The sequence below is a fragment of the Anaerotignum sp. genome (assembly GCF_030625865.1).
GTDB lineage: Bacteria > Bacillota > Clostridia > Lachnospirales > Anaerotignaceae > Chakrabartyella.
Genome location: NZ_DAOUQB010000013.1, coordinates 1 through 57,671 on the forward strand (window position 1 = coordinate 1; position 57,671 = coordinate 57,671).

Annotated in this window: 55 protein-coding genes and 2 tRNA genes (1 of these 57 running past the window's edge); 20 read left to right on the forward strand and 37 right to left on the reverse strand. The window is 37.5% G+C overall.

Annotated features, from left to right (window positions below; all coding sequences use genetic code 11):
• From P9Q65_RS05290 to P9Q65_RS05300, 3 genes are all read right to left on the reverse strand, one after another.
• The coding region (locus P9Q65_RS05290; protein WP_442870836.1) for an electron transfer flavoprotein subunit alpha/FixB family protein at nt 1-510 on the reverse strand (510 nt) is incomplete at its 3' end.
• Nucleotides 511-683: 173 nt separating this feature from the next.
• Complete coding sequence (locus tag P9Q65_RS05295; RefSeq protein WP_304508331.1) at nt 684-1,475, reverse strand: electron transfer flavoprotein subunit beta/FixA family protein; 792 nt, start codon at nt 1,473-1,475, stop codon at nt 684-686.
• A gap of 81 nt (nt 1,476-1,556) precedes the next feature.
• The gene (locus P9Q65_RS05300; RefSeq protein ID WP_304508332.1) at nt 1,557-2,699 is read right to left on the reverse strand and encodes an acyl-CoA dehydrogenase; all 1,143 of its coding nucleotides are present in this window, start codon (nt 2,697-2,699) and stop codon (nt 1,557-1,559) included.
• 215 nt (nt 2,700-2,914) lie between these two features.
• Between P9Q65_RS05300 and P9Q65_RS05305 the strand changes: the two genes are divergently transcribed.
• Complete coding sequence (locus tag P9Q65_RS05305) at nt 2,915-4,327, forward strand: sigma 54-interacting transcriptional regulator (protein ID WP_304508333.1); 1,413 nt, start codon at nt 2,915-2,917, stop codon at nt 4,325-4,327.
• A gap of 58 nt (nt 4,328-4,385) precedes the next feature.
• Here the strand turns inward: P9Q65_RS05305 and ftsH are convergent, their stop codons facing one another.
• The 3 genes from ftsH to murA form a co-directional block, all read right to left on the reverse strand.
• Nucleotides 4,386-6,248: an ATP-dependent zinc metalloprotease FtsH gene (gene ftsH, locus P9Q65_RS05310; RefSeq protein ID WP_304508334.1), complete on the reverse strand. Its 1,863-nt coding sequence runs from the start codon at nt 6,246-6,248 to the stop codon at nt 4,386-4,388.
• Between the two features lie 75 nt (nt 6,249-6,323).
• On the reverse strand, nt 6,324-6,758 hold the full coding sequence (locus P9Q65_RS05315) for a MarR family winged helix-turn-helix transcriptional regulator (protein WP_304508335.1): 435 nt from the start codon (nt 6,756-6,758) through the stop codon (nt 6,324-6,326).
• A 91-nt stretch (nt 6,759-6,849) separates the two neighbouring features.
• Nucleotides 6,850-8,112, reverse strand: a complete 1,263-nt coding sequence (gene murA, locus P9Q65_RS05320; RefSeq protein WP_304508336.1) for a UDP-N-acetylglucosamine 1-carboxyvinyltransferase — start codon at nt 8,110-8,112, stop codon at nt 6,850-6,852.
• A gap of 162 nt (nt 8,113-8,274) precedes the next feature.
• Here murA and P9Q65_RS05325 point away from each other — a divergent pair.
• The 4 genes from P9Q65_RS05325 to P9Q65_RS05340 all read left to right on the forward strand — a co-directional run bounded on the left by P9Q65_RS05325 (nt 8,275) and on the right by P9Q65_RS05340 (nt 12,185).
• Nucleotides 8,275-8,345, forward strand: a tRNA-Gly gene (locus tag P9Q65_RS05325).
• A 348-nt stretch (nt 8,346-8,693) separates the two neighbouring features.
• A complete protein-coding gene (locus P9Q65_RS05330; protein WP_304508337.1) occupies nt 8,694-10,241 on the forward strand; it encodes a hypothetical protein in 1,548 nt (515 codons plus the stop codon).
• A 409-nt stretch (nt 10,242-10,650) separates the two neighbouring features.
• Nucleotides 10,651-11,337, forward strand: coding sequence for a cell division ATP-binding protein FtsE (locus tag P9Q65_RS05335; RefSeq protein WP_304508338.1), 687 nt, complete (start codon nt 10,651-10,653; stop codon nt 11,335-11,337).
• Complete coding sequence (locus tag P9Q65_RS05340; protein WP_304508339.1) at nt 11,334-12,185, forward strand: C39 family peptidase; 852 nt, start codon at nt 11,334-11,336, stop codon at nt 12,183-12,185. Before P9Q65_RS05335 ends, P9Q65_RS05340 begins: the two co-directional genes overlap by 4 nt.
• Nucleotides 12,186-12,263: 78 nt before the next feature.
• Here the strand turns inward: P9Q65_RS05340 and P9Q65_RS05345 are convergent, their stop codons facing one another.
• From P9Q65_RS05345 to fliD, 3 genes are read right to left on the reverse strand one after another with little or no spacing between them, the layout of a single operon-like run.
• Nucleotides 12,264-12,668, reverse strand: a complete 405-nt coding sequence (locus tag P9Q65_RS05345) for a hypothetical protein (protein WP_304508340.1) — start codon at nt 12,666-12,668, stop codon at nt 12,264-12,266.
• A 21-nt stretch (nt 12,669-12,689) separates the two neighbouring features.
• On the reverse strand, nt 12,690-13,076 hold the full coding sequence (locus P9Q65_RS05350; protein WP_304508341.1) for a flagellar export chaperone FliS: 387 nt from the start codon (nt 13,074-13,076) through the stop codon (nt 12,690-12,692).
• 25 nt (nt 13,077-13,101) lie between these two features.
• Nucleotides 13,102-15,546 carry a flagellar filament capping protein FliD gene (fliD, locus tag P9Q65_RS05355; RefSeq protein WP_304508342.1) on the reverse strand — a complete coding sequence of 815 codons (2,445 nt, stop codon included), beginning with the start codon at nt 15,544-15,546 and terminating at the stop codon, nt 13,102-13,104.
• 130 nt (nt 15,547-15,676) lie between these two features.
• On the opposite strand from fliD, the gene P9Q65_RS05360 reads away from it, so the two are divergent.
• Complete coding sequence (locus P9Q65_RS05360) at nt 15,677-16,450, forward strand: ParA family protein (RefSeq protein WP_304508343.1); 774 nt, start codon at nt 15,677-15,679, stop codon at nt 16,448-16,450.
• A gap of 87 nt (nt 16,451-16,537) precedes the next feature.
• Complete coding sequence (locus P9Q65_RS05365) at nt 16,538-17,275, forward strand: late competence development ComFB family protein (RefSeq protein ID WP_304508344.1); 738 nt, start codon at nt 16,538-16,540, stop codon at nt 17,273-17,275.
• Nucleotides 17,276-17,355: 80 nt separating this feature from the next.
• Here P9Q65_RS05365 and P9Q65_RS05370 read toward each other — a convergent pair whose 3' ends face one another.
• The 21 genes from P9Q65_RS05370 to P9Q65_RS05470 all read right to left on the reverse strand — a co-directional run bounded on the left by P9Q65_RS05370 (nt 17,356) and on the right by P9Q65_RS05470 (nt 35,536).
• Nucleotides 17,356-18,279 (reverse strand): chemotaxis protein, encoded by a 924-nt coding sequence (locus P9Q65_RS05370; RefSeq protein ID WP_304508345.1) that lies wholly within the window; start codon nt 18,277-18,279, stop codon nt 17,356-17,358.
• Nucleotides 18,280-18,567: 288 nt separating this feature from the next.
• Complete coding sequence (locus P9Q65_RS05375; RefSeq protein WP_304508346.1) at nt 18,568-19,053, reverse strand: chemotaxis protein CheD; 486 nt, start codon at nt 19,051-19,053, stop codon at nt 18,568-18,570.
• Nucleotides 19,046-19,672 (reverse strand): chemotaxis protein CheC, encoded by a 627-nt coding sequence (locus P9Q65_RS05380; RefSeq protein ID WP_304508347.1) that lies wholly within the window; start codon nt 19,670-19,672, stop codon nt 19,046-19,048. Before P9Q65_RS05380 ends, P9Q65_RS05375 begins: the two co-directional genes overlap by 8 nt.
• A gap of 31 nt (nt 19,673-19,703) precedes the next feature.
• The gene (locus P9Q65_RS05385; protein WP_304508348.1) at nt 19,704-20,477 is read right to left on the reverse strand and encodes a flagellar hook-basal body protein; all 774 of its coding nucleotides are present in this window, start codon (nt 20,475-20,477) and stop codon (nt 19,704-19,706) included.
• Between the two features lie 126 nt (nt 20,478-20,603).
• Nucleotides 20,604-21,356: a flagellar hook-basal body protein gene (locus tag P9Q65_RS05390; RefSeq protein ID WP_304508349.1), complete on the reverse strand. Its 753-nt coding sequence runs from the start codon at nt 21,354-21,356 to the stop codon at nt 20,604-20,606.
• A gap of 23 nt (nt 21,357-21,379) precedes the next feature.
• Nucleotides 21,380-22,147: a sigma-70 family RNA polymerase sigma factor gene (locus P9Q65_RS05395; RefSeq protein WP_304508350.1), complete on the reverse strand. Its 768-nt coding sequence runs from the start codon at nt 22,145-22,147 to the stop codon at nt 21,380-21,382.
• Between the two features lie 13 nt (nt 22,148-22,160).
• Complete coding sequence (flhA, locus tag P9Q65_RS05400; protein ID WP_304508351.1) at nt 22,161-24,218, reverse strand: flagellar biosynthesis protein FlhA; 2,058 nt, start codon at nt 24,216-24,218, stop codon at nt 22,161-22,163.
• A gap of 18 nt (nt 24,219-24,236) precedes the next feature.
• Entirely contained in the window at nt 24,237-25,301 is a 1,065-nt protein-coding gene (gene flhB / locus P9Q65_RS05405) for a flagellar biosynthesis protein FlhB (RefSeq protein WP_304508352.1), read from the reverse strand.
• Between the two features lie 109 nt (nt 25,302-25,410).
• Entirely contained in the window at nt 25,411-26,175 is a 765-nt protein-coding gene (locus P9Q65_RS05410; protein ID WP_304508353.1) for a flagellar biosynthetic protein FliR, read from the reverse strand.
• Between the two features lie 169 nt (nt 26,176-26,344).
• Nucleotides 26,345-26,602: a flagellar biosynthesis protein FliQ gene (gene fliQ, locus P9Q65_RS05415; RefSeq protein WP_304508354.1), complete on the reverse strand. Its 258-nt coding sequence runs from the start codon at nt 26,600-26,602 to the stop codon at nt 26,345-26,347.
• Nucleotides 26,603-26,617: 15 nt separating this feature from the next.
• The gene (gene fliP, locus P9Q65_RS05420) at nt 26,618-27,274 is read right to left on the reverse strand and encodes a flagellar type III secretion system pore protein FliP (RefSeq protein ID WP_304508355.1); all 657 of its coding nucleotides are present in this window, start codon (nt 27,272-27,274) and stop codon (nt 26,618-26,620) included.
• A 61-nt stretch (nt 27,275-27,335) separates the two neighbouring features.
• On the reverse strand, nt 27,336-27,668 hold the full coding sequence (gene fliO / locus P9Q65_RS05425) for a flagellar biosynthetic protein FliO (RefSeq protein WP_304508356.1): 333 nt from the start codon (nt 27,666-27,668) through the stop codon (nt 27,336-27,338).
• Nucleotides 27,669-27,707: 39 nt separating this feature from the next.
• On the reverse strand, nt 27,708-28,067 hold the full coding sequence (locus P9Q65_RS05430; protein WP_304508357.1) for a response regulator: 360 nt from the start codon (nt 28,065-28,067) through the stop codon (nt 27,708-27,710).
• 26 nt (nt 28,068-28,093) lie between these two features.
• Entirely contained in the window at nt 28,094-29,407 is a 1,314-nt protein-coding gene (fliN, locus tag P9Q65_RS05435) for a flagellar motor switch protein FliN (protein WP_304508358.1), read from the reverse strand.
• Nucleotides 29,408-29,428: 21 nt separating this feature from the next.
• A complete protein-coding gene (locus P9Q65_RS05440) occupies nt 29,429-30,433 on the reverse strand; it encodes a flagellar motor switch protein FliM (protein ID WP_304508359.1) in 1,005 nt (334 codons plus the stop codon).
• Nucleotides 30,434-30,507: 74 nt separating this feature from the next.
• Entirely contained in the window at nt 30,508-31,323 is an 816-nt protein-coding gene (locus P9Q65_RS05445; RefSeq protein ID WP_304508360.1) for an OmpA/MotB family protein, read from the reverse strand.
• 69 nt (nt 31,324-31,392) lie between these two features.
• Nucleotides 31,393-32,190, reverse strand: coding sequence for a motility protein A (locus tag P9Q65_RS05450; RefSeq protein WP_304508361.1), 798 nt, complete (start codon nt 32,188-32,190; stop codon nt 31,393-31,395).
• A gap of 28 nt (nt 32,191-32,218) precedes the next feature.
• On the reverse strand, nt 32,219-32,437 hold the full coding sequence (locus P9Q65_RS05455; RefSeq protein ID WP_304508362.1) for a flagellar FlbD family protein: 219 nt from the start codon (nt 32,435-32,437) through the stop codon (nt 32,219-32,221).
• A 298-nt stretch (nt 32,438-32,735) separates the two neighbouring features.
• A complete protein-coding gene (locus P9Q65_RS05460) occupies nt 32,736-33,665 on the reverse strand; it encodes a flagellar hook-basal body complex protein (protein WP_304508363.1) in 930 nt (309 codons plus the stop codon).
• Nucleotides 33,666-33,848: 183 nt separating this feature from the next.
• On the reverse strand, nt 33,849-34,331 hold the full coding sequence (locus tag P9Q65_RS05465) for a flagellar hook assembly protein FlgD (protein WP_304508364.1): 483 nt from the start codon (nt 34,329-34,331) through the stop codon (nt 33,849-33,851).
• Nucleotides 34,332-34,333: 2 nt separating this feature from the next.
• Nucleotides 34,334-35,536, reverse strand: coding sequence for a flagellar hook-length control protein FliK (locus P9Q65_RS05470; protein ID WP_304508365.1), 1,203 nt, complete (start codon nt 35,534-35,536; stop codon nt 34,334-34,336).
• Between the two features lie 871 nt (nt 35,537-36,407).
• Between P9Q65_RS05470 and P9Q65_RS05475 the strand changes: the two genes are divergently transcribed.
• Together P9Q65_RS05475 and P9Q65_RS05480 are read left to right on the forward strand one after the other, a co-directional pair.
• A tRNA-Arg gene (locus P9Q65_RS05475) sits at nt 36,408-36,480 on the forward strand.
• Between the two features lie 336 nt (nt 36,481-36,816).
• Entirely contained in the window at nt 36,817-37,686 is an 870-nt protein-coding gene (locus P9Q65_RS05480; protein ID WP_304508366.1) for a MerR family transcriptional regulator, read from the forward strand.
• Nucleotides 37,687-37,902: 216 nt separating this feature from the next.
• Here P9Q65_RS05480 and P9Q65_RS05485 read toward each other — a convergent pair whose 3' ends face one another.
• From P9Q65_RS05485 to P9Q65_RS05510, 6 genes are all read right to left on the reverse strand, one after another.
• Nucleotides 37,903-38,781, reverse strand: coding sequence for a carboxypeptidase regulatory-like domain-containing protein (locus P9Q65_RS05485; protein ID WP_304508367.1), 879 nt, complete (start codon nt 38,779-38,781; stop codon nt 37,903-37,905).
• A gap of 3 nt (nt 38,782-38,784) precedes the next feature.
• Complete coding sequence (locus tag P9Q65_RS05490) at nt 38,785-39,645, reverse strand: MSCRAMM family protein (protein WP_304508368.1); 861 nt, start codon at nt 39,643-39,645, stop codon at nt 38,785-38,787.
• Between the two features lie 326 nt (nt 39,646-39,971).
• Nucleotides 39,972-45,146: an S-layer homology domain-containing protein gene (locus P9Q65_RS05495; RefSeq protein ID WP_304508369.1), complete on the reverse strand. Its 5,175-nt coding sequence runs from the start codon at nt 45,144-45,146 to the stop codon at nt 39,972-39,974.
• The gene (locus tag P9Q65_RS05500; protein WP_304508370.1) at nt 45,133-45,741 is read right to left on the reverse strand and encodes a PilZ domain-containing protein; all 609 of its coding nucleotides are present in this window, start codon (nt 45,739-45,741) and stop codon (nt 45,133-45,135) included. The genes P9Q65_RS05495 and P9Q65_RS05500 overlap by 14 nt, the downstream gene beginning before the upstream one ends.
• A gap of 51 nt (nt 45,742-45,792) precedes the next feature.
• Entirely contained in the window at nt 45,793-46,101 is a 309-nt protein-coding gene (locus P9Q65_RS05505; RefSeq protein WP_304508371.1) for an EscU/YscU/HrcU family type III secretion system export apparatus switch protein, read from the reverse strand.
• Entirely contained in the window at nt 46,088-47,500 is a 1,413-nt protein-coding gene (locus tag P9Q65_RS05510) for a hypothetical protein (RefSeq protein ID WP_304508372.1), read from the reverse strand. The genes P9Q65_RS05505 and P9Q65_RS05510 overlap by 14 nt, the downstream gene beginning before the upstream one ends.
• A 126-nt stretch (nt 47,501-47,626) precedes the next feature.
• On the opposite strand from P9Q65_RS05510, the gene P9Q65_RS05515 reads away from it, so the two are divergent.
• The 11 genes from P9Q65_RS05515 to P9Q65_RS05565 all read left to right on the forward strand — a co-directional run bounded on the left by P9Q65_RS05515 (nt 47,627) and on the right by P9Q65_RS05565 (nt 57,145).
• On the forward strand, nt 47,627-49,729 hold the full coding sequence (locus tag P9Q65_RS05515) for a chemotaxis protein CheA (protein ID WP_304508373.1): 2,103 nt from the start codon (nt 47,627-47,629) through the stop codon (nt 49,727-49,729).
• Between the two features lie 14 nt (nt 49,730-49,743).
• Nucleotides 49,744-50,220 carry a chemotaxis protein CheW gene (locus P9Q65_RS05520; RefSeq protein WP_304508374.1) on the forward strand — a complete coding sequence of 159 codons (477 nt, stop codon included), beginning with the start codon at nt 49,744-49,746 and terminating at the stop codon, nt 50,218-50,220.
• 12 nt (nt 50,221-50,232) lie between these two features.
• Complete coding sequence (locus tag P9Q65_RS05525) at nt 50,233-51,045, forward strand: CheR family methyltransferase (protein WP_304508375.1); 813 nt, start codon at nt 50,233-50,235, stop codon at nt 51,043-51,045.
• Nucleotides 51,046-51,079: 34 nt separating this feature from the next.
• Nucleotides 51,080-52,132 (forward strand): protein-glutamate methylesterase/protein-glutamine glutaminase, encoded by a 1,053-nt coding sequence (locus tag P9Q65_RS05530; protein ID WP_304508376.1) that lies wholly within the window; start codon nt 51,080-51,082, stop codon nt 52,130-52,132.
• Nucleotides 52,133-52,413: 281 nt separating this feature from the next.
• Nucleotides 52,414-52,719, forward strand: coding sequence for a flagellar biosynthesis anti-sigma factor FlgM (locus tag P9Q65_RS05535; protein WP_304508377.1), 306 nt, complete (start codon nt 52,414-52,416; stop codon nt 52,717-52,719).
• A gap of 20 nt (nt 52,720-52,739) precedes the next feature.
• Nucleotides 52,740-53,195 carry a flagellar export chaperone FlgN gene (gene flgN, locus P9Q65_RS05540; protein WP_304508378.1) on the forward strand — a complete coding sequence of 152 codons (456 nt, stop codon included), beginning with the start codon at nt 52,740-52,742 and terminating at the stop codon, nt 53,193-53,195.
• Between the two features lie 32 nt (nt 53,196-53,227).
• Nucleotides 53,228-54,808, forward strand: a complete 1,581-nt coding sequence (gene flgK / locus P9Q65_RS05545) for a flagellar hook-associated protein FlgK (RefSeq protein ID WP_304508379.1) — start codon at nt 53,228-53,230, stop codon at nt 54,806-54,808.
• A 20-nt stretch (nt 54,809-54,828) separates the two neighbouring features.
• A complete protein-coding gene (locus P9Q65_RS05550) occupies nt 54,829-55,824 on the forward strand; it encodes a flagellin N-terminal helical domain-containing protein (protein ID WP_304508380.1) in 996 nt (331 codons plus the stop codon).
• 25 nt (nt 55,825-55,849) lie between these two features.
• On the forward strand, nt 55,850-56,458 hold the full coding sequence (locus P9Q65_RS05555; RefSeq protein ID WP_330695235.1) for a DUF6470 family protein: 609 nt from the start codon (nt 55,850-55,852) through the stop codon (nt 56,456-56,458).
• A gap of 17 nt (nt 56,459-56,475) precedes the next feature.
• Nucleotides 56,476-56,919, forward strand: coding sequence for a flagellar assembly protein FliW (gene fliW, locus P9Q65_RS05560; RefSeq protein ID WP_304508381.1), 444 nt, complete (start codon nt 56,476-56,478; stop codon nt 56,917-56,919).
• 1 nt (nt 56,920) lies between these two features.
• The gene (locus P9Q65_RS05565) at nt 56,921-57,145 is read left to right on the forward strand and encodes a carbon storage regulator (RefSeq protein WP_304508382.1); all 225 of its coding nucleotides are present in this window, start codon (nt 56,921-56,923) and stop codon (nt 57,143-57,145) included.
• 81 nt (nt 57,146-57,226) lie between these two features.
• On the opposite strand, the gene P9Q65_RS05570 is transcribed toward P9Q65_RS05565, so the two are convergent.
• Nucleotides 57,227-57,671 carry the 3' portion of a hypothetical protein gene (locus P9Q65_RS05570; RefSeq protein ID WP_304508383.1) on the reverse strand. The gene runs 371 nt beyond the window's last position, so the window shows 445 of its 816 coding nt (coding positions 372-816); its start codon lies beyond the right edge, outside the window — the gene reads right to left on this strand; it ends in the stop codon at nt 57,227-57,229.

Genomic DNA, 57,671 nt, shown 5'->3' on the forward strand with positions numbered 1-57,671 from the left:
AGGTTTTGTTCTAGGGCACATCAATGTTGCCATGATGTTACCGCCGAAGGCAGGACGAGTCATAAGAAGTGCTCTTGTAGGATCTGCACAGCCCATAGCTGCTTCCTTCGCAAATTCTTCTTCTGTCTTTGCCATTCTTAAGCCTGTTGTATCTGCAACCAAACCTGTTTTCACACGGCTAGCTACACGAGGAGCCACGTCACGGCCGATGGAAGATGCACCGAAAAGCATGATTTCGGGATCATATTCCTTGATAATTGCTGTAACAGCCTTTGTGTAAGGCTCTGTTACATACTCTTTCAAATAAGGACTGTCAACAAGGATAACCTTGTCTGCGCCATAGTGATACAGTTTTTCAACCTGGCCTTCGATTTCATGACCTAACAGGACAGCTACTACTTCGTCCTTGAGGTCTTCTTTCAATCTGGTGGATTCGCCAATCAGCTCAAGGCCTACGTTCTGTACCTTGCCGCTTCTTTGCTCAATTACTACAAAAATACCCTTGCTCATAGGTGTTTCCTCCTTAAATTTTTCAGTAGTTCAAAGGGCTTCCCATACTTTCAGGGGACATGCCCTCGTTGACATACCGCAAACCAATCCCCCTATAACAGGAATCTTTTATGAAAAAATTAATCCTTCTTTGCAGTAGCAACTTTTTGGGAATATTTTTTGTCGTTTTGTTATTAAATAATAAACTTTTCTTCCAATTTCTTCACAATTGCCTCTACTGCCTGATCAGGTGTAAGGTCATGCAATACAGTTCCTGCACCCTTCATTTCCTTTGTAAAGGATTTGTATACGTTTGTAGGGGATCCCTTCAAACCGATCATATCCAATTCCAAACCATCTTTTAAATCTTCGAAACCGATGACTTTAATTTCTTTCTGATATGCATCGAATACGCCACCGATAGACATATATCTAGGCTCTGCCAACTCAGCAATTGCTGTTAAAAGGCAAGGCGTTTTCAATTTTACAATATGGTAACCATCTTCGAATTGTCTTTTCACTACAACAAAGTCTTCCCCTGCATCCACAACTTCTTCTACATAAGAAACCTGAGGCAAGTGCAATTTTTCTGCAATCTGAGGGCCAACCTGTGCAGTGTCACCATCAATTGCCTGACGGCCAGTAATGATTAAATCATAACCAACTTTATCCAAAGCTGCTGCTAAAATACCGGATGTAGCATAGGTATCGGAACCACCAAATTCTCTGGCGGAAACCAAATAAGCTTCATCACAACCCATAGCCAAAGCTTCTCTCAAAGCAACATCTGCCTGAGGAGGGCCCATGGATACTACGGACACTGTAGCACCAAGTTTTTCTTTTAATGTTAAAGCAGCTTCAATACCTGTTTTATCATCGTGGTTAATAATGGAAGGAACACCGTCACGAATCAGTGTGCCTGTTTTAGGATCAATCTTTACTTCTACGGTATCAGGTACCTGCTTAATACAAACAACTATTTTCATAGAGATAGCTTCTCCTTTCAAATTTGCAAATCTTCAAGTTTACGTTTTCCATTTTTAGAATGAAAACTTACCATCAACGAATTATTTCAAGCCCATCCAATTGGCTACAACAATTTTCTGTACTTCAGATGTACCTTCGTAGATTTCTGTAATTTTTGCATCACGCATCATTCTTTCGATAGGATAATCTCTTGTGTAACCATATCCGCCGAAAAGCTGAACACATCTTCTTGATACATCACTTGCTGTAGAACCCGCCAAATATTTTGCCATTGCTGACAAATGGGAATAAGATCTGTGTGCATCTTTCTCACAAGCTGCTTCATATACTAACAGTTTCACAGCTTCAACTTTTGTTGCCATATCAGCCAATTCGAACTGTGTGTTCTGGAACTGACCGATTTTTTTGTTAAATTGTTTTCTTTCCATAACGTATTTCACACATTCTTCAATGCAACCTTCTGCAATTCCCAATGCCTGAGAAGCAATACCGATACGGCCGCCATCCAAAGTCTGCATAGCGATTTTGAATCCTTGACCTTCTCTACCAAGCAGATTTTCCTTGGGAATACGGCAATTTTCAAAAATCAATTCGCAAGTTGCTGAACCACGAATACCCATTTTTCTTTCCTTTTTGCCAATAGAGAATCCAGGTGTGTCTTTTTCTACGATAAAAGCGGAAATACCGCGGTTTTTCTTTGATTTATCTGTCATTGCAATAATTACATATGTATCTGCATAGCCTGCATTGGTAATAAATACCTTTGTACCGTTGAGTACATATTCATCGCCATCCAGCTTTGCTGTTGTCTGCTGCATAGAGGAATCTGTACCTGCACTGGGCTCGGTCAAACCAAAAGCACCCAATTTTTCACCCTTTGCCAAGGGTACCAAATATTTTTGTTTCTGCTCCTCAGTACCAAACATATAGATTGGACCTGCACATAAAGATGTATGGGCAGAAACAACGACTGCCGTTGTTGCACAAACCTTTGCAAGTTCTTCTACTGCCATAGCGTAAGCCAAATAATCTCCGCCAGTGCCGCCGTATTCTTTAGGGAACGGAATACCCATAAAACCGAATCTTGCCAGTTTTCCTACTGTTTCCACAGGAAATCTTTCTTCTTCATCTAGTTCTTCAGCCAAAGGTTGCACCTCTGTTTCGGCAAACTTTCTGTAAAGATCTCGCAACAAAACGTGCTCTTTAGAATAGCCAAACTCCATAACCTTGTTCCTCCTTAGATCATTTTCATGCTTTTGCATAATTGTTATTTCTCTAACGATTATATTAATGAGCAATTACCGTGCCAAACACCTCTTTTATTGATTTTGGGGACTAATTTTAAATAAAAGATAGATTATCGTTATAAAAAGTGTTAGAATGTAATAAGAGTGTTGTTACAATTATATTTTCTCACAAAAATGAGGTGTCACATCATATGAAACTGACAACAGAACTTTTTTTATCCCTTAATTTTCTGCCAAAAGTGTTAGATAACATTAATGATGGGGTAAATGTAGTAGATACGGACGGAATTTTAGTTTATGTCAATGAAATAAGTGTAAATTATGCCGGTAAGAAAAAGGAAGAGATGCTGGGCAAAGCAATTACCGACTTTTACCCCGCCGCTGTTTTGCTTACCGTTTTACAAGACCGAAAACCCGTTTTAGATAAAACAATTCATTTTGTTCCCCCCAAAAAATATATCGTAAACTCTTATCCAATTTTTCACAAAGGCGAATTTTTAGGGGCTTTTTCCGTCTTTCAAGATATTCAGGAATTGGATCAGCTAAATAGCAAAATCAGACAATTGGAAATGCAAGTAAAATTAACAAAGCCCGAAGGAGATTTTAACCATGTGGTTCATTTAGGCACCATGCAAAGTGTCTTTAAGCAGGCAAAAAAAATTGTAGGTTCTTTGGGCGGCCCTCGTCATTCCATTATTACAGGGGCATCGGGCACTGGTAAAACAATGTTGGCAAATTTAATTTACAACTATGCCAAGGAAATTGGGGTAATCAGTAAAAATGCACCCTTTATCGAAATTAACTGCGCCCAGTTTACCAACCCCGACATTGCCGCCATGGAAATATTTGGTTCCGTAGAAGGTGCATATACCGGCTCTAAAAAGAAAAAAGGACTTTTTGAACAGGCAAACGGTGGAATTTTATTCCTGGATGAGGCTCATACCATCGAAAACTATCAAAACTTGCTCTTAAAAGCCATCGAATCCGGAAAAATTCGGCGAATCGGCGACACCAAGGAAATAGATATTAACGTCATTGTGATTGCCGCTTCCACCAAAAATCTACATGATGTTTTTCTGCCGGAGCTTTATCAGCGTTTAGGACAATATGAAATGTATCTCCCCTCGTTACAGGAACGTTCTTTAGGTGAAAAAGAGCAACTTTTTCTTCACTTTGTGCGCAAATATGAAAATGCGGTATGGGAAGCACGGCGAATTCACTATCATGTACTATTTACCCCTCAAGCAAAACATGCCTTGTTGAATGCCGTTTATCCAAGAAACATACGACAAATGCGTGATATCATTAACTACAGCATTGATGCCTCCTCCCCTCTCATTGAAGATATTGGGGAGAAAACCGACATTACTACAATCGTTGATCTGGAACACATTCCCTTTGACGTTTCAGAACAAATGGATGTAGAAAAAGATGATTCCTTACCCCCTACAAATAAAATAACCAACGATGTGGCACAGTTTATTATGGAACGCTGCAACAAAGGGGATGGTCCAAGAAAAATATCACGCCGTCTAGCAGAGATGGGTTATGACCTTCCGTACTACAAAGTTGCCTATTTTCTAAAAAAAGAAAACATTAACTAAAGGGCATAAAAAAGGACAATCGGTAAAACTCCGGTTGTCCTTTTACTATGATTAAGCTTTAAGCTTCTTGCTCAACCTCTTCTTTTTTTACTTCAGCTGTTTCCCCATTGAGAATGGTCATAAACTCATCACCTGTTATGGTTTCCTTTTCAAGTAGATATGCTGCAATTTCATCCATTTTTTCTCTATTTTCAGAAATAATAGCGTAAGCTTTATCATGAGCCTCTTTTATCATTTGAATCACAGCTTTATCAATTTTTGCGGCTGTTTCATTAGAACATGCCAACGTAGCATCTCCGCCTAAATACTGATTTTGCACGGTTTCCAATGCAACCATACCAAATTCTTCACTCATGCCGTAACGTGTAATCATGGCTCGAGCCATTCTGGTTGCCTGCTCAATATCATTGGAAGCTCCTGTTGTAATGGAATTGAAACAGATTTCCTCTGCAACACGTCCTCCGGTCAATGTGGCTATTTTATTAAATGCCTTTTCCTTATCCATCAAGAAAAATTCGCCTTCATCCACCTGCATAGTATAGCCAAGAGCCCCGGATGTTCTGGGTATAATCGTTATTTTATGAACAGGCGCACAATTTTTTTGTTTTGCCGCTACCATGGCGTGTCCGGCTTCATGGTAGGCAATGATTTCCTTCTCATGTTTGGAAATAACGGCACCCTTTCGCTGATATCCCGCTAAAATAACTTCAACACTTTCCTCCAGATCATTCTGGTTTACCTTGGAACGCCCCATACGAACGGCACGCAGGGCACCTTCATTTATAATATTTGCAAGCTCAGCACCCGATGCACCGGAGGTTGCCCTTGCAATGGAACCAAAATCAATATTCTCCTCCATGGTTATTTTTTTTGCATGAACCTGTAAAATAGCCTCTCGACCTTTTAAATCCGGCAATTCCACAGGAATTCTTCTGTCAAAACGCCCGGGACGCAACAATGCCTTATCTAAGGTTTCCGGTCTATTTGTTGCTGCTAAAATCACAACACCTTTTTTTCCATCAAACCCATCCATTTCCGTTAAAAGCTGGTTCAATGTCTGCTCTCTTTCGTCATTACCACCCATACCACCGCCATCTCTTTTTTTGCCAATGGTATCAATTTCATCAATAAACACAATACAAGGTGCTTTTTCGTTCGCCTGCTTAAATAAGTCTCTTATCTTAGCTGCCCCCATACCAACGAACATTTCAACAAATTCAGAACCTGAAATAGAGAAAAAGGGGACATTTGCTTCACCTGCAACAGCCTGTGCCAAAAGGGTTTTCCCTGTCCCCGGAGGGCCCACCAACAAAGCCCCTTTCGGCATTTTTGCACCAACTACCGTATACTTATACGGATTATGAAGGAAATCAACAATTTCATTAAGGGCTTCCTTTGCCTCGTCCTGTCCCGCTACGTCAGCAAATGTCATGCCCGTTTGCGCCTTAACATATACCTTTGCATTCGCCTTACCAAAGGACATTGCATTGCCGCCAAGTCCCCCCATTTTCCCCATCATCTTGCTCATCACAAACCGCCAGAATAGGCCGAATAACACCAGCATAATCAAGGTGCTGACAAAGGGTGAAATTTCCTTTGGTTTAACCTCATTAAACTTAACCCCCGCCTGATCCAATCGTTCCACCAGCATACTATCATCCATACGGCCTGTAACATATACCTTTTCCGGTTCAACCTGGGTATCTCCATCTTCTGTACCTCTCAGTGCAAAATAAATATTATCCTCATTTACTTGTACTTCACTGATATTTTCACCCTTTAATTCATTCAAAAAAACATCGTAAGTTACTTTTTCCACTCCATTTTTTGTAATCAAAGGTAAAAAGAACATATTAATGATTGCCATTACTAGCAAAGCTAACAACCAGTAAAATATAAACGGCTTCTTTTTATTCTCCATAGATTTCCTCTCTTTCCTTTCCCTTGCTTATGTATCAGCATTTTTGTTTACTTGTACGTTGAACGGTTAAAACCTTTACTCTAAATTTCCCTTAATTTTTTCCAACACTTGATAAAACACAATCCATTCTTCTTCCGTAACATTTTCTGTCATTAATTGTTCCATCGAAATAATGTCTATTAACATTTCATTGTAAAGATTTTTTGCCTCTTGTGTAAGGGTTATTTTTTTTAACCGTGCATCCTGGGCAACACTTTGCCTTTGTACCAAACCTTTTTTCTCCAAGTTTTGAAGAATTCCCGATACTGTAGATCTCCTTACATTAAAATCGGTCTCTAAATCCCGCTGAAAAACATCTCTGTCTTGGTTATCATAAAGATAATGAATAATCCAAATCTGAATTGATGTAAAAGAGTCCCTTCCCTTAGTAAAGGGTTGCTGCGCCATCTTACGGCAGATTGAATTTACAAGGGCCTTTAACTCAATACAAAATTTTGATTGATTGTCCATATTTCACCTCCGATTGTTAGGTTGCTAACAGTATAACATCCTAACAATCGAAAGGCAATTAAATATTAATTAAGATTTGCTCATAAAATCCTTAACTTTCCTCTTTCCGCTCTATATCGGCACCTAAGGCTCTTAACTTTTCGTCTATTTTATAATACCCACGTTCAATATGATGAATATCCCCTATTTCCGTTTCGCCTTTTGCCGCCAATGCCGAAAGAATCAAAGCCGCACCGGCCCTTAAATCCGTTGCACGAACCTTACTGCCTGTTAATTCCTCTACCCCTTCAATTACCGCATTACGACTTTCTATACGAATATCTGCCCCCATACGTTGAAGTTCTCCGGCATGGGTAAAACGGCTCTCAAAAACCGTTTCCGTAATGACACTGGTTCCTTTTGCCAAAGTCATCAAGCTCATAAATTGTGCTTGCATATCCGTAGGAAAACCAGGGAACGGCATGGTTTTTAATTGTAAAGGCTGTAGTTTTCCTTTTCTGTAAACATGAAGACCCTCAGGAACCGTCTCTATTTTTACATTGCATTCTGCCAGTTTCGCCATAACAGGTTTTAGGTGTTCTTCCCTTATATTTTCTAAAATAATATCCCCACCTGTAATTGCCGCACCAACCATAAATGTCCCCGCTTCGATCCGATCAGGAATAACCTGATGGGTTGTGCCCCTCAACTCCTTAACCCCAGTGATTTCCACTGTATCTGTTCCATCCCCCTGAATAACTGCCCCGATTTCCCTTAGAAAATCAGCTAAATCAATAATTTCCGGTTCGGCCGCCGCATTTTCAATTACCGTATTTCCTTTTGCCAAAACAGCTGCCATCATAATATTTTCTGTCGCACCAACACTGGGAAAATCCAAATAAATATTGGAACCTTTCATTTTTTTTGCCGTTAAGTCTATAACACCATGCTCTTGTTTGCTCTTTGCACCCATACTGTGAAATCCTTTTAAATGCAAATCTATCGGCCTGCTTCCTATTTGACAACCACCAGGATGAGGTAGCTTTGCCTGTCCGTATCTGGATAAAAGCGGCCCTGCCACTAAAAAAGATGCTCTCATTTTTCCTGCCTGCTCATAATAGCTTTCTAAAGACGTCAATTCCTTTGCACAAATAAAAATAGATTCTTTCTCCTTATCATAGGATACCTCTGCACCGAACCCCTTAAGAATCTCCAGCATATTTAAAACATCTGTAAGGGGAGGAACATTTTCAATAATACATGGCTCTTGCGTCAACAAACAGGCAGCAATAATCGGCAAAGCAGCATTCTTAGCACCACTGATGCGAACTTTTCCCTGAAATGAATCCGTATGATGAATAACAAATTTTTCCATGCTCATCCCTCGCGTTTCTAAAAAATTAAAATAATGATTGCTTTTTTATTATGTCCGCCCAAAACAAAAGCAACCGATAAAATATCAACCGAATTTGTAAAAATTTTGTATAAAATCATACTTTACAGTTTTGAAACTTCTGGTATAATAGATACATACCCTGCGGATGTAGTTCATCGGTAGAATGAAAGCTTCCCAAGCTTTAGAGGTGGGTTCGATTCCCATCATCCGCTTTTTAAAATGCTACTGAAAAGATATTGAAACCATTCAAAATCCCTTAATCACACAGGAAATATCTCACTGGTTTTAGGCGCAAGTTCGGTATAGTAGGTTATTTCAATTATCTCCTTTCATTTATTTTTAAAACAAAACCTCCTTTTGTTAGAAAAAACTCTAACAAAAGGAGTATTTTTTTGTCACAAAAATATAATACAAGATTAAATTTAGAATTATATCACGGTTACTTAATCGTCCTGCCAAACCTCATTAATATTGTTTCAATAAATACACTTAAGATAATTGCTTAAAATACTTTGTTTTTTCTTAAACCGGTCGATGATATAAGTGAGGGAGTGATTGAAATGAATATTGGTTCAAATATGAGCGCCAAATATACACAATGGCTAAACAGTTTACCCGTGGCAAAAAATGAGGCAAACCAAAATGCAGGGACATTAAATCACGAGGATACAGCAAATGTACCCACATCACCGCAAACAACCACATCTGTTGATATGGATAAGATTTTATATTCAGGCGAAGTTGTACAATCTAAAATGAAAAACTATTCAGGGACGCCCATCACAGAATGCGAAATTGTTCCCTCTTCACAACGTGATTATACAATTGGCGATGCCTTGAATTATCAATATAACAAACAATTCTCATTTAAACTTGATGATTTAATAAACGGTACCACTGAAAACTTCAAGTTGCGTGCACCAGATTCTCCTGTTCCACAAGATTTCATTGATAACTTAAAGCAAAACGGAATTTTGGAAAATAATTATGATACAAGCAGAACGACATTTTACTTGCAAGGTCTTGATGAAGACACTGCAAACCTTGACCATAGCGTAGATTACCTTGCTTCAGGATATGTGGTTTCAAAACAGCATATTGAAGATACTTTTACAGGAGAAGAAAAACAAAAAGCTTTAAATCAAATTGAAACAAACTTCAATTCGGCTATCGAGCAGATTGCGGATAAAACCGCAAAAGAACTGGGCGGATTTTTTGAAGAAAATGGTGTAAATGGTGAAACAGAAAAAATTAAAAACAGTATTATAAAAGCTTACCATGATCAAATAGATAAATATTCCGATTACATAGAAACTGATAAAAACTACGCAAACCTAAATGGAACAGAAAACGAATGGCTGAAAAAAGACGATTCCTATATGGCTTGCCAACTGAGAAAAGCTATCAAAACGGATGAGACATCCCGAGTAAAAGAAAGTGAAACAGGGTATTATTCTTTAAACGAACTCCAGAAAACTAAAGATGTTATATCTGAAATAAAGACTAGTACCAATGATATCAGCTGTTATGATGATGAAGAAAAAATTGGTTATAACCTTGCTGAGCTCTCTCTAAAAGGTGAAGTATTCAGTGAATTCAGCGGTGTTTCCGAAAGTTTAAAAAATGCTGTTAGAAAATCTATCAAGCATATTGTCAATAATATGACCGATGAACTAAACGAACAATTAAAAACGGAAAGAGCTGGGGTGGCAGAGCCCGAAAAATTGGCCGACCTCAATAAAAGAGATATCTTTTCCGTGTACAACAAGGTTATGGATACTTATAAAACTACAAATGATATGTTAAAAGCATTAATAGAGGGTGCTGCTTTCGGTAAAAATCAACATATGAGCAAGACCAACTCTCAATATTCAAATCTTTATCGTTATGGAAATACGGGTTCAAAATATTGGAATAACTTTTTCCAAAATACGTTGCAATATAAAACTCAAATAATTAGCCTGAACCAGTCCGATTCCAATAATGGGTATATCGATAAAGAATCCGGTATCGAAGCTTTGTCAAAGGAATGGAATAGCTTTGTTTCAAAATTTACAGATGATAAAAGTATGATGTTGAGTACAAACAGTTTTTCAGGCTATGCATAAATTTAAACCTACGCATTAAAAAAGCTGAGCTACCACTCCATGGTTAAATCCATTTCGAAACTTAGCGGAAAAGCTATGCTAAAATAAATCAAAAAATCCTCATAACACTTTTTATAAGTGCTATGGGGATTTGCTTAAGAGGTTCAAATTTACTGTTCCTTCCAATCTTCCCTATACACTGCCCTTTACCCCGTTTTTTTCTAATCTTATCTCTACATAGTAATTTTAATTTGATTTTCCCTAACGTAACCAGTTTATCCGTTCCATTTTTTCCCCTTTATTTTTTCATTATCAACATCTTTTTCTATCATTTCGCAGTATATACAATTTATCGCATCAGTGTTATACTAAAAAGAAAAGCTTGTCTATTTTGCTCTTAAAATAAACTTTTTTGAAAGGCATGAGCGCGTTGATTTTATTCAATAATGTATCAAAGACCTATCCAAATAATGAATCAGGTGTGGAAAACATCTCTCTGGAAATTGCAGATGGGGATTTTGTCTTTCTTGTTGGAAAAACGGGTTCCGGAAAAAGCACGTTAATCAACCTAATTACAGGGGAAATCAAGCCTACTTCCGGAGATATTATTGTAAACAACCTATCACTGAATGCTTTGTCGCAAAAAGATTTTCCATACTACAGACGCGTTTTGGGTATAATCAATAACGACTATTCACTTATTGAAAATAAAACAATTTTTCAAAATCTAGAAATTGCTATGTTAGCTTCTGGACACTCCAGTAAATCAATTCGAAAATCTATTCCTCTGGCTCTTGGACTTGTTGGAATGACAAAAAAAATGTATGACTATCCTCAAAATTTATCAGGAGGAGAAACATTCAAAATTCTGATGGCGAGGGCTGTAGTTAATAACCCCCAAATTATTGTTGCTGATGAACCAACGGCTCAATTGGATTATGACTCTTCCCTTGATATTATGTCTTTATTCAACGAAATCAATCAATTGGGAATCACAATCATTATTGCCACCCATGCAAAAGAATTCGTTGACATAATGAAAAAACGTGTTGTAACCTTACAAAACGGAAAAATACTCGGTGATGTTAGTAAAGGAAAATATGGTTGGATAATATGAAAAAACGTAGACGAAAACATAATACACACAAAAAAATTTTTAAAACGATATTTGTGGGAACATATGTCAGCTTCATTTGTTTTTTATATCTATTTGCAACCCGTGTGACCCCTTGGGATATCAATTACTTTATTAAAGAAACGCAGAAACACACAACCGCCTTGGTCACTACGCTGAAAACTCAAAAAGCTGCATTTGATGCAAAACGAGAGGCAGCGGCATTGGCTAAAGCAATTTCTGCAAAAAAAGATAAAACAAGTGAAAAAAAATCTTCCACGAAAGACATTAAAAAAGATACCGATGAAACGGTTTTACAGTCTGACACCATAGAATTAATTTATTATTCTCAAAATGATCCCCGATGGAAAACAGCCATTTATGGTGGCGATAATATTATTGGCGTTTTCGGGTGTGGACCCACTACCCTTGCAATGATTGTCAGTACCCTGACAGATAACCAAATCACTCCTGATGTCGTTGCAAAATGGGCTTACGATAATGGACATTTCTGCAACAATAGTGGATCTTATCATTCAATTATTCCAAAAGGCGTAGAAAATTATGGTCTTACCTCAGAAAGCCTGAAAGACCCCTCAAAAGAAACCATATTCCAAGAGCTTTCCAACGGAAATCTTGTGGTTGTATTAATGAACAAGGGCATATTCACCTCTCAAGGTCATTTTATTGTTCTTCGGGGTGTCACCACAGATGGAAAGGTATTAATTGCTGATTCTCAAAGCCCCGAAAACAGTGAACAAGCTTGGGATATTGAAACGATTTTAAAAGAAGCCAAATATACTGCAAGCTACGGCGGGCCTTTTTGGTCTATCAGTAGATCTTCTTCTTAATAAAATTAATAAAAAGCAAGGTTTTTAAACCTTGCTTTTTATTAATTGACCCCTTTAGGGGATTCACCTTATCTTATCTCACCTATTATTTTTATAAAAGGAGTTGTTCCCGCCAATTTTAAGATTAATCGCTTTATCAAGCTGAATTGTTGTTTGCAAATTTCTTTTAATCTTTTTATAAATATCATGCACCCGCTGCAAATCTGATGAAATCAACACATTTTCTTCCACCTCTTTGGCCATGACGCCTCTGGCTATCTTTTGTTCATTTTCCGGCAGGCTATGCAATAGATCCTCTCTCGCAAAATCTATGTCATCAAGTTCAAGCATTACATCCGTACGCATCTTCATTAACAAGCGAAAAGAATATAAATCATTTCGCTGCAAACACTCGGCCATTTGTTTCGTAACATCCTGTAACTCATTCACTTTATTGTACTGTTTTTGAAGATTTAAAAGCAATCCAGTGAATGTTGTATTCATACGCCATCACCCTTTATATTCCTAATTTTTCACTAACTCTGCCTGAGAAATACGATCGGCCTCTTTAAAGGTATTCCTTAGGTCAAGGAGCATAGTTCTTAACTCTTGTATCATCTCAACGCTTCTGCTTGCTTTAATTCTGGCTACCTGAAATTGAAAATACTCATACAGCTTAGAAATCTCACTGCCTACGGAATATGTCTTATCTAAGGTTTTATCCAGATATTTAATAATTTCCGAAACCCTATTCATAGATGATTCAAACACAGGATAATCGGCATTTTTCAAACACATTTCTGCTTTCGTAAGTCTTTTGGCCGATTCATCAAACAAAAGAAGCAAAAGCTCACCTGAAGTCATTGTATTAACTGATTGTTGTTTATAATTCTGATAACCATAATTATTCATTTTTTTCGTCAATCCTTTCAACGAATTAATAGCTACTATAGTCTGACAACCAACCACTCTGGGAATTTAGCTTCTGCATCATCACCTCTAATTGTGTAAATTGATTTTGGTATCTTGTTCGCTCTGTTTCCAACTTATCTTCCAAGGTTTCAATGATATCATCAATATCATCCATTTTTGTCTGGAGGGTATTTTTCAATAATGAACTTGGAGATGAAGAATTTCCAGCCTTCTCCACAAGAATTCCTTTTGTTGCTCCTACGGTAGACGCATACTTATCTGTTATAAACTTCATTCTTGCCATGAACCCACCAGTTAAAAGGTTTCCATCTTCCATCTCATCGGTAAACATTTGTTTCACATTTTCCGGATCTTCTTGAAGTGCTGACTCTAACTTTGACTCATCTAGGGTTATTTTACCATTATCTTCCCAATCTGAAGAAATAGTAATTCCAATGTCTGCCAAAGTAAACCCATCAGAGCTTGTATTCATAAAAACAAACCTTAAATCATTGGCTAAATTAGAAACATCCGAATCTCCGAAAAGCATACCTTTTTTTGCCTTTGTTTCCCAAGCTTCAATTTCAGAGTCAGACATGTCCTCTTTTTGTTCATCGGTAAGAGGTGCATAATCACGATCACGTTTTTCTTGTATGGCAGTATTGCTTGCTTCTACCATTTCATTATAAGCAGTCACCATATTTTTAATGGCATCTACTATTTTATCTGTATCAGCACTGGCATCAAACTTAATTGCTTCAGTTCCTTCAACATATTCTAATTCTCCCAAGCCATTTTCTTCATAGCCAAACGTTTCCTTTGCCACGATTTTCATACCATTTAGAGAAAAGGAATTGGTTCCACGGGCAATTTCCATGGCATCGGCGCCGCCTTCCCCGTCAAAGTCAACAAGGATGATAGCATCTTGACCTTCCACTGTTTTTCCATTAACCTCGTTGCTTACCGGATCAATTTTTCCATCTCCATCACGTTTGCCGAACAGCAGTCGCTCCATCGCATTAAGCTCTCCACCCGAGCCGCCAATTTCTACAGAACCAGATGCCCCATGTTGGGTTGAAACAACAGAAAAGGAGTCGCTGTTTGCTTGATAGGAAATGTTTACATCCGCATCCTCATTGGAATTGATTGCAGATAAGATATCATTGATCGTAGTTTCGCCTTCTTTATATGTAAATTTAATGCTTGCCCCATTAATCCTAATTTCGTACTCAGTACCATCTACAAGTCCAGCACTCTCCACATCTTTTATTCCGGATTCTTCAAGGGAACTGGTTAAACTTACTTTATTTATTGCACCATTTTCAATGCCAAAAACGCTTCCTTCGCCTAGTACACCAAGAGAAGAACTGGTAACATACAATACGGATGAATTATCCTCAACTCCAGAGGGCAAAATTGTTTTCATTTGAATTTTATTGTCTGCATCCTGCGTTAATTGAATTCTTCCATTACCAAAGGCCGTATCTAACTTTTCCTGCAAATATCCTAGAAAATCCGTTTCGTTTAATTTTGTTTCATCATCAAATGTAATAGTTTGTTTTTCCCCATTGTATTCAAATATAAGGCTTTTATTTAGCATTCGATCTTTAAAAGTTGTATTTTCATGAAGGTCATCAGGATTAATTGCCCCAGCAGCATCCAAACCTCCATCTGTAATGCTTTGATCAACAATCGTGGCATTACCAGAATTTATCCCTAAGTGACTCAATAATTCTGAGTCTCCACTGGTAATTTTTAATTCATTCCCAATTCCATCAATATTTTTAAAGTTTAGAGTTTCTCCGCTTGCAGTTACGCTCATTACGTCGCTAAGATTCTTTCCACTACCAATATCAACTTTTTCTAACGCTTTCGTGATCCCGGCAGCAACCTCAGCAGCACTGGTATATAGCCCCCCGCCTTCTTTTTCAGGCATGGTGACAGAATAACTTGTACTCCCATATTTAACAGTAAAGCTTTTTCCCACCAAAGTACAGGAGTCCTCAGTACCAAAATTAATTGCATCTGTTTGTATATAGTTATTTGACAGTGCTTCAGTTGTGGTAAAACTTGCATCTTGAGCTAACTGCTTGATCCCTTCTATGGAAAGCTGCTGCCCACTGCTTACTTTCCCGGTAACAGAAACACAATCACCGTTCTCACCCGTGGCTGTTATGACACTTCTTGAATAAAAACCAGAACTATTTAAATTTGTACCGGATGAATAAGATGTGTATTTATCTGCGAAACTAACCAGCTTATCACTGATTGCACGATACGCATCTGTTTTCCATGACAATAACGTTTTACTTTGCTTTTGTTTTGCAATTTTACTTCTTGTTGCAATGGTCATCCCATCAATTATTTCATCAGTATCTAAACCACTAACAAGACCGCCAATGCCCTTCGTTGTACTCCCATATGCATTACTACTGGACGATGTTGATGTAAGGCTATTTATCGTTGCCATAGTATCCTCCTTATAATAAAACGTTTCCTCTATACTCTTAACTAATTTTCCTCTATACTTATTTTTCGACATATAGTATACTTTTATTAATAGTTCAGTTTCACAAATAATAAATTATGAGGTGATACTCGTGTCAGTAATCATTACATTAACCAATCAAAAAGGCGGCGTAGGAAAAACAACAACTACTGCTACCCTTATAACCGGCTTATCACTTCAAGAATATAAAGTTCTTGGAATCGACCTTGATCCCCAGGGAAACCTCGGCTTCTCTCTGGGACTGGATATAGAAAATACAGAAACAATTTATGATGTTTTTCGGGGTACAGCAAATATTGAGGATGTTATACAAAAAACAGAATTCGGCGATATTATTCCTTCAAATATATTATTAAGTAGTGCAGAGATTGAATTTAACCGCTCCGGTAGAGAGTATCTTTTAAAAGAAGCCCTAGAACCCGTAATGGACAAATATGATTTTATAATAATTGATACTCCCCCCGCATTAAATATATTAACAGTGAATGCTTACGTTTGTTCGGATCACCTTATCGTACCCATGGTCCCCGAAATTTTAAGCCTTTTGGGAGTAAGTCAGCTGAAAGAAACAGCACAAACCGTAAGAAAGTTCTATAACGCCAAACTGAATGTTTTGGGATTATTGCTTACAAAATATAATAGTCGTACCAATCTGGCAAATGAAGTTGCAGAGTTGGCCGGTGAAATAGCTAACCAGCTGAATACTTCTGTGTTTTCAGCAAAAATCAGATCCAGCGTAGCTGTTGCCGAATCTCCTGCCCATGGAGCCTGCGTTCTTTTATATGCCCCCAGATCAAAGCCAACTTTAGATTATGTAAACTTTATTGAAGAGGTTTTGATTCGATGCAAAGCTCCCAGCAATTAAACGCAATCCCAATACAGTTGAAAGTAGATTATTTTCAATGTTTTTTGTATCAATTTAGTCTAAACATAATCGAAAAGAGGTATTATAATGGCGCGTAAAACGAACAAAACCGCCCATGTCCTTAACCTGATCTCTAAGGCTAAGGATGAACATCAAGCTATGGAAGAACAAATGAAAATCGATAATACAGGTTCTGATGTCTCAAATGATTTATTGTTTATGGGCATTGAACCCTCAAATGATAAATCCATCTCCGAAGAGATTGATGAAAACCTGAAAGCTTTTGTGGAACAAGATGAAAAAACATCTCTAACCCCTGAGGAAAAGGATGAATTGCCAAAGAACGAAGAAACAACACAGCAAAACATGCCTGAAATCAATTCCCAGCCCACGCCAGGCTCCGACACAGAACAAGAGAGGACAGAATATCCTGCTAAAAACAATTTGGAAGCAGAAACAGAAAACAAAATTCCTGCTGAAAACCAAATGGAAGCAGAAAATACTCCCATGCCCTCCTACAAAAATAATACTGTACAAATCTCAGAAACATTACCAACACCAGAGTTTCATTATGTAAATGTCTATGAGAAACTTGTACTGGAAAGACTGGAAGAGTTTCAAACAATGTTTGATATTTGCACTTGCCCAAGATGCACTGCTGATGTGATTGCAATCGCCTTGACCAATCTTCCTGCCAAGTATGTTGTTACCGACAATCCACGCATCATCCCACTACTCAGTTTTTACAGGGAAAAGTTTAAAACCGCAGTTACAGCCCAATTATCCAACGCTTGTGTTGTTGTAAAACAAAAGCCTCTTCATTAATCAAAATTAACAACAATAAAAAGCAGACATAAAAGTGTCTGCTTTTTATTGTTCACTTAAATGACTGCCTTAAACATTTTCTATTCTTTATTTTTCTCAAGCAAATGATCAATCACTTCAACCAAACTTCCAATTTCCGGCTTACTAATCTGCTCATCCGCCCCAATTTGTTTTCCCTTCACATATAGCTCATCATTAATCAAAGAGGAAAAAATAATAACAGGTATTTCCTTCAAAATTTTGTCGCTTTTAATTAATTTTGTCAGTCTATGACCATCCATAGCAGGCATTTCAATATCTGTAATTACCAGTGAAACCTTTTCAGCCAAGCTTTTCTCGTCCTGAATTGTCCTTAAATAATCCCAAGCCTCTTGCCCATTATCAAACTTTAAGATGTTTTTGTAGCCTGCTGTATGTAAACATTCCAATATCATTTTAGACAATAATACAGAATCTTCAGCAAGAATAATGGGATCATCATTTGTTTTTCTTTCCCCCAACTTACTAATATCCTCTGCTTGTATTCCCGTACGCGGCGCAATTTCAGATACTATTTTTTCAAAATCCAAAATAACAACTAAGTTCCCGCTTATTTCCGTTATGCCCGTAGAAACCCCTTCTTCCCCGCCGCTAACGGTCTTATCGGGTTTTTGAATATCTGTCCAAGAAAGCCTGAAGATTCCCTCTACGCTATCTACACGGAAGGCAATATGCATCTTATTAAAATTTGTCACAATAAATAAATCCCGTTCTTCTTGGGATTTTTCATTCCCGAACAAATATTTAGCTAGATTAACCACAGTAATAACCGATCCTCTTGGCTTAAAAACACCTTCTACCACAGGATGAGCCAAAGGCATTGCTGTAACAGATTCTGCCACCATAATTTCCCGCACTTTGGCAACATTGATTCCGTATAGCTTATTATTAATTTTGAATTCCATTATTTCTATCTCATTTGTTCCTGTTTCAAGTAAAATTTCACCCTTGTTTATTACGCCCATATGTATTCCTCCATTACATTGTAGTTATCTCTTCTTTCTACAGCATTAGAAATTTAACAATTAAACCGAAACTACATACTTGTGATTCTTTATAAATACTTTCTCCTTACATAATACCACAAATTCTCACAAAAAAAAGCAAAGCTGTAAATATTCATAAAATTATTTCATATTACGAAAGGTAAGGTGTTTAAAACCCCATTCTTTTCGGCTAAAGCCCATTCCCTTACTGCATACATTTTATAAATAACCACTAAATAAAGAAATGTGGACTTGCGTGAAAGACCGCTAAAAAATAATTTCTTTCCTGCCAAATGATCTGATATTACCTTGTCCATTACTGCAATCAAAAACCAAAGTTCTTGCATAGTTCGCCCCTACCTCCTCGGCAATAATAGGGATTCCCTCTTCCCTTAAGGTTTGACGAACACTTTCTATATTCCGCTGACCGATATTTCCCAAGGCTCCTCCCCCGGGGATATCGAACATTTTCGCCCCACCTGCAATTTTTGCAGTAAGGCGTCTTTTCACCGCACCGAAAACTTCCATTTTTTTAATCGTAGCACGTATTCCTGTATCGGCAAATTTAAAAACATTTGAATCCACACTGTTTTCTAACTTTTTAGGAAGCATTACATGTACCATGGCTCCAACTTTTGCAATAGGATCATATAAACAAACCCCTACACATGAGCCAAGGGCATATGTAATGAGACGCCCCTCCATTCTGGTAAACTTCATATCCGCAATCCCAACTGTAATCTCCTTACCCATTTATAACACCCAGCTTATTCAATAAAAAATTCAACGACTTAATATCCGGCAGCATAATTAAATTACTCGTCATCTCTCCCCCATTATAAATAAATTTTCCATCAACAATCATAATTTTGTCAGTAACATACCCATATTCTATCATAGGTACGGACATGATTCCACCCAACATATTGATTGTCATGGCAGGTACAGAAAGATTTATTGAGATATTGCTAAGCTGAGATACTGCGTTGGCATAAGAAGAAATAATAATATTGCTTATCTCCGCTACTGCAGATGATCTTATTTCATCAATATCCTCAAAACGTTCAATTTTACCAAGGGAAAGCCGTTCAAAAACAATGTTTACAAAGTCAAAATCCAATAAGTAGAGCATAATCCCACTAAACTCGCCGGTCATATGCACCAGTACTGCAGATACGATTTTTTCGGGTCCGCCTAAAAAATCAATTACCTGATTATATCCCATAATTTTTACTTCCGGCAACGACATGGCTATTTTTGCAGATAGTGTTGTAGAGAGTGCCGTTGCTGCATTCCCCGTGCCAATACTTCCGATTTCTCGCAGCATATCTAAGGCAAATCCATTCATTTCCTGATAACTATTGATTTTCATCTTTCCACCAACCATCTAAAGTTTATTTTTACTATTGTCTCAAATTATTTGTTAATTCCTGAATCTCATCCGTTGTTTTAACCATTCTAAGGGAGTACTGATAAGCTCTTTGTGCCTCAACCACTTTAGCAAATTCCTTTGCAATATCTACATTTGAACCTTCAAAGCTTCCTCTGGTAACCTTTGCTTCAACAAGAAAAGACTCTCCGTTTTTTTCAACGGGAATAAAATTGCTGTCTCCAATACTCAGCATACCCTCCAATTTAGGGAAATTGAATACAGCCGGTTCTGCATCCTCCAAAGCAACTGCCTCGCCTTCCAAGGGGTTGCCATCCTTATCCGTTTCCTCACCCGTCACTTCTGTGTTACCGGCTTTAATTCGAATGGGATCTCCGTTCTTTCCAATTACAAAATATCCCTCTTTTGATGCTAAATAAAAACCATCTTCTTTTTCAGACAATACAAAACTACCGTTTCTAGTATAATAATATTCCTTTGTTTGGGGATTCTGTAGCGCAAAAAAACCTGGTCCTTCAATGGAAAAATCCAATTGAGAATCGGAAAAATTTACGCTGCCATTTTCAAAAGAAATGTTTGTTTTTTCCGGCTTCACACCACTACCTGACATTACGTTGGAATCTTGACCATCTACTCCCGCCATATTATTATACATCAAATCAGAGAAACATAAACTTTTTGATTTGTACCCGGCTGTATTCACATTTGCAATATTATTTGCAACTACATCCAATCTTGTTTGCTGGGCCGATGCACCAAGTTTTCCAGTATAAAATGACATCTCCATAACGCTATCCTCCTTTGCAAGTAAAACATTGGGTAAAATCATATCAAAATCTCACCACTAATCACTGACGGTTACATTTTTACTTGTAATTCCTTGCGCTTTCAAAAAACGAATTTACAAATCAAGTTACTGCACTCTACCGATTTCCGTTGCCGCTTTGGAAGCCATGGAATCATACATCTTCAATAGCTGTGCTGCACTTTGTAGTGTTCTTTGGCTTACCATCATATCCGTCATTTCTCGAATGGGGTCTACATTAGAGGCTTCCACATACTTCCACATTACTGTGGAATCTGAATTTTGTGGATTGTCTCCACTGGTGAAAACACCTTCGTCAACCTTAGTCAGGTTATCATAGTTATTAAACTCTACAATCTTCAGTTTTGAAATCAAATTGCCTGAAGCATCATAAATTCTTCCATCGGGCTGCACTTGAAAATCATCGGTAGTCATGCGAATAGGGCCACCGCTGCCGCTAACCCGTCCAATCCCTTGGAGTACAATATAACCTTCATCATCAAGGCTAAAGGAACCATTTCGGGTATAAACCTTTTCTCCCTGCCTGTCAACTTCAAAAAAGCCCTTTCCGTCAATGGCAAAATCCAATACACTGCCGGTCTGCTCCCAACCCCCATGGGAAAAATCCGTTACTGTTTCATAGGGCACCGTAATCATAGATGAATTACCCAAGGGAGTTCCGTCCGCTCCGATCATGTTGTTGCCCGACCTGGACATCACCGCATCCTTGAAGGTTCCTGAAACCATGCTATCCGACTTATAACCGCTGGTGGAAACATTCGATAAATTATTACTAATCACATTCAGGTTTTTGTTCTGTGTAAGCATACTTGATGATAAGTTATAAAATCCTTTAAACATATTTTACCTCCCCAAAACAGCAATTACTCTTGCAAAAAAAGTCTAAGTTTCCTTAATGCATTGGAATGTATTTGTGAAATTCTAGGTTCGCTTACCCCTAGAACAGCAGCAATCTCTTTCATATTTAAATCATGAACATAATGAAGAGAAACAACAAGTTTTTCCTTTTCTCTAAGAGTTTCTAAGCCCCTTTTGATTTCTTGTTCCAATTCCAAACTATCCAGATGATGCTCCGGCATGGTTTCCATGTTGGTATTCATAATTTGCTTGTTATAACCGCCATTTTCCGTTTCCTCCAAAAGCATTTCAAAGGAAAGGACGTTCATAAGATTGGTTTTTCTTAAATCTTCGTAGTATTTCTCCAAAGAGATATTCAAAAACGCTGCCATTTCCTCATCTGTGGGCATCCTGCCTAATTCAGAATAAAGCTCACCGGTAGCTCGGTCCATATCCTTTGCGGCCTTACGTACGCTCCTGGGAACCCAATCGTTTTTTCTTGCAATATCAATAACAATTCCCCGTATGCGTTTTGAAATAAAGCTCTCAAACTTCACATTCTTGTCCATATCAAATTTATCAATGGAACTCATTAACGCGAGAACGCCTTCATTTACAATATCGTCTATTTGCGTAAAATCATTATAAATGCCACGCATTTGAATTGCCACGTTTTTTACAATATGCACATACCTTAAAACCAGCTCATTTTTAACTGTCAAATCACCGGTTACTTTGTATTCTGCAAATAGCTCTTCATTTGTCATTTCATTGCGTTTTTTCTTCAATATCATTCTCGCTCCTATGCTATAACACAATATTTCCAATAGATTGGATTTGAACATTATTTGCTATCTCATTAAACGAAATTACACTAACATTGGGATAGAACTGCTCTATTAAACGATAGAAATAAACTCTCACTACATGGCTTGTCAATATGACCGGTTTGATGGAAATATCATTGAACTTTTTGATATTCTCTGAAACCTGCATCAACACTTTCTGCAAAACATCAGGGCTTAGCGACAGATATACACCATGCTCACTTTTTGCCATACTTGATACGATAACCTTTTCCAACTCTGCATCCAAGGTAATTACCTTCATCTGGCCTCCTTCGCAGAACTTACGGGTAATGGTACGCTTTAAGGCCACCCTAATATTTTCAGTAATTATATCTAAATCCTTTGTCGCAGCGGCAGAGTCTGCAATGGTTTCTATAATGGTAACCAAGTCTTTAATAGGCACACCCTCTTTCAAAAGATTTGACAAAATCTTTTGAAAACTGCTGTAGGATATAATATTGGGAAAAGCCTCCTCCACAAGTTCAGGAATATGTGCTTTTACATTTTCAATAAGCTGCAAAACTTCCGCTCTGGATAATAACTCATAAGAATGTTGAGAAACCACCTCTGATAAATGTGTCACCATAACGGAAAGAGGGTCAATTACCGTATATCCGTATATTTCCGCCAACTCTTTATTATCGGGCAATATCCATTTACTGGGGATTCCGTAGGCAGGCTCAATGGTATCAATGCCATCAATTTCTCCCGCCGGTTCTGTTGGTTCAATGGCTAAATAATAATCCACAAGAATCTCCCCAGATGCTATAACTTCCCCCTTTACCTTTACAGTATATTGGTTTGGATTTAGGGAAGCACTGTCCCGAAGACGAATGGAAGGGATAACAAATCCCATATCCTGGGCATATTGCCGTCTGAAAATAACAATTCTATTAATTAATTTTCCTCCGCCTGCATCATCAACCAAAGGAATTAAGCTGTAACCAAATTCCATTTCCACCGGTTCAACATTCAACAACGGATAAATATTGTTTACGTCTTTATAGTAATCCTCTTCACTAGGCATTTCCTGCGTATACTGGGCTTCCTGCACCTCAGTTTCTTGGGCAATAGCAAGCTTCATATTTCTTTGAACATAAATACCTAAGGATAGAAGCATTGCCGAAGTTAATATCAATGGAATGGTAGGTGTTCCCGGAACTACAGCAAGAACCCCTACAATAGATCCGCCTATGATCAGAGCCTGTGGCTGTGCTAAAAACTGTGCGGCCACATCAGTATTCAAACTTCCGTCTGATACTGCTCTTGTAACAATCATACCTGTAGCTGTGGAAATTAACAAGGCCGGAATCTGAGATACCAAGCCATCGCCAATGGTGGCGATAGAATAAATCTGTAATACTTCGGAAAAGCTCATGCCGGATTGTACCAGACCGATGACCACACCTGCACCAAAGTTAATTACCGTAATGATAATAGACATAATGGCATCGCCTTTTACAATTTTCGTGGCACCATCCATTGCACCATAGAAGTCCGCTTCTTTTTGAATTTTATATCTTCTTATTTTTGCTTCTTCTTCCGTGATAAGCCCTGAATTTAAGTCGGCATCAATTGCCATCTGTTTCCCTGGCATAGCATCCAAGGTAAACCTGGCTGCAACCTCTGCAACACGCTCGGCACCTTTGGAAATAACAATAAACTGAACAAGTACAATAATAATGAATATAATTGTACCTACCACCACATTCCCCCGTAAAACGAAGCTACCGAAGGCTTTAATAACCTCTCCGGCTGAGCCCGCTTCGGTCAGAATCAATCTGGTTGAAGATACATTCAGTCCAAGACGAAAAAGTGTCGTAATCAAAAGCAATGATGGAAAAATAGAAAATTCCAAAGACTCCTTTATATTCATGGTAATCAGTAAAATGATAAGGGAAACGGATATATTAAGAATAAATAATATATCCAACACAAAGGGATTCAGCGGAATAATTAACAGTAATACAATTACTATTACAAATAATGAAACTGCGTTTTGTAATATCTTTTTCATATCTCACACCATTTCGATCTAAAGTAGCTTCTTGTTTTTCAACTTGTAAACATGCACTAATATTTCCGCAACGGTTCCATAAAAATCTGCGGGTATTTCTTGATTAATATCGGTAGTGGCATAGATTGCCCGGGCTAGGGGTTTATTTTCAAGAACATAAACATTGTTCTCCTCCGCTGTTTTAATAATACGAAGTGCAACTTGATCCTGCCCCTTTGCCAAAAGAATTGGCGCACCGTCTTTTTCCAAATCATATTTTAAGGCTACTGCATAATGGGTAGGGTTCTTAATTACAACGTCGGAGTTGGGCACCGCCTGCATCATTCGAGACATTGCCATCTTACGCTGAACCTCTCTAATCTTACTCTTTATCTGAGGATCCCCTTCCATTTGCTTATATTCTTCTTTCAACTCATGCTTGGACATCTTAATTTGACGTTCATATTCCCACCACTGGAAAAAGTAGTCAAACACAGATATGGCTATAAAAGCCATGCATATCTTAAATACCAAAGACATTGTCAAATCTAAAATCATAACGCAGGATGGTGTTACATCCATCTGCAAAGTACGAGTAACCGTTAAAATACTATGGGAAATAAAAGAATACAGTATTACAATTAATATAGTAATTTTTATAATACCTTTGATAACATCAAATAAACTTTTTATGGAAAACAGTCTTTTTATTCCTTCAAGAGGGTTAATTCTGTTAAATTTCGGTTTTAAGCTATCAGTAACAAATATGGGTTTGGTCTGGGCAACAGTAGCAATGATAGAAAGAAATCCAGAGATACAGATGATAGGTGCAGCAATTTGTAAAAAAGCAACCATTGTTTCCTTTGTTATTTGCATTACAAAGCCATCCGTAACATCTGTGCGGTTTTGTGCATAAGCAAACACCTTGTAAAAAAAATCCCTAACATTCTCAATCATCTGAGGAAACATTATTTTCATAGTAAAGAAGGTTCCCATTAGAGATGCAACGGCAATAACATCCTTACTAATTAAAACATTACCTTTTTTTCGCTCGTCTTGCCTTCGCTTGGGCGTGGCCTTTTCGGTTTTTGAATCAGCTGCCAATGTTCTCCCCCCTTTTTGCTAATTCCTTCTTTTCGGAACAAAAAATCATTCTTACATTTTACATGAAAACATTGGCAAAATACCTAAACCCATTCATATAACAAGAGCCCTAAGCCATCTGACTTAAAACATACCTCACACCATCCACCATAGCAATCACCAATTGATTTAAAAAATCAGACATAGGTGAAAATATTAAAAAAATTACTACCAGACCCACAAAAATTTTAAGCTGAATATCCACAACAAAAACATTAATCTGGGGAATGGCTTTCATTAAAATTCCCATTCCCACAGCGCAAAGAAATTCGATTGCGATAATGGGAAATGCCATTTTCAATGCTAACTCGGTACACAATATGAAAGTATCCAATATGGCCTGTGCCACATTCTGCCCAAATACTATCTGTCCGTAGGGAACTACATCACCGGAATTCAATAAAATACGAATAATTGCCAAATGGGCATCTGTTGCAAAAAACAAAAGCATAAACAAAATATTATAATATGTAGCACTTAGCGCGATGGAAGCATTACTCTGCATATCAAACACCTTTGACATGGATAAACCCAGCTGCATATCAATGACTTCCCCGGCAAAAATAATTACAAATAAAAATAAGCTCATTACAAAACCAACAGCAGTTCCGGCGGCAAACTCCTTCAGCAAAAGAATGCCGTATTCAAACATTCCCGAGATCTGCATCTGCTGTTGCGGCAAAGATGTAAAAACAATCATGGATAAAGCAAGAACCAGTCCGGATTTTATAATTGTGGGAATATTTTTTCTCCCGAAAATAGGATTTAATAAAATAAACCCAGACATTCTCATTAAAACAAATGAGAAAAACACAAAATTTTCAAAATAATCCATCTGTTCCATGCCTCCGAAATTACATTTCATTACGGAATGTATTTCTTTTATTCCATAGTTTTACTCACAGTACATAAAGCCCTGCATCTCTTTTGCGCTTTTGTTTATGATTTCAGTAAATTTGTTACAAAGTGCCACCGCCAAAAAGACGGCAGCCCCCTACTTTCAGTTATATCATAAGTTTGAATACTTCATAAAGAAAATCCTGTAACGTTTCAAGCATCCATGGACCGCAGATCAAGCAAACAACAACAAGAATTAAAATTTTGGGTACAAAGGTAATTGTTTGTTCGTGAATCTGGGTTGCCGCCTGTATGATAGAAATAAAAACACCAACAACCATACTTAAAAGAAGGATGGGACCTCCAATTTTCATGACTACAACAATTGCCCCTCGCATAATATCTAAAGCTTCACCATTTGTCATACATTATCCCCCCAACTAATTAAAGCTTTTAATCAATGTAGAGAATAATAACTGCCAGCCATTTACCGTGATAAACAATAATATTTTAAACGGTAATGAGATCAAAGCGGGCGGCAACATAATCATACCCATAGACATCAATGTACTTGATACCACAATATCAATGAGCAAGAACGGAAGAAGTAAAAGGAATCCTATGATAAACGCCCTTTTCAACTCACTGGTAATAAATGAAGGTATGATAACCGTCATGGGCAAGTCTTCATACTTCTCCGTTGCCTCGTCTCCAGAAAATTCCATAAACATGTCTAACGTTTCAACTTCCGTCTGCTTCAGCATAAAAGTTTTCATGGGTACAGAGGCTCGATCCAATGCCTCTTGACCGCTTATTTCCTCGTTTTTATAAGGTATGTATGCATTTTCATTTATCTGGCTCATCACCGGAGACATAACAAATAAGGTAAGAAATAATGAAATACCTACCAAAACCGTATTTGGTGGCGTTTGCTGCAACCCCAATGCACTTCTCAAAAAAGACATCACAATAATAATTCTGGTAAATGACGTCATCATGATTATAATGGATGGCAGCAGCGAAATAACGGTAAGCATTAAAATCAACTCTAATGTCTGCATTTGTCCGCCGTTTATATTAATAAAAGCATCATTCATGATAAACTCCCTCGTAAATACATACATCTATTCCACAGCATAGCCTGAGGACGAATATGTGTTATTTCTTTCTATTTGGAAAATACTGCGAGAAAACATCTTTGAAGTCATATTCCTTTTTGCCACGCATTTCTTCCAAGTCTTGAAATGTATGTTCATCTATGTCATCCAATTCTTTGATTAGATGAATGCCGCTTTGGGATAATGATAATAGGTAGTATTTTTTCTCCACTTTCAAAATAACAATGGATTTATCCTGAGAAATGGATAGCCTATCTACAATCTGCATATGCCCAGAAGCCCGAAATTTCATGGCCTTCGTACCAATATACTTTGTAAACCAATAGCTCAGAAATAAAATCAAAATTACTAAAATCAGCGTAAAAAAAATCATAAAATAATCTTCAAAAATCAGTCTCTCCCCCTATTCAGCTTAACCTAGCACGGTTGTTACTGTCTTTAAAATTCTGTCGGGTTTAAAGGGTTTTACGATGAAGTCCTTTGCACCTGATTTGATTGCCTCAATAACCATAGCTTCCTGTCCCATAGCTGAACACATTACTACGTTCGCATTGGGATCAATTTGTTTGATTGCCTTGAGGGCACCTAAACCATCCATATTGGGCATGGTAATATCCATAATTACCAGATCAGGCTTAACCTCCGTAAACTTCGCAACTGCTTCCACACCATCTGCTGCTTCGTAGATGTCGCTATAACCATTTTTTGTTAGCGCATCCTTGATCATCATTCTCATGAAAGAAGCATCATCCACCAATAAAATTTTAGACATTTAAATCATTCCTCTCTTTCCCTATATTAACCTGTCACCTTATATTTTTTTAAAACTTCTGTTACACGCACACCAAAATTATCCTCTACTACTACTACATCACCCTTTGCAATACATTGTCCATTTACATATATATCCACTTGCTCACCCGCAAGCTTATCCAGAACAATCAGCGAACCTTTGTTGTATTCGAGAATTTCCCGAACATTCTTTTTGGTGCGCCCAATTTCCACGGAAATTTCCAGAGGTACATCCATAATCAACTCAAGATTTTCTGTACGTTCCTGAGTTCCCCCGCCATCTTTGGTTTTATGTAATTCAGCCTTTGGTTGTACATTGATTACCTTAGGCTGTGCAGCAGGACCATTCATTTGAGGCGCCTGAACGGGCTGTGGTACCGGCGTATTCATTTGGGGCGCCTGAACAGGCTGTGGTGCCGGTGTATTCATTTGCTGGGCCTGAACAGGTTGTTCACTGGCCGTTACCGGTGTGTTTTCTGTTTTTGCAGCCACAGTGTTATTTTGCTGTACTTCTACCTTCTCCGGTTCAGAAGGTGTGTTGTCACTTGTATCGTTTTGGAAACTTTGCGCTAACAATTTTTCTATTTCTTCCTGGCTCATCATCCTACTGGAAGATGGCTCTTCTGTTTCTTCTTCAGCATCAAAGAAATTCTGATAGTTCATTTCCTGCGTTTCCACTGCTGGCACAGTATCTTGGACTTGTTCTGAAACCTCAGTTTCTCCCTCTTGGCCTAATCCAAAACATGACAGAAGCTTCCTTGTCAAATCAATGGACATAATATTTAAAAATTCACTCTCAAGTGAATCTTCCACCTTAAGAGAAAACCTTACAACCACCATAGACTCGTTATCCAGCAAATACTTTTCGCTAAATTCCGCTACCGTATTGATTTCAAATGAGGTTGGCGTAGAAATATTAACGGGCTCCCCCAGAAGTTCTGCCAAAGCAGTGGAAGATGCGCCCATCATCTGGTTCATTACCTCGCGTATTGCACTCATGTTGATGTCATTTAGTTCAAATTCCTCTTCAGGAATTTCCATGCCCATTAAAATTTCAACGATTAGCTTTACATCGTGTCTTTTCAGCAACATAATATTACTACCGCTTAACCCCGAAACATAGGTTATTTCAACGGCAACTGCCGGTTCCATATATGTAAACTCAAAATTGTCCTTATCTGATACCATTACATTCGGAACAGTAATATCAACTCTTCTATCAAGCATAGTAGAGACGGCTGTGGCTGATGCTCCAAGACTGATGTTAAGAATTTCGCCAATCGCATCCATCTCTAATGAGCTAAAAATTTTCTCATCCATAACTATAAATCCCCCCTTTTGCTATTCTTTGTGGCCATTTGTTTCACTAATCCTCACCGCCATATTTTTATTATATACCCCCAGCTTCCCTTGGAACCAAATATTGTCTTCAACAAAAATATCAACGTATGAGTTTTGGGGTCGATTCATATTTATGATGTCACCCTGTTTCAGATCGTAAATATCTTGCAGCATAACCGTCGCATCACCAATTTTTGCCGTAACTTCCAAATTGGTATCTTTGATAGATTCGAATATATCTTGAGACGTAGTGTCCACATCAATTCCTGACAACTTACCGGTGCTGCTTTTTTTACTCTCCAGACGTCCAAAAATATTTGTTAACATTGAACCCGGGATACAAACATTTATTTTCCCCTCAACATTATTAATCATTACTTCAATAATGGCAAGCACTACAATTTCATCCATCCCTATTTCCTGCATCATTCCATGAGATGTTTCTACTTTTTCAATTTTAAAGTCTATATCCAGATAATTCGCCCAACCATCCTTCATAACCTTAACCAAGTACTTGGCAATATTCTCATATAACAAAAGTTCAATATCTGTATATGAATATTGAGAAGAAATATTTTGAGGTTCTTCACCGATCCCCCCCAACATTCGGTCAATCATACTAAGCATCAACGGCGTAGTTATATGCATAAACAACGTACCCGTACCTGCCTTGCCCCCTAAATCCGCATTAATCACAGTTAGCGCATCATTATCAGATAAAGCATTGCTAAACTCATAATAACGCTCTTCTTCCACCGTAATAAGAGAAACTTCGCTGGATATCCTAAGCAGACTGTTTAATCTAGAAGATGCGATCCTGCAATAATTCTCATGGGCACTTTTGATTATATTTAATTTGTCCTTCGTAAACTTTTTCGGACTATAGAAATCATATTTTCGGTATTTCTCGCCAGTGTCTTTAGAGACATCTTCCTCAACGCTGCCCCCGCCCATCACTGAGGCAAGAAGCTCGTCTATCTGACTCTGGCTTAAAACTTCAGACATTTATAGCATTCACCCCTACCATTCTATATTGGACCCCGGGCCCCTTTACCGTTAGCTTGAACAAACCAATGCTATTATTGCGTGTCTTGGCTATTCTCGGTTTGTGTTTCATTAGCCTCAACGCCATAAATTTCATTATAATAGTTATCCAAAGATCTAACAATACTGTCATTTTTGGTAATTAGAATTTCTACTCGCCTATTTTTGGCTCTGCTTTCCTTTGTTGCAAAAGAACTGATGGGTCTGAACTGCCCAAACCCCGTAGAAACTAATTTTTCCGGTCCAATAATATTCTTTTTTTGGATATATACAAGAACTTCTGTGGCCCTGTTTGATGATAAAAATCTATCACTTACAACCTCATTCGGCTCCGTTGGACTTGCCTGAGAAGTATGCCCTAGTATCTGGATTTCCTTAACAGAATCACTAACGTCCTCTATGGCATAACATAATTGATCAAGCACATCTTTGCCCTCTTGCTTCAATACATAGCTATTCCCATCGAAAAAAATGTTGTTTCTAAAGGTAATAAAGGTAAACCCCTCTCCCTTGCTGATTTCAACGTCAGAATCAAGTCCATTCATTTCAACATATTTCGATAGCTTATAATAAAGTTCATCGAACTCATCGTTAAACATGGTGTCTTCCCCATCACCGTTAAAGCCTCCCTCGAGATCATAATTCCCCAAGCTCCCCTCGGAGTTTTCAACGATTTGACTAACTTCCTTATCCGTAGGATTAAAACTCTTTACAATTTCCTTCCACTTTGCACTATCCACAGAAGAGATTGAATAAAGCAATACAAAGAAACATAGAAGAAGTGTAACCATATCGCTATAGGTATTCAGCCAATCATTAGAAATCCCGCCTTTTTTTTCTTTTTTCTTCATAGCTGCACACCCCCTTATTATAAAACAAATTCACAATCAGATTTTATTTAACAATAATTTCTTATTGGATTATTCTTCTTCGGGAGGTTCCTCCTTGCCTTTTTTCTTTTTACCTCCTTTTTCATACTGGGGTAAATAAGTAATTAGTTTTTCCTTCAAAAAGTTAGGATTTTCGCCGGCTTGAATGGCCAAAATTCCCTCTATAATAATTTTCCTACATAAAATTTCCTCATCACTTCTCACTCTTAGTTTTTTGGCAATAGGCATAAAAAACAGGTTCGCAAGCACAGAACCATAAAACGTTGTAATTAACGCAATACCCATATTAGTACTGATTCCGTCCGCTCCGTCTTCCATATTCATTGACATTAACATGTTAACCAGACCTATCAGCGTACCAACCATACCAAATGCAGGAGCATACCCTGCACCCTTTTCATAAAACTCAATAATTTCACTATGTCGTTCCTCAATATGCTCCAATGTATTATCCAATATTTCATTCACTTGTTGGGGTGTTGTGGAATCAACAATCAACATTAACCCCTCTCGAAAAAAAGGATCTTGCATTGAATTAGCTTTTTCTTCTAATGCAAGAAGTCCGCTCTTACGCGCAATAATTGCCAATTCATGTAGTTGTTCAATAAATTCCATAGCATTATAAGGATTTTTCAGTAATATTTTGAACTGCTTTGGCAATTGTTTTAATACTCTGGCCGGATAACTTGCAACTAAAGCTGCAAAGGTTCCGCCTATAACAATCATAATACTCTGGGGCTCCCAAAAGTTGCCCAAATCCTTAAAGCCAATACCAAATATAACAAGTGCCAACCCTATTATAATGCCCAGGAAAGTTGTAATGTCCATAATTCGCCTCCAAAGCCTTATTTCTATTTCACAAATTCACGTTTCTCACCTTAGGGGTAATATTCATGGAATGAATTGCCGATAAATACTTAATTGACTTTTCAATAATTTCATCCGGTGTTTCCCTCACAATATAGAAACTCAAATTATGCAACAGAATTTTAGATTCCGGAATGCATTCAATTGAGACAATCTGCTCACAGTTTAATACAAATTTTTCGCCATTAAGCTTTGTTAATTTTATCATAAAAACCTCCCGAAATCCTCATAGATAGTTCCAATTATTTACATAGTATTTACAATTAAATTCCGTCATGTAATCCCTCAAAAAACACCATCTTTATGAAGTATAGCTCCTCATATAATTCGTTTTACCGGACTATAATGTACATCTGCCTCTATCATATCGGATGTTTTTGCAAATTACATCGATTCTTTATTAATTATAGTTAAAAAGAGTAGTAAACCGCAACCAATGCAGCAGCGGTTTACACTATATGTCATATAGGTTTCCTCAATTTATATTTTTATGTAGTAAATGTTAATTATCTCTTAATATTTACAAGTTCCTCAAGCATCTCGTCTGTCACAGTAATAATTCTTGTATTCGCCTGGAAACCTCTTTGAGTGGTAATCATTTCAGAGAATTCTTTTGCCAAGTCAACATTTGACATTTCCAATCCATAATTTAAAATTGCACCTGTTGTACCTTCACCTGGCTTATATGGCAAAACATACCCCGTATTTTCTCTAATTTCATAGTAAGGTCCTTGAGTTTTCTCCAAAGCGTTTGGATTTGGTACATTCGCAACGGCTAACATACCAACCGTAACACTTTTTCCGTCCGGATCGCTACCGATAATTTCACCTGTTTTGGAAATACTCAAACTATTCAGTTTCAGGGGCGTACCATTTGCATCACCCGCCGTAAGAAGATTCCCATCCTTGTCAACATAAGGAGTTCTAATAGGCTGAATACGTCCTTCTTCTATGGCTCCATCCTTATATGCAAAACCATAAACGATATTGCCATTGCCATCGCACAGATAACCTTCCCCATCGAAAGTAAAGTTACCTACTCTGGACAACATAAGCTTTGTCATTTCTTCCGAAACCCCTTCGGGATCATCATCTTTTAGTTCAATATCAATACCCTTATTGCCTACAATAAAAAATCCCTGACCATCAATCATGCAGTCCATAGCACTGTCTGTTGGTGCATAAGCCCCACTGGCAAACATAAGATCAATGGTCCCCACTTCAGATCCGTAACCTACCTGAGAAGGGTTAGAACCACCAAAAACGTCATTTCCATCACTTGAAGAGGATGTTGTCTGATAAATAGACTCTTTAAACGTTACCCTCCCCGATTTATAGCCATAAGTATTTACATTGGCAATGTTATTACCGATAACATCCATTTTTTGTTGATGCGCACGAAGCCCGGCAATCCCTGAAAACATTGATTTTACCATAAAATGAAATCCCCTTTCTAACTACCTTTCAAGATAACGTTGTTAAAAAAATTATAAAGCGTTTTATTCTAAGAGATCAAATACAGATGGTATCACACCGGCGTATTTCCTGCGTAATAACATCTGATGAAAATACTTCAGATACAGTGGTGTCCGTTAAAATTCTGTACTACCGATGTCATCCTAATTATTCTCGTTAGTTTGCCCCCCATTTTCTGTGCCACTGGTATCAGTTTCCGGAAGTTTTCCAACCGCCATAATTTGAGATAACTTATAGCTGTTTCCCTCTACAAAAACAACCTGCTCCCCTGCATACATTCCCGTTGCTGTAACCGTTCCATACAGCTCTGATATGTTGCCATCGCTATCTGTTTTTCCGATGGTTACATCTTTTCCAACCAACGAAGCAGCATAGGAAATAAGGGAAACACTCGTAATATCCTCTATTGCCTGCATCGCGGACATCATCGTCAACTGGTTCATAAATTCACTCTGATCCATAGGATTGGTCATATCCTGATTTTGCAGCTGCGCCGCCATTAGTTGAAAGAAGTCGTCTATATCCAAAGTGCTCTTACCCGTGGTTTCCGTCGTTAGTTTCTGGGTACTGCTTGCAGAAGTAGTTTTATTCGGAATATTGGTCATATAATCATTAATGCTGGACATTTTTACACCTCCGCCACTTCAATATTATCAATACCTAACCGCAGCCTTTGAGCAAAATCCAGATTCGGTTGGTCCTGCTCTCTTCGCTTTTCATTGGAATCGCCTTGATATTGTCCATGATTTCCGCTGCCATCGAAGTTTTCACTGCCTGTGTTTTGTCCATCAGTTTTATTGTAGTAATTTAAATTAACATTCACGTCCTGCATCAAACTGGTTTGCACAACTTTTGACAAAGAGTCTAAATTTGTGGCCAATAGTGCTTTTGTAGCTTCATCACTGCAATTAAGTGTGACTGAAATTTTGCCTTTATTGATTAAAAATTCAACATCAATTTCTCCCAATTCCTTTGGAGTTAATTTAATATTGACTTTTTGTACTTCATTATTTATTTTCTCTACAACCATGTTGCCTATTTCTTCCGCAACCTGCTTCCATGAAGACTCTAAAGAGGGGTCTCCCACTTTAATCATAATTACGTTATCCGCTGTACTGTCCGAAGGGAGTGGTGGCAAGTCAGGTGCTGTAATAGCACCGGTGTCTACACCTTCATTTCCCTGGGAAAAAGTACCTCCATTATTTTCATCATTCATAAACATGTTTTGCTTCAAATCCGCTGTGGAATTGGAAGTGTTTTCCACCAAATTCGTAGCAACATTTTGTTTTAACAAAGCAGAGGCAGTATCCTTGCTTTCATCTTCCAAAACAGTCTGGGACGCATAAACAACCGGAGCCTTTTCTGCCAATTGCATTTTTGCCAATCCTTGTGCTATGGAAACAGTCTGCATAGATTCCAAACCTGTTCCATTTTGTACAGCGGATTCTATAAGTCCAGCTTGTCCCACCCCACCTTGCTCGTTTGCCAAAACATTGCCATCATTTTGTCCTGCGGCAGATAAACCTACCGCCTTGGCAAGCTGAACGGGGTCAAACGCCCCACCGGAATTGATTACCAACGATGCCAATTCATTCAAATTCGCCTTGTCATCCTTTGTTTCTTTGGTATCCTCCTGTACACTGCTACCCGTTTCTTTCCCTGTGCCTTGCTCCTTCTTGGTAACTTGACTGCGTCTGTCAGTCGTTTTTTGATTAGATACATTTTTTATCATGTCTTTGAAGCTATCCTCTGATTTACTGCTTTTTGATTTCATTTCAACTTTTCCTGTTTCAGGAATACTCTTATTTATTGAAACAGAACAATTATTCAAGCAATCACCCCTTAAAATCATTGGTACCTTTATCCCGAAATATCATTATATTATTTTTCTAGTAGTTTAGAAAATTTCGGTTCCATATTTTTTACTATTACTTCTTTGAAAAATCATTTCTGCATTGTTCCCAAAATCAACCTGTGCACTATATATATTTTGTGGAATCATAGAGAAAACACTTAGCCAAGCGTTGCCACTTGTTGAGCCAATAAAATAAATTAAAATGAATCATCTTAAATTATCATAGAATCCTACTGGGTTTTACTCCTATGATCTTAAATGATTCTTATTTTAACGCCTATGAAGTCAAAGAAATTTACTGTGAAGCAAAACAACTTGTATGTTTTAATTCCCAGCAAAAGGCAACTATGATAAAAAATACAACTTATAAGAGTATTTATTCATTAACATTAAAAACAAAAATTATAAATTAGAAAATAAAAATAAAACCACGCTTTTTTGCTCAAATACGCCAAGATGTGCCATTAAAGGCTAATATTACTTACATAGTAGCATAATACCCCCCATTTTTCAATAGAAAGCCCCTTCATTTAATAATTAGATTTTGAGCTTTTCTTTTGAAATTCCTTGTGTTTTTTCCCAATTTATCCTCTTTTCCCATATATGAACAAAAAGATACGCTGAAATTGTATCTCAAAAAAAAATGAGCAAAGATACTTTTTTTACCATCACTAATCAATATTGATGAATTCATTCAACAATAAAACGTTTCCCTATATCTTTTACACACAGTTTTAAACAACAAAAATCCCTTGTACCGCCCATATTTGTCCAACTTTCAATAAAAAGAATACAGAAAGATTTGACATCCTTTCTCAATCCATGTAAAATATACAGTACAGTTTATGCACTCTTAGCTCAGGGGATAGAGCGTTCGGCTCCGGACCGAAAGGCCGCAGGTTCGAATCCTGTAGAGTGCATAAAAATAAAGCCCTAGTAACTAACGTTCTAGGGCTTTTTTCTTTTCCCACAATTATGGAGTTCATTCCATCCACTTCTTTGGCGAACATATGCCCTCTTTCAACTCCAAAAACTCCTATTACCGGACATCAAGGTCTCTCTTTATTTATTGAATTTTGCAGTTTATACTATAAATAGAACATTCAAATAACTAGCCCATAGAATGGATAATTTTTTACCTATTTATGAATTGCCTCATTCAGGCATTTCAAAAATATTTTTTTAAAAAAACTCTTGACCCTAACGGAACGTCATAGACTAAAGTAATCTTATCAAGAATAAGGAGGATTACGGAAATGAGAACAGTAAAAGAAATATCAAATATAACAGGTGTGAGCGTGCGCACGCTTCATTATTATGACGAAATCGGACTTTTGACGCCCACAGATAAAAGTGAAGCGGGTTACCGGCTTTATGACGATAAAGCACTGGAAACATTACAGCAAATATTGTTTTTCCGGGAATTCGATATTTCTTTGAAAGAAATTAAAGCTGTTTTAAATAATCCAACTCTTGATAAAACCCAGATTCTACAAATGCAGAAAAAAATGCTGATAACAAAAAAAGAGCGCATGGCTCGTCTCATTGACAGCATTGATGACATTCTGAAAGGAGAAAACAAAATGAATTTTGAAATATTTAGTAAAACAGAAATTGAACAACTTTGTCAGACGACCCTTGATCATATGCCTGAACTTATGCGGCAGAGCATTATAGAAAAATTCGGCAGTATTGAACAGTGGCGCAAACATTATATAGAATGCTGCTCAAAGGAAGATATGCAAAAAGGCTATCAAAAAATGGTAGAATGGTATGGGGATAAGGACAGTGCACTAAAAGCAATGAATAATCCTCCCAACAAGGAAGTTGGCACTGCATTTGGGAAACGGATAAATGAAATCGAAAAAAGATTAAATGATCTAAAAAAATATCCAATAGACTCCTTTGAAATCAGAAAGCTCATTGGCGAATACGGATTTGTTATGAAACAATTCCTTCAGGTAAAGCATGAGGAAGGGGTTATGCTGTCTATAGCCTCCATTTATAGAGACAGCCGATCAACACAATGGCCAATGATTGACCAGAAGTATGGTGAAAACACTGCCGAATTTTTTGCTTGTGCCATCGAAAACTTTTATAAAAACGAAAATATTTCTAAAAAATAAAATTATTTTAGAGTAAATGGCATAAAAGGAACCCCGGAAACACCAACTTCACAGACATTTCCGAGGTTCCGTATGTTATTTGAACTTAATCATTGGCATCTTGTCTTATTTCCCCTCCACATTTTCAAATGTTCCCCCTGTTATTTATGTTGTTTCTGCATTCGTACGGTTTGAGGTAGATAAATTAGTATCTTAAAAACGATATAACATAAATATTTATTCAATGTCAAAGGAATTTTCGTAAACGACATTATTCTGTAGCTTCCCCTTCACTAAATAATGTCCGCTTTCAACACTTGAAAAAAGAAACAGCCCATCTTCATTGGTTTCTTGTATTTGCACTATTGTTTCATTTTCTCCTGTATCAATAAGATATAAAAATACAGCAACTTTTGAAAGGGGAATATTATCATGTGTTATCATTCCGCTAATGGTATTTTTACACTCATAGGGATTTTCAATTAAATCAAAATATAAACAAACCTGACTATATCTTTCGATTTTTAACAATAATGGCTCGGTAACTCTATAGCTTTGCTTTTGCACTACCATCTCATAATGATTCGGTATAATATTGTAGATCAAATATTGTCCATTATGATTTGACATCGTCTTATACAACGTTTTATCGCAACCTATAGATTTAAGGTATATCTCAGCATCCTCAATCGGTTCTCCACTTCCTGATTCCAATACTTTTCCGTAGATAAGTCCATTTACAAATGCCGGGCTTTTCTTTAATGAAAATATCATTTTGGTTATTTCATTTTCCTGTATAAAAACTGTTGTAATTTCCGTCGTATTATATCCCACCCCTGAAGCAATTACTTTATATTCTCCAGGCTTTATTATATTTCTGAATTTAAATATTCCTTTATCGTTGGTTATACTGCTGTACAGAGGGCTGCAATTCTCATCCAATACCATAACTGTTGCATTCTTTATGGGCCAATTCCTACAAAGAACCTTACCCGTAAAGACCGTATGATAACAAGGGGGCACCTTTTCAAGTTCCAGATTCGCCGTAACTTCTTCGCGGGACTTTATCTCAAAAGAATCGCTTTCTCCTAGGATATAAACGTCGTGAATACACATTCGTTAAACGACCTCCTCCTGCTTCGTAGATTTCACTAAATAAGTGCCTGGATTTACATTCGTAAATAGATATTTTCCGGAAACGTTGGTTCTGGTTGTCGCAACAACAGTTTCAACTTCATTTACTACCGAATATAACGCTACCCCTGCACCTCCAATTGGCACTCCCGTAGCCTGCTCTTTTATAAATCCACTAATTGTGCCCGTATTTGCTGCCGGATCGGCAATCAAGGATATTTCACTAGCAGCGAACTCCTTTGTTGAAAGCTCAATTAATGCACTTTCATTCGTATAATAACCTAACTTAGATGCAGTAACATAATACTCACCCGTGGGAATCAACCCAAATAAAAATTCACCATTATTATTTGTAGTACTGCTGATTACAAGCACAGGTTCTGGCAGTAAATTGCTATACAGACTGACCACTGCATTTTGTAATGGCGTTTCATCTTCCGTTTTTCTAATGATGCCATAAACAACATTAAGATTATTGTCCGGATCTGCAGTCAAATTAATATCAACAGAAGTTTTTTTATTCTGTTGAATTGAAATGGGGGTTGTAAGGGGCAACAAATATCCGGCTTTAATTGCCGTTACTTTATATGACCCCACAGGAAGATTGGCAATCGTAAACTGCCCATTGCCCCCTGTATTTGTGTGTTCAATGGGATTATCATTTACATCGTATACTTTTACAGTTGCACCTTCCAAACCGCTTCCACCTGAGCTTACCGTCCCTGATAAAATACCCGCAGTGGACGCAAGATTTACAGTTAAATTCAAATTTTCTGTTTTTTCCTCTCTTCCTGTCACCTCAAACGTTGGAGTATATCCAAGATTATAAAGTTCTTTAAAAGCCATCTTAACATTCCTTCTTTCTTAAATAATTTATAATTATTTTTACAGCAGTAATTTTTGTATCTACTACATTTTATTCAACCAGGCTTGTTTTGTTATTGTTTTACACATAAAAAATAAACAAGCTTAAGAAAATTTTCATTCAGTACAATAACACATAAACCTTTTATTTAATCCCATATATTGTTCAACAACATCAGTTTTTTATTATACTCTTTTCCTTTTTTAGCCTAAAAAAATTCAGGCAGACAACCTTAGTTGTCTGCCTGATAAAGCTCATTTTTTATTATAAACAATTCAATAACATCCTTCTTAATTGCTGTTATCTTTTAAATAAACTTTTGATCCCAGTAGGAATCCCCTCGACTCTGTCCTGCTAACTCCATGTCCACAAATTTCATATAGAGATAGCCTGCAATATTGGTATTCTTATCTGACAAAGCATAAGGGAAGTTGACTACCGAATTATTATATACATTCGTAAACTTAATGGTAACGGAGGTTAATGCTCTCGCGCCGGTATCTGTACTTGCAGTTTTAAAGGATATTACTTCAAGTTTTATATCATCCGCAGAGGCACCTGCTTCAAGCCCCATCTCAATTCCTTCTTTAAAGGTTGTAATATCAAGAGGTGTCAAGGCTCCCCCTTCCGCCGGAATATAAAACATAGGCTCGGAAAACGTAAGGGTAACCGTACCGTTATATGGCTTTTCAGCATAGTAAGAACCATAGTTTGTAATTGAGGTATCCGCAATCACCGTTGGGCTGGATTTATCAGCAGGGGTAATATTTATGACTTTGATAATTTGAGAATCCCCTCCGCCAACGGGACTTTTGGCAACAGCATAGAAATTATAGTATACATCTCTTTCGATATTATTAATGGTTATGGTTGCTCTTGCCAAAGTATCGCCCGAACTGATTTTGGCAGTAGCAGAACCAAAATCAATTGGTCTGTATGCAATATTTTCCTCTCTCTCCCGAATAAAATCTCCATCAATGGCAGATTCCGTCGGCATAGATTGTTTATTAAATACAATCCAATCAATCTCCGCTTCTTTATCAAGAGCAATGTCAATAATCGCAGAATCCGCCAGTCTATCTCGAATATATGCACTGTCAAGCTTTGGCGCCGCTACAGACACCGTGGTGAACTCAATCTCCTTCATAGGTGAGGTTGCAGCAGGGGTTCCCTTCAAGAAGCAATACATCACATAATTCACATTAGGGTTTAAACCTTCAATTCTAAACTCATATTCTGTTTTCCCGCTTACCACAGAGAAACTGCCGTAAACCCCATCTTGTGGTTTATATTTTCCATCCATAATCCCATCTGCCGTAGGATCTGTAACCGTCCCCTTCTTCGCAATGAGGTAATAGAAGGTTGCCTTTTTTGTAGTTTTCACAATAGGCCTTACAATGGTATCACCAACCTGGCTAGCACCACTATCATTTACAAGTTTAGGATACCCTAATTCAAATTCAGGAACAATGGTATCTGTAAAGTAAACCTTTACGTTGAAATCCTTAGGATAGTTTACGATCGTTACCTTACCCTCGGTGACCGCTTCTGCAAGCCTGTCCGTAGGATTATCGGAAACGGGACTTAATCCGGAACTGCTGCCTATCACACACTTAATTCCAAAATTAATTGTACTTTCCCAGCCCTGTCTATCCGTTTCCCCATTAATAGAAACAATTTTAATTCCATACTCCGTTTGCTTCAAATCCTTAAATTTATCATAGTCATAGATTTCACGGTTATCAAGAATTTTATCTTTTATATTTTGAAGGGAAATAGATTTATCCTTCTCAACAATAACTACGCTATCTCCGGTTGATGATGAAACCTTTGTAAAAGTGCTACTGCCTTCAGGCTTTTCATATACCTCAAAACCAACTTTTTCACTGCTTTGGAACAAAATATCATAAAAAATATTATCATTTGTTTCCGAAACCTGGGGTGTCAGCTCAAAGGACATGTCCATACTTGATGCAGAAACAGTTTCCGCAATCTCCACCATTGGTGCCACCGTATTAAAGGAAGGCAAAAGCGTTTTTTCATCCATTCTGTTTCCGGAAGTATCTGCAATTTTATTTAATTCAAACTCATAAGTATTTGCACTGTTTAAATCCAAGACTCCCGCCGGGAAAGTAACCACAGTAGCCCCGTCAACATCCTCTATAAGTACCTTTGTAAAATCAATATCAACGGCCGGTCTTCGTAAAACAGATAAATCGTAAAGGGTTATATTTTCGCCCAAATCTTCTTTATCAACGGCAGATAATTTGTTCTTTGTTGCATTATCCACAACTTCCTCACTGAATTTTATGCGAATTTCACTTCCTGCAACCACATCGCCGCTGATTGTTTCTTCAAACTCCAATGTAGCAGTAGGCGATGTAAAATCTGCTGTTTTTACATCCATATATTCAACGGTAGATATATTGTTAAAACTATCTTTTGCAACAATAAAAAGATCATAAGGGGTTTCGGCAGTCAGCTTCGTTAGACTGATTGTACCCTCCACATTTTGCTTTACTGAAATTTTTCCACTTCTCAATCCACTGTTACCCAATACAACTTGGTTTTTCGCCTCATCGGAGTCCAACGCAGGCTGTTCTGTGCTGGGGGCAACAGGCAATGGGAATGTATCACCTTTTTTACATAAAACATAATAAATTGTAGCCGCTTCATTTACCTTAACTTTTACGCCAATAGATGTATCTTTTACCTCATCCAACATGGGGTAACCGTTGGCAAAAATAGGTGCTGTTAAATCTGCTGTTTTAAATGTCACTTTTGTAATTTCCGAATCAACCAAACCATCGGTAGCCAACGCATAGAAATCATAATCGGTATACTCCTTCAAATTGTTCACCGTTAAAATCTCTTCTTCGTTTTTCTTGCATTCTTCAATCCCTTGATTGGTAGCGCCGGATACGGTCTGCGCCTTTAAACTAATCACATTTGGAGCAACACTGCCTTTGGGTAATACTGCCCAATAGGCTGTACAATTCTTGGTAACGTTCATCGCGATTTCCGCTGAAGAATTATATATGGTTCGAACGGCAGGGTAATTATCCAAGAAGTCTGGCTTTGCTTCAATGGTTATTTTTTTGATTTCCGATAAATTCTCACTTTTATCCTGAGCAACCAAATAAACATCATATTCTTCTTCAGGTTTTAATCCGGAAATTTTGATGCTCCCTGCTGTATCCGCCTTAAGATTCGACGACTTTCCATTCTTTTCGGCACCTTTTCCTTTGATTATTTGCTGTTTTGCATCATCCGAGGTTATGGCAGGAGGGGCAACGTCCACCTGTTCTTGTACAGGGAAAGTTGTACCTCCAAGGTAAACCGCATAATAAACAAAGCCCTCTTCATTTAAGCTAACACCGATTTCCGCACTGGTATTTTCAGAAGATGCGATTTTCGGGTAACCCAAGTTAAACCGGGGTGGTGTGGCATCCTTTGTAACAAACTGCATCTTTGTTACAGAAGAATCATTGGTGCCGTCAGAAAGCAAGATATAACAATCATAGTTATTTAATTCCTCCAAGCCCGTTACCGAAAGGGTATCCCCCTCATAACGTTCACAGTCTTCCACTACACCATTTTTTGTCGTTCCATAAAGCTTCTGCGATTTTAAAGACTTGCTATCCGGTGCGGGACGCCCCTTCTCATATACTGCCCAATACAAATCACAATCCTTATTGGAAACATACTCCAAGGTAGCTGTTTCATCTGAAACATCCTTTACAATGGGAAAGCCCGACAAAAATGCAGGTTTACTATTGTCCAACGTAGTAAAATAGTCGGTTCTTCTTCTACTTGTATCCTCTTTATCATCCACCAAAACCGCAGATAAAATATAATCGGTGTCTACTTCAAGTCCCGAAACTTTAGTAGTATATTCCTTATTGGACTCCACTTGTAAAGAACCATATTTTTTCACAATAGTTTCATACTTTCCGGGTTTGATAATTTCATCTTCATCCGGTCTGCCATCATCATAATAGGTAATTGCCCAATAAACAGTACCCGGTTTATTGGTTTTAAACTTCGCAACCCCATCCGTAGGACCAATATCCTCCATTTCAGGATAATCACTTAAAAACAAAGGTGTTTCAGAGGCTTCCTCCGCATCCTTGCTTGTCATATCCTTTCCGTTAATATTGGCAGTCAAGCCCGGTCTTATCTCAATTTCGTCGGGCAGCATAGAAACCTTACTGCCTGCTGCATTTGCTTTTAGGTATCCAATTTCACCTTCTCCGGATATATTAATCCCTTTATCCAAATAAAGTTCATCTACATAGGTATCCTCGTCTAAGAAAACCCTGCTATCCTCTGCTGTTTCATCAATAACCAAATTGTCAATGGTTTCATTATCCAAGTACAAATAATTTTGTGCACCCTTTACCGTAACCTGATCAAATAAACCGGATAAATGCAGCTCTGATTTTGCAGGTGCATCCATAATAACATCTTTGAACCCACCGCCTCGGCTTGCCGATTCTTCTAAATATGCATCGGTCTTAATTGTAGCTTTATCAACAATGGTATTACCGGTTAATTTTACGGATTTAATACTATTATCTGTTTCCGGCACAATAAGATTCGTAATGGTACAGTCGTCAAAGGTAATACTACTTTTCCCCCCTTGACTTTCCCCTGTTCCACTGACAATAACATCCCCCAAAACATGCACATTTTCGAATTTCGTATCCCCAAGGCCTACCCCTTCCGTAATATAAAGATCTCCTTTAATTACGGTATCACACAAGGTAACCCCTGAGGCAGAAATTGTAACATTTCCATTCTGGACACCTAACGTTTTTGTTCCTGATTGGTTCACCAGCTCTCCCACTGCATCGGAAAGTACCTTGGCTACTTCAGCTCGGGTTATATAATTTTGAGGTTTAAACGTTCCGTCTCTATAACCTGAAATAAAGCCTTTGTCTGAAGCAGTATTCACATATCCTCTGCTCCAGTTTGCAATATTTTTGCTATCCGAAAAAGAATAAGTATCCCCTGTTGTCTCTTCGATTTGCAAATTTCTTCCCAGCAAAGCAACTGCCTGTTCTCTGGTAAGTTGCCCTTTTGCATTTGCTGTATTTTTACCATCTCCCGCAAAATATCCCTCATTATATGCAGTAATAACATCATCTGCATACCATTCGGATCCCTTTATGTCTTTAAACGGGTTTTTTCCCGTTGCGTCATAACCAAAGGTTCGATTTACTATGGAAATAAATTCTGCTCTTGTAATAGGAGAATCAGGATTCATATTCCCGTTTTTGTCTCCACTTATAAGGCCTCTGTTATATAAATTTCGCATAAACGGTTCAGCCCAGTGGTTCTCAACCCCCATATTGAAAGAAGCTGCGTAGACGTTCTCCGTAGGTACAAAACATAAATCAGTCGCTGTCATAGCAGTAACTAAGGCAAAAGCCACCATTTTCTTCCATTTATTTGACAACGACCCCTTAAACTGCATCATCCTCATCCATCCTTTTCCGTCTATAATTCGTCGCTTGTATTTTAAATACGCTTGCTCTCAAGATACTTTCCTCTGCACGGAGCAAATTCAGAAACTCACATCCGTAAGAATACATATTGTAGTTTGCTTCTTCCCTGCGCAAAAGCTTAAAGTTAACCAAAATCGGCGTTTCCGTCCAACTGGTCATAAAAGAATATTCGTAATCCATATTCAATTTTTCTTCACAAACAAAGCACATGCCGCCACAACTTAAATCTCTTAGTTTAACCTCTACAGGAATTTCATTTCCATCTTCTGTATAACAAATTTTTATTATAATTTCGAAGTCAACCCTAACATCTCTATGTAATAACGGTGCTAAATTTCTTACCTCCTGCAAATGAATCTTGCCATATGAAATTTCGCTGATATCTGCATCGTAAATTTGATTAAACTTTTCTTCCACCTGAAAAACAATTTTATCTCCTATCTGAAATTGACTTAGGGTGTCCTCTTCAAACGGAATCAAAAAAGACACACCACTTCCCATAAAACTTAAATCCGCATAGTCTATCACATTGTTTTGTTCATCCATTAAAATACACTTAATTGACAATGTCTATCCCTCCAAACGATTCCTCTCCATTTATTGCTCTGCCATTCAAAACTAGCCCTGATCTGTGCCAGTCTCAGAGGTACTCGGTGAATTTGACGGTGAAAATTTAAGAAAATATACATAGATGTCAACGATTGCCTTATACAGCTCTTCCGGAACCTCTGCGCCAAGTTCAAGCCTGGATAAAATCGTTGCCAAGGATGTATCCTCATAAACGGGAACGTTGTTATCTGCGGCAAGCTCCACAATTTTCTCCGCCATATGCCCCATACCAGAAGCAACGATAATAGGTGCAACCTGATCATTGTCATATTTTAAAGCAACAGCCTTTTTGTTAATTTTATCCTTATATCTTGACATTGACAGAATTTTTCCTTTCATAGATTTTGGGAAATACTTGGGATATGCTTATAGGCGTTTTGCCTTTATCTACAGAAATAGAGTTAATGGCTAAACCATTACGCTCTAAAATTTCAGTTAGTCCGGCTTTAATTCCCTTATCTGTAGCAAGAACTTTTTCCGGACAGAACAATTGCATATCAATTTTCCCTTTATTATGCAGTATGATTAAGTCAAAAAAACCCACGTCTTTAATATCGAACTTAATCAACAGTTTTGTTTTTCTTTCTTCTTCCCCACTCTTCCCCTCCTCATCGTCAGGATCGATCCAAAGTTCGGAATACATCATATTCCCATCAATATTCATGGGAAGCGACATGTGCAGTAATGGCATATACACGCTTTCGTTTAAAAGCATAGATGATAAAATACCCTTAAACATGTCAATATTCTCGTAGCCGGCCTCTCCTCTAATGCCTCTTTCTAAAATGTTAATCAGACTTTGATTGGACTGACTCCCTTGGGATTTTTCCGTATGAATTTGAATTAATACATCGGCAAATGTTTTGGAATCAATATTACCAAGCTTTTCTTTTATTACATTATAATGCATTATTTCCTCAAATGCATCAATAAATCCATTTTTATTTGCATTTTCGTAACGGGCAATATTCAGAGTAAGAGATGAAATCAAATCTCGAACCCGACCAAAATCATTTGTATATTTAATATATTTTGATAAGAAAGGAATAATTTCTTTTTTCAAAATTTCCGTGTTTTTTGTTGTATCTCCCGATTTCGCATTTTCATTAAGAAGTTTAGTCAGTTCAAGCATCTGCTCTGCATAACTTTTGGGAAGACTTTTAGATAAGTTGGAAATATCTATTAAAATATTATTCAAAATATGGTTGCTTGCAGAAAAATCATTGTATTTTTTCAGCAAATCCAAAATTTTAGAATTCAGTTCAGAAGAATTAGACTGAAAAAGAGCATCTCTTAAAAAGTCAAAAAAAGCCCCTCCAAATTTTGTAACTCCTCCTGCTTGATTTTTCAAATAGCCTTCCAACTCTTCCGGAGAAAGTTTAATCATTTCCAGAAACTTAGAAATTTCCTGAGCAAAATTTTCATTAATCCCAGAATTCACCAAATTCCCCATTTTTGCAAACATCAGATCACCCATAAGTTCCGTTGTTGACGGCGTTCCTTTTAAGACTTTTAGGAACCCTTCGTAATTTGAATTCTGATATTCCACAAAATTATTTTGCTGATAATCCGTATTAGAAGATTTGCTATCAGGTCTTGTAACTTTATTCACATCTGTTATATTATTTATATTAGGATCATTCGTCGAGATCGGATTTGTTCTCGAAGTATTATCATATCCAGAAACGGGGGTTGAAACTTTTATAATGTTCGACATAATTTCACATCCTTTCCATTGAAATATTATTATTTTCCTCTTTTTGTCGAATTAAATTTATAGTATAATTAACCAAATGGTGTAAATAGTGATGTAACATATTCTTTTCTAAGGTGGTGCTCATAAATGAACAACGGCATGGATAGTATGATTGATATGTATCTCTTCGAAACAAATTCCTTACTTGAGCAGTTGGAAAATATCATGCTCGAGGCGGAAAAAGCAAAGGCCTTTACGTCTGAAGATATTGACGAAATTTTCCGTATTATGCATACAATTAAAGGTTCTTCTGCAATGATGGAATTCGATTCGATTTCTAAAATCGCACATAGAATCGAAGATCTTTTCTTCATCTTCAGACAAAATAACACAACTGATACCTTTTCCGATGCTATGCGCAAAGAGCTTTTTAACTTAATTTTTAAAACAAACGACTTTATGCGTACAGAAGTAGCAAAAATCGAGCAAAATGAACCTATCTCTGATAATATCGACAATTTCATAAATGATATTAATACTTTTATTGAAAAATTGGATGCTGGTGAAGCAAGCCCCTTGGAAACCGCCGAAAGCAAAAAATCTGACGATAAAAATACCGTAGCACAAAGCAATGCTTCATTGCAATCCATTCCTGCCACTACTTCGCCATACATCATTAAAATTCTTTTTGATGATGGTTGCGGAATGGAGCACTTACGGGCTTTTATGGTAAAAAGTGCAATTGCCGATCATATTGGAAATAACTTTAAGTTTTTTCCTGAAGATGTGGAAACCAATTCCGAAACTTGTAACTATATTATAGACAACGGTTTTTTCATTTTTCTTGATGATGAAACTCAAGTGGATCCCACTGTGACTGCAATTAAAAGCTCACTCAACATTGCCTCTTTCGAGATTATACCGAATCCCGCTGCTGAAGAAACGCAGCACAAAGAGGCGGAATCCGTTGCAACTGCAACCGAAACTGCGGCTGGCAACACAACAAACCAAAGCAAGCCAAGCAAAAAAAGCAATCATGCTTCCCCTGCACCTCAACAGGCTAAACAAAGTATTATCAGCGTGAATTTGTCAAAATTGGACAATCTTATGGCTATTGTAGGTGAAATCGTTATTACCGAATCCATGGTAACCTCATCTCCTGATTTGAAGGGTCTTAAGCTTGATAATTTTACAAAATCCACCAGACAATTAAGAAAATTAACCGATGAACTGCAGGACATTGCCATGTCTATGCGTATGGTTCCCATTTCCGGTGTATTTAATAAGATGAACCGTATTGTGCGTGATATGGGTCAGAACTTAAATAAAGATGTACGTCTCACCATCATCGGCGAAAATACAGAATTAGACAAAACAATTGTAGACAGCATCAACGACCCCTTAATCCATATTGTAAGAAATGCAATGGATCATGGAATCGAAGAAAATAGCCAAGACCGTATTGCCGCCGGCAAAGATTCTCAAGGGGAAATTACTCTGGAAGCAAAACATACCGGCAGTGATATCATCATCACAATTTCTGATGACGGCGCAGGTGTAAATGCTGATAAGGTGCTGGAAAAGGCAAAACGCAACGGAATTTTGACAAAGCCGGAAAATGAATATACAAAACGAGAAATTCTCGCTCTGCTCCTTGCTCCAGGATTTTCCACAAACGAAACCGTTACCGAATACTCCGGACGTGGTGTGGGAATGGATGTAGTAAAGCAGAACATCGAAAAGGTGGGCGGTATTGTTTTTATCGAAAGCGAACTGGGTCAAGGCACTTGTATCACACTGAAAATACCTTTGACCTTGGCTATTGTGGATGGCATGGAAATTTCCGTGGGTAAATCCACATTTACCATCCCAATTACCAATATCAGGCAATCCTTCAAGTGTAGCCGTGAAGAAGTTATTTATGACTCTTTGGGTAACGAACTGATTGAACGTATGGGAGACTATTATCCCATCGTTAGGCTGCATAACCTCTATAATATAGAAACAGAAATTACCGATATTGAAGAAGGTATTTTGGTATGGGTTGAAGCCAGCGATAAATCCTATTGCCTGTTTGTGGATAAATTCATTGGTGAACAACAGGTTGTTGTAAAACCTTTGCCTCCTTACCTGAATAGCTTTAATATTAAAAACTCAGGGGTCGCAGGATGTACAATTCTAGGCGATGGAAATATCAGTATTATCCTTGATGCACTTAGCCTTCATACAGCATTCATGAATTCGTTATAAGGGGGAATGTTACAATGAAAACAGAAAATAATAATGTAATGATGGATGAGGAATATAATTTAGCAGACGCAGAAGAAATCATAAATAAATATCTCACGTTTATTTCTGCCGATTTGGTTTATGGAATTCCCATCGAAAACGTAGTTGAAATTATTACAAGCCCCAGTATTACAGCTCTGCCCATGGTTCCGCCATATGTTTTGGGTGTGATTAACCTAAGAGGTCAGATTGTGCCCATCATTGACATTCGTCAAATAATGGATAAACCGGCAAATGAAAATAATTCTATTTTATGTGTTATTATTTTAGAAATTGACTCAATCTCTATTGGTGTTTTGGTAGATACCGTTTTACAGGTAATCAATATGCCCAACAAAATTTCTGCGCCTCCTTCTAAAAATAATCTTTCCTTTATTAATGGAATGACAAATTTGAATGACGGCAGTGTTATGTACTCTTTGGATTGTGATTTATTGATTAGCAATAAATAAGGTGGTTGATGAATGAATACTTTAAAAGAAAACGACTTTGTCCGTCTTTATACCTTTATTCAAAAAAAGTACGGCATAAATCTTTCAAAGAAAAAACAGTTAATTGAAGGGCGGTTAAACTCAACTTTGTTTTCAATGGGTTTTAATGATTTTTCTGAATATGTTGATTATATTCTTACCAAATCCACAGAAAAGGATGTTGAAGTTTTACTAAATAAATTAACGACAAACTACACATATTTTATGAGAGAGAAGGTTCATTTTGATTTCTTCACCCAAACGATTCTTCCCTATCTCGTTCAAAACAAAAAAGAAAAAGTTCTAAGTGTTTGGAGTGCAGGATGTTCCACCGGTCAGGAACCCTATACCCTTTCTATTTTAATGAAAGAGTTCTTAGGTAAGGAGGCTCCCCGTTGGGATACGCGTGTTCTGGCAACGGATATTTCTCAAAAAGTTCTTCTCCAGGCACAAAAGGGAATTTATCCCCAAGATTCTTTTAAAGATATGCCTAGTGAATGGGTGAGAAAATACTTTAATCGTGTGGGTAACACCGATCAGTATGAAGTAACCCCAGCATTAAAATCAAACGTAATCTTTAAGCCCTTTAATTTAATGGATCCCATACAATTTAAGATCCCATTTGATGTTATTTTTTGTCGAAATGTAATGATCTATTTTAACCAGCAAACAAAAGATGCTTTGGTAGACAGATTCTACAATTCCACTAATCAAGGCGGATATCTTATTATTGGGCTTTCTGAAACGGTTAATAAAAATAACACAAACTATAAATATACTATGCCTGCAGTATACAGAAAAATTTAATTGGTATTTATACAATTAAGAAAGGTTGCATTGAATGAATAAAAAAATTAAGGTATTGGTAGTAGATGACTCCCTGTTCTTTCGAGGGGTTCTTACAAAAAAGCTTGCTGAATTCAGCCATATTGAGGTTTTGGGATATGCTAGGGACGCTTTCGAAGCAAAAGAAAAAATACCGGTGCTTAAACCTGACGTTGTAACCCTTGATGTGGAAATGCCAAAGCTGAATGGCATTGAATTTTTAAAACAGCTTCTTCCGGAAAATCCTATTCCCGTCGTGTTAGTTTCGTCTCTCAACATCAGTGTTTTTGATGCACTGGCTGCGGGGGCAGTGGATTTTGTTAAAAAACCTGAGCTTTCTAAAACAGACAGTATTGCTGCTTTTATTGACGAACTTGCTTCAAAAATAGCCATAGCAAGCCGGGCAAGGGTATCTGCAAGCTTAAATAAAAATACAACTGCAGCACTGCCAAAAACAAACTTTTCGCCAATAAAGCCTTCTAGGTTGACAAATGCAACCATTATTGCACTAGGTGCATCCACAGGGGGCACAGAGGCTACCATCCCTGTTATTAAGGATCTGCCTGAAGATACCCCGGGTATTCTAATTGTTCAACATATGCCTCCCGGCTTCACAAAAATGTATGCAGAAAGGTTAAACCGGATCTGCAAAATGGAAGTTCGAGAGGCTTCTGATGGGGATATTATCAAAAGCGGTCTTATTTTGGTTGCCCCCGGCGATTATCACATGAAGCTTGCAAAAATGGGTTCAAATTACATTGTAAAATGTTTTCAAGCGGACAAGGTAAGTGGACACAGACCTTCCGTTGACGTATTATTCAACTCCGTTGCGGAAGTTGCAAAAAAAAATGCCGTTGGTATCATTATGACAGGTATGGGCCGAGATGGCGCCCAAGGGCTTTTGAATATGCGCAAGCAAGGGGCTTACACCATTGGGCAGAACAAAGAATCCTGTGTTGTTTACGGAATGCCCATGGTAGCAAAAAACATTGGTGCTGTTAGTATCGAGGCTTCTTTCGAAAACATAGCTTTGGTTCTGCGCAGACATCTAACCAGTCTTGCACGATAAACTTTTTTAGAATTCAGAAAAAATTTCAACTCCTAAATAAAGGCCCGTATTGCAAAGATTTGTAAAATAAATCTTATACAAAGCAAACGGGCTTTTTTATCGCTAAAATAAAACAATATTAGACAATAAAGTACACAAAAAATCCACTATTAATGCCTTTCCTGTCTAAATTTTTATAATAATGTTTTTTATTTTTATTCAGATAAATATTATGATTACAGCTTACATGCCGATATATATTAATGAACCTAATTATCTGTTAAACAGTAAGGAGAATTTTTATGAAAGTAAGTCTGAATCATTTTTTTAATATGCAGTCTACCAATAATAATAAAGGAAAACTACAACAATCCTCTTCGCAAAACAGTTCTGTCTCCAGAACTAAAAACTGCGATGAACTCATTATTAGCGGAAAAATTGAAAAAACAGACGAAACCAGTTTTGTGGACGAAATAAAAAATAAAATATCTAAAGAAATAGCTGCCCCTTGTTCAGAACAAAAAATAGAAGATTTGAAACAACAAATTCAGGACGGCACTTATAAAATCGATATAGACCAGATTACAAAAAAAATGTTGCTTTCTTAAATTAGAAAAGGACTGAAATTATGACAAATATCGTTGATTTTTACAATATCGTTTTAAGCTTAATTGATCTTTTTAAAAACCTTACCACTTTAGAAAAAGATAAACTAGAAGCAGTTACCTCCAACAACTTGGATGCCTTAAACACTTGCCTTAAAAATGAGCAGGTTATGGAACTAAAATTAAAGGGACTAGATAAAAAGAGAGAACAAGTTCAAGCATCTCTAGGCTATAACGACCTAAAATTCAAAGAAATTATTGATCGGCTTCCTGAAGATGAAAAAAAGGAAGGCAACCGCCTTTATTCCTTGCTTCAGCAAGCCACCAGTGACTTTCATGCCATAAACGACAGCGTAAAAAATGCACTGGATGTTAAATTGCATTTAATTAACACAAAACTCAGCAAATTAAACATAAACCCGGGTGTGGAACAAAATCAAATGTCCTCTGGGAACAATCTAAAAAATAGATTTGCTTGATACTTCAAACGTAACCAAAGGGGGAAAACTTCATGCGTTCAACATTTGCAGGGTTTACTGCTGCCCAATTAGGCCTTCGCGCAAGCCAATATGGACTAAATGTAACAGGACAAAATATTTCAAACATAAACACCACCGGTTATACACGGCAGGTGGTTGATCAGGTAAGCTTAAACCTTAATAAATCCGGACGTTACGCAAGTGTAGCCAACGTAGGATATGGCACTTTAGTTACGGGAATTTCACAAGTAAGGGATCCTTACCTGGATATTAGATTTCGCAACGAGGTCTCAAAGGTTGGAGAAACCGATGTAAAATTGGCCGGACTTCAGGAACTTGAATCTGTCTTAGATGAAGTCACGTCAGACGGTATGCAAACCCAACTTAGCGACCTTAAAACCATGCTTCAAAAACTTTCTGGCAAGGTTGGCAGCGAAGAATATGATAATATGGTAAAATCTTCCGCCGAATCTTTAACGAAATATATTAATCAATGCGCAAAACAATTGGAGACAATCCGTTCCAATCAAGAATATAGCCTAACTGAGGTTGATGTACCCGAAATTAATAATATTCTCTCAAACATTGCAGAACTAAACAAATCAATTAAGGATGGTCAAATTAATGGCACCCCTGCTTTGGAGCTGGTTGATCAAAGAAACACCCTGATTGATGAATTGGCAAGCTATGTAAAAATTGACGTTTCTTATGTGCCAACAAAAATTAACGACAACCTATCCATTGATGAGTTAAAAATTGATTTTGTGGGTGAAAATAATACAATAAACCTTTTGAATCATTTAGACCATGTAAACTTTGAAATTCCTGACGGAACAACACAGCTTAATATCGTTGACAGTGACGGAAATCCCATTAAGGATTCAGGTGGCAACGTCATTGGAGAGGATATCTATGATGAACTGACAAGCGGTTCCTTAAAAGGCAGTTTGGAATTTTTAAATTCCTCCGGCGCCTTTGATGGTACAAGCAACGCTTTCCGAGGTATTGGCTATTATGAAAAAATGTTAGACCTTATGGCAAATAAATTGGCCTCCACGTTTAACGATCTTAATAATGCAGGATTGCCATCTGGTACACTCCCCGAGGACTTGCATAATATGTTTAGTTCCTCCGATGGAGGAGAAATTACAGCAAAAAATATCTGTGTTGCCTCCGGTTGGTCTGATTCCGAATATGGGATAACTGCATCGGTAAAAGCAGACGGAAGTACCCCCGCCTCCGGCGAAAATGACAATATCTTGAAAATGATAGATGCCCTACAGGTGGATCAATCCTTTGTTGATGAAGGCACACTCCCTGATGACACTGATGATGTTACCATGTTTGAAGGGACTTTCCATGAATTTGTATCCAATCTAAACACTACCTTGGGTATTGATGTTAAATCTACAAAAGAACTTTTAGACAACTATGTTTCTGTTGCAAACGAGATTTCTGATGCAAAAGACTCCATTTCCGGAGTTAGTTTGGATGAAGAAGGAATCAATCTTTTAAAATATCAAAAATCATACGCAGCAGCAGCCAGATTAATGACAACCTTAGATGAAGCTTTAGATACCTTAATTAATAAAATGGGTATTGTTGGCAGATAGTAAAAAGGAGTGGCTTTATAATGAGGATTACAACCAGTCAGGTTTTGCGAAATTATCAAACAAACCTCTCAAAATCTACCTCTGAATTAAATGATACAAGAAACCGTGTACTTACAAAAAGAAATTTCACCAAGGCTTCCGAGGATCCTGCTGCTGCTGCAACAGCATATAAATTGAGAAAAGAGTACTCAGATGTTGGAGATCATCTTGATAACGTGAATGAGGCCATTTCTCATCTCGATGCTGTTGAAAGCAGTGCTATGGGAATGAGCAGCATTGCAAAAGAAGCAAATGCACTCATTTTAGAGGGTATATCCGGCACCTCAAGCACCGAGTCACGGCAAACCATTGCAAATAGCCTTAGAGAAATGCAAGAATCCATAGTTATGTCTGCTAATTCAAAGCTAGGAGATGCTTTTCTTTTTGGTGGAGAAACAACCGATGCAGTTCCATTTGAGCTTGTAGACGGAAAGCTTCAATACTATGGACTGGATGTTTCCAGCACAGACGCTGATGTGCAATCACAATTAAAAGAAATGGAAAACGGAAAAATTTATGTTGATATCGGCTTTGGCCTGTCTTTTGATAATGGAAGCTTAGATGAAAACAGTGCTTTTAATACTGCATTTTCAGGACTTTCAGCCCTTGGTTATGGACAAACTGAAGATGGTATGGATAAAAATATTGTAAATTTAATGGGCGAAGTGGCAGATGAGCTGGAAAAAGAGCCAATTGATCAAGATAAATTAGATGAACTAAGCAAGCAATTCGAAGAATGTAAAAATAATATTACAGATTTTGTTACCGTTTTAGGTACAAAAAGTAATTTTCTTGATACCACCAAAGAGCGTTTGGAGGATAATCAAATAACTCTAAATGAAAAAATTGTTACAGTTGAAAATGTGGACTTAGCGCAAGCTATTTCGGAGTACTCTTGGGCACAGTATGCATATAATGCTGCACTAAAAGTAGGAACTAGTATTCTTAGTCAGTCTTTTATTGATTTTATGAGCTAATAAGCTACAAAATAAGGGGGGGGAAATGATGGATCCTTTATTAAAAATAACTTCAGTACCTTTAAAATTTAAATTGGAGGTAAACAATGCACGTTTGGAATATAACAATTCAAATGCACAGTTGGAAATTTCCAGAGATGCTGGCGGACTTAAAATTAAAAGTGATCCTATTAAATTAGATATTGATTCTTTTGAATGCTATAATTCCGTAAATCCAACGGTCAAAACAAGTATTCAAAATGCCGCCGAAAAAGGCAAAATGGCCGCATACGAAGCAACGGCTACCTATGCCCGTGAGGGAAAGTTATTTTTAAATGCAAAGATAGGTGAAGATGTGATTGGAAAAATTGCAGCATCCAAAATGGAGGTAAATACAAATGTAGGTATTACCTTTCTTCCTACCACAAGGCCTGAACTAAATTGGTCCGAACCCGAAATGACCATGGAATACGAGCTGGATAAGCTTAATTTTGACTGGAAAGTACTAAACGGAAATTTTGAATTTATACCGGGGAATATTGAAATTTCAATTACGCAACAGCCTGATGTTATGATTGAATACATAGGAGGCCCTATTTATGTGCCCCCCAGCGCAGATCCCGAATATGTTCCGATTACCGATTTAAAAGCATAACCAAATGAGGTGAATAAATGGAGCTTGAAACAAAATATTTTTCCAAAATGGAGTATGAATACACGGATGTGATTTCATTTGAACACGGTCTTTTTGGGTTTGAAAACCATAAAAAATTTATTTTAATTAAATTTGAGAATAATAACGGTTCTCCCATTTGTCTGCAAAGCATTGACGAAGCAAATATTGCTTTTGTAATGATAAACCCATACAACTTTATTCCTGAATACGCTGTTTCTCTTTCAGATACTGATATTCAAGACTTAAAATTAGATGACCCAAGCACACTTTCCGTCTATAATATTTGTGTTCTTCGGGATGAAATTCCAAACAGCACCACAAACCTAAGATGTCCTGTAGTTGTGAATACAGAAAACAGAATGGCAAAACAAATTATTTTGGAAAATTCCGACTACCCCTTTAAGTATCCCTTTCAGAAGCTTATTCATAAGGAGGGCTGATATGCTGGTATTACAGAGAAAAATTGGTCAATCCATATATATAGGCGAAGATATTAAAATTACAATACAGGATATCTCCTCTGACAAGGTGAAAATTTCAATTGAAGCGCCTAAAGATATTCCCATTATTCGAGAAGAGCTTAAACTTGCCACCATGAGTAATATGGAAGCTCTGTCCTCCTCCAATGACTCAGTGGCGTTATTGAAAAAAATATTTAATAAGTAAATAAATGAAAGGAAGCACTATTCAGGTTATAATAGCACTTCCTTTTTTATTTTTCTCTTTATTGTAAAGATTATGGACGAATCAAACGTATGCCTTTCCTACGGCTACAATTGATACATGCCCCGAAATTTGTAAAGAAACCAGTTTCCCATCTTTCATAGAAGCCTTTACGCCCATTGTGCCCCCCGGTTGCTTACACTGTAAAGAAATGTCTTTTTCTGCCTGCATCGCAAGAAAAGCCCCAACAGCTGAGGTACCACTGCCGCAGCCTTTTTCCCAAATCAGGCTGGCATCTTTCACGCAAACTAAAGGTTCCAATTGTCCAGTGGTTTCCTCCCAAAGAAGTATTCCAAAAACCTCCGACATTTTTTCACCCCATATTATAGAAGCTTGTTCGGCCTTACTTTTGGCATCATCACCCCATATTTTTCTTTCCACGATGATATGTGTTATGCCATCAAAATGCACAACAGGTAATGTCAGTGTTTCCCCTTCCAATTGAAACGCTTCCCAAACTATGGATAAA

Bases quoted from the DNA above. Each gene is read 5' to 3' on its own strand.
- P9Q65_RS05295 (WP_304508331.1), bottom strand. From the start codon at position 1,475: ATGAAAATAGTTGTTTGTATTAAGCAGGTACCTGATACCGTAGAAGTA.
- P9Q65_RS05505 (WP_304508371.1), bottom strand. From the start codon at position 46,101: ATGTCAAGATATAAGGATAAAATTAACAAAAAGGCTGTTGCTTTAAAA.
- P9Q65_RS05525 (WP_304508375.1), top strand. From the start codon at position 50,233: ATGAATACTTTAAAAGAAAACGACTTTGTCCGTCTTTATACCTTTATT.
- P9Q65_RS05385 (WP_304508348.1), bottom strand. From the start codon at position 20,477: ATGGAGATGTCATTTTATACTGGAAAACTTGGTGCATCGGCCCAGCAA.
- fliW (WP_304508381.1), top strand. From the start codon at position 56,476: ATGGAGCTTGAAACAAAATATTTTTCCAAAATGGAGTATGAATACACG.
- P9Q65_RS05315 (WP_304508335.1), bottom strand. From the start codon at position 6,758: ATGGACAATCAATCAAAATTTTGTATTGAGTTAAAGGCCCTTGTAAAT.
- murA (WP_304508336.1), bottom strand. From the start codon at position 8,112: ATGGAAAAATTTGTTATTCATCATACGGATTCATTTCAGGGAAAAGTT.
- P9Q65_RS05430 (WP_304508357.1), bottom strand. From the start codon at position 28,067: ATGTCTAAAATTTTATTGGTGGATGATGCTTCTTTCATGAGAATGATG.
- P9Q65_RS05485 (WP_304508367.1), bottom strand. From the start codon at position 38,781: ATGTGTATTCACGACGTTTATATCCTAGGAGAAAGCGATTCTTTTGAG.
- P9Q65_RS05450 (WP_304508361.1), bottom strand. From the start codon at position 32,190: ATGGACATTACAACTTTCCTGGGCATTATAATAGGGTTGGCACTTGTT.
- P9Q65_RS05465 (WP_304508364.1), bottom strand. From the start codon at position 34,331: ATGTCCAGCATTAATGATTATATGACCAATATTCCGAATAAAACTACT.
- P9Q65_RS05530 (WP_304508376.1), top strand. From the start codon at position 51,080: ATGAATAAAAAAATTAAGGTATTGGTAGTAGATGACTCCCTGTTCTTT.
- P9Q65_RS05390 (WP_304508349.1), bottom strand. From the start codon at position 21,356: ATGTTTAAAGGATTTTATAACTTATCATCAAGTATGCTTACACAGAAC.
- P9Q65_RS05395 (WP_304508350.1), bottom strand. From the start codon at position 22,147: ATGATATTGAAGAAAAAACGCAATGAAATGACAAATGAAGAGCTATTT.
- P9Q65_RS05340 (WP_304508339.1), top strand. From the start codon at position 11,334: ATGAAAAAACGTAGACGAAAACATAATACACACAAAAAAATTTTTAAA.
- P9Q65_RS05480 (WP_304508366.1), top strand. From the start codon at position 36,817: ATGAGAACAGTAAAAGAAATATCAAATATAACAGGTGTGAGCGTGCGC.
- P9Q65_RS05520 (WP_304508374.1), top strand. From the start codon at position 49,744: ATGAAAACAGAAAATAATAATGTAATGATGGATGAGGAATATAATTTA.
- P9Q65_RS05330 (WP_304508337.1), top strand. From the start codon at position 8,694: ATGAATATTGGTTCAAATATGAGCGCCAAATATACACAATGGCTAAAC.
- P9Q65_RS05550 (WP_304508380.1), top strand. From the start codon at position 54,829: ATGAGGATTACAACCAGTCAGGTTTTGCGAAATTATCAAACAAACCTC.
- P9Q65_RS05380 (WP_304508347.1), bottom strand. From the start codon at position 19,672: ATGAAAATCAATAGTTATCAGGAAATGAATGGATTTGCCTTAGATATG.
- P9Q65_RS05445 (WP_304508360.1), bottom strand. From the start codon at position 31,323: ATGAAGAAAAAAGAAAAAAAAGGCGGGATTTCTAATGATTGGCTGAAT.
- P9Q65_RS05365 (WP_304508344.1), top strand. From the start codon at position 16,538: ATGGCGCGTAAAACGAACAAAACCGCCCATGTCCTTAACCTGATCTCT.
- flgN (WP_304508378.1), top strand. From the start codon at position 52,740: ATGACAAATATCGTTGATTTTTACAATATCGTTTTAAGCTTAATTGAT.
- fliQ (WP_304508354.1), bottom strand. From the start codon at position 26,602: ATGACAAATGGTGAAGCTTTAGATATTATGCGAGGGGCAATTGTTGTA.
- P9Q65_RS05515 (WP_304508373.1), top strand. From the start codon at position 47,627: ATGAACAACGGCATGGATAGTATGATTGATATGTATCTCTTCGAAACA.
- ftsH (WP_304508334.1), bottom strand. From the start codon at position 6,248: ATGGAGAATAAAAAGAAGCCGTTTATATTTTACTGGTTGTTAGCTTTG.
- flhA (WP_304508351.1), bottom strand. From the start codon at position 24,218: ATGAAAAAGATATTACAAAACGCAGTTTCATTATTTGTAATAGTAATT.
- fliD (WP_304508342.1), bottom strand. From the start codon at position 15,546: ATGGCAACGATAAATAGCCTTACATCAACATCGTCCAGTAGTAATGCA.
- P9Q65_RS05370 (WP_304508345.1), bottom strand. From the start codon at position 18,279: ATGGGCGTAATAAACAAGGGTGAAATTTTACTTGAAACAGGAACAAAT.
- P9Q65_RS05535 (WP_304508377.1), top strand. From the start codon at position 52,414: ATGAAAGTAAGTCTGAATCATTTTTTTAATATGCAGTCTACCAATAAT.
- P9Q65_RS05350 (WP_304508341.1), bottom strand. From the start codon at position 13,076: ATGAATAATTATGGTTATCAGAATTATAAACAACAATCAGTTAATACA.
- P9Q65_RS05565 (WP_304508382.1), top strand. From the start codon at position 56,921: ATGCTGGTATTACAGAGAAAAATTGGTCAATCCATATATATAGGCGAA.
- P9Q65_RS05495 (WP_304508369.1), bottom strand. From the start codon at position 45,146: ATGATGCAGTTTAAGGGGTCGTTGTCAAATAAATGGAAGAAAATGGTG.
- P9Q65_RS05410 (WP_304508353.1), bottom strand. From the start codon at position 26,175: ATGGATTATTTTGAAAATTTTGTGTTTTTCTCATTTGTTTTAATGAGA.
- fliN (WP_304508358.1), bottom strand. From the start codon at position 29,407: ATGGATGAGAAAATTTTTAGCTCATTAGAGATGGATGCGATTGGCGAA.
- P9Q65_RS05375 (WP_304508346.1), bottom strand. From the start codon at position 19,053: ATGGGTAAGGAGATTACAGTTGGGATTGCGGATATGAAGTTTACCAGA.
- P9Q65_RS05555 (WP_330695235.1), top strand. From the start codon at position 55,850: ATGATGGATCCTTTATTAAAAATAACTTCAGTACCTTTAAAATTTAAA.
- P9Q65_RS05305 (WP_304508333.1), top strand. From the start codon at position 2,915: ATGAAACTGACAACAGAACTTTTTTTATCCCTTAATTTTCTGCCAAAA.
- P9Q65_RS05345 (WP_304508340.1), bottom strand. From the start codon at position 12,668: ATGAATACAACATTCACTGGATTGCTTTTAAATCTTCAAAAACAGTAC.
- fliP (WP_304508355.1), bottom strand. From the start codon at position 27,274: ATGAATGATGCTTTTATTAATATAAACGGCGGACAAATGCAGACATTA.
- P9Q65_RS05440 (WP_304508359.1), bottom strand. From the start codon at position 30,433: ATGTCTGAAGTTTTAAGCCAGAGTCAGATAGACGAGCTTCTTGCCTCA.
- P9Q65_RS05510 (WP_304508372.1), bottom strand. From the start codon at position 47,500: ATGTCGAACATTATAAAAGTTTCAACCCCCGTTTCTGGATATGATAAT.
- P9Q65_RS05490 (WP_304508368.1), bottom strand. From the start codon at position 39,645: ATGGCTTTTAAAGAACTTTATAATCTTGGATATACTCCAACGTTTGAG.
- flgK (WP_304508379.1), top strand. From the start codon at position 53,228: ATGCGTTCAACATTTGCAGGGTTTACTGCTGCCCAATTAGGCCTTCGC.
- fliO (WP_304508356.1), bottom strand. From the start codon at position 27,668: ATGATTTTTTTTACGCTGATTTTAGTAATTTTGATTTTATTTCTGAGC.
- P9Q65_RS05455 (WP_304508362.1), bottom strand. From the start codon at position 32,437: ATGATAAAATTAACAAAGCTTAATGGCGAAAAATTTGTATTAAACTGT.
- P9Q65_RS05460 (WP_304508363.1), bottom strand. From the start codon at position 33,665: ATGGTAAAATCAATGTTTTCAGGGATTGCCGGGCTTCGTGCGCATCAA.
- P9Q65_RS05300 (WP_304508332.1), bottom strand. From the start codon at position 2,699: ATGGAGTTTGGCTATTCTAAAGAGCACGTTTTGTTGCGAGATCTTTAC.